49 protein-coding genes and 2 pseudogenes (2 of these 51 cut by a window edge) are annotated in these 57414 nt (G+C 64.3%); 25 read left to right on the forward strand and 26 right to left on the reverse strand.

Features of this window, described 5'->3' with window-relative positions:
- The 4 genes in view from pstA to cysZ are tightly spaced (at most 25 nt apart) and all read left to right on the forward strand, a layout consistent with a single transcriptional unit that may run on beyond the window.
- Positions 1–550, forward strand: partial view of a phosphate ABC transporter permease PstA gene (gene pstA / locus HOP59_RS08005; protein ID WP_234253433.1) — the 3' end only. The gene continues 995 nt to the left of window position 1, outside the view; the window shows 550 of its 1545 coding nt (coding positions 996–1545); its start codon lies off the left edge, out of view; the stop codon is at positions 548–550.
- Between the two features lie 17 nt (positions 551–567).
- Positions 568–1383, forward strand: a complete 816-nt coding sequence (gene pstB / locus HOP59_RS08010; RefSeq protein ID WP_234253434.1) for a phosphate ABC transporter ATP-binding protein PstB — start codon at positions 568–570, stop codon at positions 1381–1383.
- Positions 1384–1408: 25 nt separating this feature from the next.
- Positions 1409–2137, forward strand: coding sequence for a phosphate signaling complex protein PhoU (gene phoU, locus HOP59_RS08015; protein WP_010625927.1), 729 nt, complete (start codon positions 1409–1411; stop codon positions 2135–2137).
- A 5-nt stretch (positions 2138–2142) separates the two neighbouring features.
- Complete coding sequence (gene cysZ, locus HOP59_RS08020) at positions 2143–2874, forward strand: sulfate transporter CysZ (protein WP_234253435.1); 732 nt, start codon at positions 2143–2145, stop codon at positions 2872–2874.
- A 27-nt stretch (positions 2875–2901) separates the two neighbouring features.
- On the opposite strand, the gene phoR is transcribed toward cysZ, so the two are convergent.
- From phoR to HOP59_RS08040, 4 genes are all read right to left on the reverse strand, one after another.
- Positions 2902–4221, reverse strand: coding sequence for a phosphate regulon sensor histidine kinase PhoR (phoR, locus tag HOP59_RS08025; RefSeq protein WP_234253436.1), 1320 nt, complete (start codon positions 4219–4221; stop codon positions 2902–2904).
- 1 nt (position 4222) lies between these two features.
- A complete protein-coding gene (gene phoB, locus HOP59_RS08030; protein ID WP_010625924.1) occupies positions 4223–4912 on the reverse strand; it encodes a phosphate regulon transcriptional regulator PhoB in 690 nt (229 codons plus the stop codon).
- Between the two features lie 83 nt (positions 4913–4995).
- The gene (ubiA, locus tag HOP59_RS08035) at positions 4996–5889 is read right to left on the reverse strand and encodes a 4-hydroxybenzoate octaprenyltransferase (RefSeq protein WP_010625923.1); all 894 of its coding nucleotides are present in this window, start codon (positions 5887–5889) and stop codon (positions 4996–4998) included.
- A 29-nt stretch (positions 5890–5918) separates the two neighbouring features.
- Positions 5919–6395, reverse strand: coding sequence for a chorismate--pyruvate lyase family protein (locus tag HOP59_RS08040; protein ID WP_422676172.1), 477 nt, complete (start codon positions 6393–6395; stop codon positions 5919–5921).
- A 187-nt stretch (positions 6396–6582) separates the two neighbouring features.
- Here HOP59_RS08040 and HOP59_RS08045 point away from each other — a divergent pair, with 187 nt between their 5' ends.
- The 4 genes from HOP59_RS08045 (at position 6583) to HOP59_RS08060 (ending at position 9636) form a co-directional block, all read left to right on the forward strand.
- The gene (locus HOP59_RS08045) at positions 6583–7743 is read left to right on the forward strand and encodes an FAD-dependent oxidoreductase (RefSeq protein ID WP_234253438.1); all 1161 of its coding nucleotides are present in this window, start codon (positions 6583–6585) and stop codon (positions 7741–7743) included.
- Positions 7744–7943: 200 nt separating this feature from the next.
- On the forward strand, positions 7944–8222 hold the full coding sequence (locus tag HOP59_RS08050; protein WP_010625919.1) for an HU family DNA-binding protein: 279 nt from the start codon (positions 7944–7946) through the stop codon (positions 8220–8222).
- A gap of 78 nt (positions 8223–8300) precedes the next feature.
- Positions 8301–8657 (forward strand): hypothetical protein, encoded by a 357-nt coding sequence (locus HOP59_RS08055; RefSeq protein ID WP_086509053.1) that lies wholly within the window; start codon positions 8301–8303, stop codon positions 8655–8657.
- Positions 8658–8706: 49 nt separating this feature from the next.
- Positions 8707–9636 carry a LysR family transcriptional regulator gene (locus HOP59_RS08060; protein WP_234253439.1) on the forward strand — a complete coding sequence of 310 codons (930 nt, stop codon included), beginning with the start codon at positions 8707–8709 and terminating at the stop codon, positions 9634–9636.
- Here the strand turns inward: HOP59_RS08060 and HOP59_RS08065 are convergent.
- From HOP59_RS08065 to HOP59_RS08085, 5 genes are all read right to left on the reverse strand, one after another.
- Positions 9633–11183 (reverse strand): aldehyde dehydrogenase family protein, encoded by a 1551-nt coding sequence (locus HOP59_RS08065; protein ID WP_234253440.1) that lies wholly within the window; start codon positions 11181–11183, stop codon positions 9633–9635. The genes HOP59_RS08060 and HOP59_RS08065 overlap by 4 nt on opposite strands.
- Positions 11180–12061 (reverse strand): NAD(P)-dependent oxidoreductase, encoded by an 882-nt coding sequence (locus HOP59_RS08070; protein ID WP_234253441.1) that lies wholly within the window; start codon positions 12059–12061, stop codon positions 11180–11182. The genes HOP59_RS08065 and HOP59_RS08070 overlap by 4 nt, the downstream gene beginning before the upstream one ends.
- A 99-nt stretch (positions 12062–12160) precedes the next feature.
- A complete protein-coding gene (locus tag HOP59_RS08075) occupies positions 12161–13321 on the reverse strand; it encodes a M20 aminoacylase family protein (protein ID WP_234253442.1) in 1161 nt (386 codons plus the stop codon).
- Between the two features lie 10 nt (positions 13322–13331).
- Positions 13332–13832: a hypothetical protein gene (locus tag HOP59_RS08080; protein ID WP_234253443.1), complete on the reverse strand. Its 501-nt coding sequence runs from the start codon at positions 13830–13832 to the stop codon at positions 13332–13334.
- On the reverse strand, positions 13819–14640 hold the full coding sequence (locus HOP59_RS08085) for a DUF3100 domain-containing protein (protein ID WP_010625912.1): 822 nt from the start codon (positions 14638–14640) through the stop codon (positions 13819–13821). The genes HOP59_RS08080 and HOP59_RS08085 overlap by 14 nt, the downstream gene beginning before the upstream one ends.
- A gap of 204 nt (positions 14641–14844) precedes the next feature.
- Between HOP59_RS08085 and yccS the strand changes: the two genes are divergently transcribed.
- Entirely contained in the window at positions 14845–17064 is a 2220-nt protein-coding gene (yccS, locus tag HOP59_RS08090; RefSeq protein WP_234253444.1) for a YccS family putative transporter, read from the forward strand.
- 2 nt (positions 17065–17066) lie between these two features.
- Here yccS and recG read toward each other — a convergent pair whose 3' ends face one another.
- On the reverse strand, positions 17067–19268 hold the full coding sequence (gene recG, locus HOP59_RS08095) for an ATP-dependent DNA helicase RecG (protein ID WP_234251643.1): 2202 nt from the start codon (positions 19266–19268) through the stop codon (positions 17067–17069).
- A complete protein-coding gene (locus HOP59_RS08100) occupies positions 19157–20077 on the reverse strand; it encodes a hydrogen peroxide-inducible genes activator (RefSeq protein ID WP_086509061.1) in 921 nt (306 codons plus the stop codon). Before HOP59_RS08100 ends, recG begins: the two co-directional genes overlap by 112 nt.
- Positions 20078–20154: 77 nt before the next feature.
- On the opposite strand from HOP59_RS08100, the gene HOP59_RS08105 reads away from it, so the two are divergent.
- On the forward strand, positions 20155–21027 hold the full coding sequence (locus HOP59_RS08105) for an NAD(P)H-binding protein (protein ID WP_234253445.1): 873 nt from the start codon (positions 20155–20157) through the stop codon (positions 21025–21027).
- Positions 21028–21129: 102 nt separating this feature from the next.
- Here HOP59_RS08105 and HOP59_RS08110 read toward each other — a convergent pair whose 3' ends face one another.
- A complete protein-coding gene (locus HOP59_RS08110) occupies positions 21130–21813 on the reverse strand; it encodes a hypothetical protein (RefSeq protein WP_234253446.1) in 684 nt (227 codons plus the stop codon).
- A gap of 239 nt (positions 21814–22052) precedes the next feature.
- Here HOP59_RS08110 and HOP59_RS08115 point away from each other — a divergent pair, with 239 nt between their 5' ends.
- Both HOP59_RS08115 and HOP59_RS08120 read left to right on the forward strand, forming a co-directional pair.
- Entirely contained in the window at positions 22053–23339 is a 1287-nt protein-coding gene (locus tag HOP59_RS08115) for a sensor histidine kinase (RefSeq protein WP_234253447.1), read from the forward strand.
- Positions 23336–23977: a response regulator gene (locus HOP59_RS08120; RefSeq protein WP_234253448.1), complete on the forward strand. Its 642-nt coding sequence runs from the start codon at positions 23336–23338 to the stop codon at positions 23975–23977. Before HOP59_RS08115 ends, HOP59_RS08120 begins: the two co-directional genes overlap by 4 nt.
- 23 nt (positions 23978–24000) lie before the next feature.
- Here HOP59_RS08120 and HOP59_RS08125 read toward each other — a convergent pair whose 3' ends face one another.
- The 6 genes from HOP59_RS08125 to gmk form a co-directional block, all read right to left on the reverse strand.
- Positions 24001–24507, reverse strand: a complete 507-nt coding sequence (locus HOP59_RS08125; protein WP_086509063.1) for an acyloxyacyl hydrolase — start codon at positions 24505–24507, stop codon at positions 24001–24003.
- 68 nt (positions 24508–24575) lie between these two features.
- Entirely contained in the window at positions 24576–25088 is a 513-nt protein-coding gene (gene thpR / locus HOP59_RS08130) for an RNA 2',3'-cyclic phosphodiesterase (protein WP_234253449.1), read from the reverse strand.
- Positions 25089–25094: 6 nt separating this feature from the next.
- On the reverse strand, positions 25095–25484 hold the full coding sequence (locus HOP59_RS08135; RefSeq protein WP_086509065.1) for a RidA family protein: 390 nt from the start codon (positions 25482–25484) through the stop codon (positions 25095–25097).
- A 90-nt stretch (positions 25485–25574) separates the two neighbouring features.
- Positions 25575–27710, reverse strand: a complete 2136-nt coding sequence (locus HOP59_RS08140; protein WP_234239905.1) for a RelA/SpoT family protein — start codon at positions 27708–27710, stop codon at positions 25575–25577.
- A gap of 22 nt (positions 27711–27732) precedes the next feature.
- A complete protein-coding gene (rpoZ, locus tag HOP59_RS08145; RefSeq protein ID WP_010625900.1) occupies positions 27733–27993 on the reverse strand; it encodes a DNA-directed RNA polymerase subunit omega in 261 nt (86 codons plus the stop codon).
- 153 nt (positions 27994–28146) lie between these two features.
- Positions 28147–28761 (reverse strand): guanylate kinase, encoded by a 615-nt coding sequence (gene gmk, locus HOP59_RS08150; protein WP_234253450.1) that lies wholly within the window; start codon positions 28759–28761, stop codon positions 28147–28149.
- Between the two features lie 260 nt (positions 28762–29021).
- Here gmk and ppk1 point away from each other — a divergent pair, with 260 nt between their 5' ends.
- Positions 29022–31271, forward strand: coding sequence for a polyphosphate kinase 1 (ppk1, locus tag HOP59_RS08155; protein WP_103968758.1), 2250 nt, complete (start codon positions 29022–29024; stop codon positions 31269–31271).
- 88 nt (positions 31272–31359) lie between these two features.
- Positions 31360–32874, forward strand: coding sequence for a Ppx/GppA phosphatase family protein (locus HOP59_RS08160; protein WP_234253451.1), 1515 nt, complete (start codon positions 31360–31362; stop codon positions 32872–32874).
- Here the strand turns inward: HOP59_RS08160 and glsB are convergent.
- From glsB to HOP59_RS08185, 5 genes are all read right to left on the reverse strand, one after another.
- Complete coding sequence (gene glsB / locus HOP59_RS08165; protein ID WP_191224256.1) at positions 32855–33778, reverse strand: glutaminase B; 924 nt, start codon at positions 33776–33778, stop codon at positions 32855–32857. The genes HOP59_RS08160 and glsB overlap by 20 nt on opposite strands.
- 98 nt (positions 33779–33876) lie before the next feature.
- Positions 33877–35355: an alanine/glycine:cation symporter family protein gene (locus tag HOP59_RS08170; RefSeq protein ID WP_086509070.1), complete on the reverse strand. Its 1479-nt coding sequence runs from the start codon at positions 35353–35355 to the stop codon at positions 33877–33879.
- A 330-nt stretch (positions 35356–35685) separates the two neighbouring features.
- Positions 35686–37119: a sigma-54-dependent transcriptional regulator gene (locus HOP59_RS08175; RefSeq protein WP_234253452.1), complete on the reverse strand. Its 1434-nt coding sequence runs from the start codon at positions 37117–37119 to the stop codon at positions 35686–35688.
- Complete coding sequence (locus tag HOP59_RS08180; protein ID WP_234253453.1) at positions 37116–38846, reverse strand: transporter substrate-binding domain-containing protein; 1731 nt, start codon at positions 38844–38846, stop codon at positions 37116–37118. The genes HOP59_RS08175 and HOP59_RS08180 overlap by 4 nt, the downstream gene beginning before the upstream one ends.
- Positions 38847–39239: 393 nt before the next feature.
- Positions 39240–39938: a hypothetical protein gene (locus HOP59_RS08185; RefSeq protein ID WP_234253454.1), complete on the reverse strand. Its 699-nt coding sequence runs from the start codon at positions 39936–39938 to the stop codon at positions 39240–39242.
- Between the two features lie 93 nt (positions 39939–40031).
- Here HOP59_RS08185 and HOP59_RS08190 point away from each other — a divergent pair, with 93 nt between their 5' ends.
- The 10 genes and pseudogenes from HOP59_RS08190 (at position 40032) to HOP59_RS08235 (ending at position 55332) form a co-directional block, all read left to right on the forward strand.
- Complete coding sequence (locus HOP59_RS08190; protein ID WP_234253455.1) at positions 40032–41684, forward strand: hypothetical protein; 1653 nt, start codon at positions 40032–40034, stop codon at positions 41682–41684.
- A 234-nt stretch (positions 41685–41918) separates the two neighbouring features.
- Entirely contained in the window at positions 41919–42116 is a 198-nt protein-coding gene (locus tag HOP59_RS08195; RefSeq protein WP_338073324.1) for a helix-turn-helix transcriptional regulator, read from the forward strand.
- A gap of 278 nt (positions 42117–42394) precedes the next feature.
- Positions 42395–43102, forward strand: a complete 708-nt coding sequence (locus HOP59_RS08200) for an inovirus Gp2 family protein (RefSeq protein ID WP_234253456.1) — start codon at positions 42395–42397, stop codon at positions 43100–43102.
- Between the two features lie 626 nt (positions 43103–43728).
- The gene (locus HOP59_RS08205) at positions 43729–46491 is read left to right on the forward strand and encodes a type I restriction endonuclease subunit R (protein ID WP_234253457.1); all 2763 of its coding nucleotides are present in this window, start codon (positions 43729–43731) and stop codon (positions 46489–46491) included.
- A 14-nt stretch (positions 46492–46505) separates the two neighbouring features.
- Entirely contained in the window at positions 46506–47987 is a 1482-nt protein-coding gene (locus HOP59_RS08210; protein WP_234253458.1) for a restriction endonuclease subunit S, read from the forward strand.
- The gene (locus tag HOP59_RS08215) at positions 47984–49426 is read left to right on the forward strand and encodes a type I restriction-modification system subunit M (protein ID WP_234253459.1); all 1443 of its coding nucleotides are present in this window, start codon (positions 47984–47986) and stop codon (positions 49424–49426) included. The genes HOP59_RS08210 and HOP59_RS08215 overlap by 4 nt, the downstream gene beginning before the upstream one ends.
- Positions 49427–49677: 251 nt before the next feature.
- Positions 49678–52527: an SEC-C metal-binding domain-containing protein gene (locus HOP59_RS08220; protein WP_234253460.1), complete on the forward strand. Its 2850-nt coding sequence runs from the start codon at positions 49678–49680 to the stop codon at positions 52525–52527.
- Positions 52528–52954: 427 nt separating this feature from the next.
- Positions 52955–53359 (forward strand): annotated as a pseudogene (locus tag HOP59_RS08225) (ATP-binding protein).
- A gap of 111 nt (positions 53360–53470) precedes the next feature.
- Positions 53471–54118, forward strand: coding sequence for a hypothetical protein (locus tag HOP59_RS08230; RefSeq protein WP_234253461.1), 648 nt, complete (start codon positions 53471–53473; stop codon positions 54116–54118).
- Positions 54115–55332 carry an XRE family transcriptional regulator gene (locus HOP59_RS08235; protein ID WP_234253462.1) on the forward strand — a complete coding sequence of 406 codons (1218 nt, stop codon included), beginning with the start codon at positions 54115–54117 and terminating at the stop codon, positions 55330–55332. The genes HOP59_RS08230 and HOP59_RS08235 overlap by 4 nt, the downstream gene beginning before the upstream one ends.
- A 100-nt stretch (positions 55333–55432) precedes the next feature.
- Here HOP59_RS08235 and HOP59_RS08240 read toward each other — a convergent pair.
- Positions 55433–55866: pseudogene (locus tag HOP59_RS08240) on the reverse strand (JAB domain-containing protein).
- Between HOP59_RS08240 and HOP59_RS23720 the strand changes: the two are divergent.
- Entirely contained in the window at positions 55753–56034 is a 282-nt protein-coding gene (locus HOP59_RS23720; protein WP_479688659.1) for a hypothetical protein, read from the forward strand. The pseudogene HOP59_RS08240 and the gene HOP59_RS23720 overlap by 114 nt on opposite strands.
- On the opposite strand, the gene HOP59_RS08245 is transcribed toward HOP59_RS23720, so the two are convergent.
- Both HOP59_RS08245 and HOP59_RS08250 read right to left on the reverse strand, forming a co-directional pair.
- Positions 55989–56600 carry a lambda exonuclease family protein gene (locus tag HOP59_RS08245; RefSeq protein WP_234253463.1) on the reverse strand — a complete coding sequence of 204 codons (612 nt, stop codon included), beginning with the start codon at positions 56598–56600 and terminating at the stop codon, positions 55989–55991. The two genes, HOP59_RS23720 and HOP59_RS08245, sit on opposite strands and share 46 nt — an antisense overlap.
- 86 nt (positions 56601–56686) lie before the next feature.
- Positions 56687–57414: the 3' portion of an ERF family protein gene (locus HOP59_RS08250; RefSeq protein WP_234253464.1), read on the reverse strand. Its footprint extends 58 nt past the window's final position; the window shows 728 of its 786 coding nt (coding positions 59–786); its start codon lies beyond the right edge, outside the window; the stop codon is at positions 56687–56689.

The raw sequence follows: 57414 nt of genomic DNA on the forward strand, positions 1-57414 counted from the left end.
TACCCTGGACGACTGGTTCTTCAGCGATGCCCTGCCGTCGCCCACCTTCGGCACCGGCGGACTGCTGTGGGCCTCGCTGACCCTGGCGCTATTGACCCTGCCGGTGGTGATCGTGGCCACCGAGGAGGGCCTGGCGCGGATTCCGGTGCAGCAGCGTGAAGGCGCCCTGGCGCTGGGGGCCACACGGCTGGAGACCCTGATCCGGGTGGTGCTGCCCATGGCGGTGCCGGCCATGCTCACCGGGGTGATCCTGGCCGTGGCCCGCGCCGCCGGCGAAGTAGCACCGCTGATGCTGGTCGGGGTGGCCAAGCTGGCGCCGCAGATCCCGGTGGACGGCGAGTTTCCTTTCCTCCATCTTGATCGAAAGTTCATGCATCTCGGCTATCACATCTTCGATACGGCCTTTCACGGCAACGACGTCCAGGCGGCGCTGCCGCTGGTCTACGCCACGGCGCTGCTGCTGGTCATGGTGATCCTGGTGCTTAACCTGACTGCCATATTTCTGCGGCATTATTTTCGTTCGCGCCACGGCGTGCAGCCGCGCCCATGAGGAGAAAACGCCCACCGATGACCCTATTGTCACGCTTCCAGCCGTCCGCCCCGGGCTCGATCATCGACTTCGATCCCACCGCCAGCTGCTTCGAGATCGAAGGGGTGAGTCTGGCTTACGGCGGCAAACCGGCCCTGCGCGACATCACCCTGCGCGTGCCGCGGCATCGGGTCACGGCGTTCATCGGGCCTTCCGGCTGTGGGAAATCGACGCTGCTGCGGCTGCTGAACCGGCTGCATGACCTCAACGAAGAGGTCGGTCACAGCGGCCGGATCCTGCTCGAAGGCGAAGACATCCACGCCCCCGAGGTGGCCGTGGACGAGCTGCGGCGGCGAGTCGGCATGGTGTTTCAGGTGCCCAACCCGTTCCCCATGTCGATCTACGAAAACGTGGCCTTCGGCCTGCGTCTGCAGGGCGGGCTGACGCGTCGGCGTATGGACGACATCGTCGAATGGGCGCTGCAGTCGGCAGCGCTGTGGGATGAGGTGAAGGATCGGCTGCGAGCATCGGCCTGGTCGCTGTCCGGCGGCCAGCAGCAGAGGTTGGTGATCGCCCGCTCGCTGGCGGTACGCCCCGAGGTGCTGCTGCTCGACGAGCCGGCCTCGGCACTGGATCCGATCTCCACGCTGAAGATCGAGGAGCTGATCCGCAGTCTAAAGTCGCAGCTCACGCTGATCCTGGTCACCCACAACATGCAGCAGGCGGCGCGGGTCTCCGACTACACCGCCTTCCTGCAGGATGGCCAACTGGTGGAGTACGCCCCCACCGATACCCTGTTCACCAATCCCAGTCTGCGCAGTACAGAGAACTACATCACCGGCCGTATGGCCTGATCCAGGCCGCCCGAGGAGAAGCACCATGGACATCACCAGCGATACCCACAGTCAGCATATTTCCCGCCAGTTCAACCAGGAGCTGGAAGCCCTCAAGACCCAATTGATGACCATGGGCGGGCTGGTCGAGCAGCAGGTCCAGGAGGCGATCCAGGCGCTGCTCGAGGGCGACAGTCGTCTGGCCGAGAAGGTGCGCGACCGCGACCGCGACGTCAACGCCATGCAGCTCAAGATCGACGACGAGTGCACGCGGGTGCTGGCACGGCGTCAGCCGGCCGCCTCCGATCTGCGGCTGGTGCTGGCGGTGATCCGCGCCACGGCGGATCTCGAGCGCATCGGCGACGAGGCGAGCAAGATCGCGCGCAACGCCCTGACCCTGATCGACAACGGCAACAACGTGCGCGGCCTGGTAGAGGTGCGCCACATCAGCGAGCACGTGCGCGGTATGCTGCGCGACGCGCTGACCGCCTTCGCCCGCTTCGATACCGAGCTGGCACTGCGTGTGGTGCATGAAGACGAGTCGGTGGACGACGAGTACGGCAGCGCCATGCGCTCGCTGATGACCTTCATGATGGAGGACAGCCGCGCCATCGGCCCGGTGCTCAACGTGATGTGGATCCTGCGTGCCTTGGAGCGGGTCGGCGACCATGCCGACAATCTGGCCGAGTACGTCATTTATCTGGTCAAGGGGCTCGACATCCGCCACATGGACCCGGACAAGATCGACGAGGATGCGCTCAAGCGCAAGGGCTGAGGTTCATGCTGGACGCCTTCACGGCACTCAATCGCGGGACGCGACTGGTCTACGGTCGCGGCCTGCGCCGCTACGTCTATGCGCCGATCGCCGTCAACCTGACGGTGTATGCAGCCATGCTCTACTTCGTGGTGACCCGCTTCGGCGGTTGGTTGGAGGCGTGGATGGCCATGGTGCCGGCCTGGCTCGGCTGGCTGGAGTGGCTGCTGTGGCCGCTGTTCGTGCTGAGCCTGGTGTTGATCGTGTTCTTCACCTTCACCCTGGTGACCCATCTGATCGCCGCCCCTTTCTACGGCTTTCTGGCGGCCAAGGTGGAGGTTCGGGCCACCGGTCGACCGCCGCTGGACGACCGCGGCCTGGCGCGCACCGCAGTGGACGCCCTGGGCCGCGAGCTGGTCAAGCTGGGCTACATCCTGCCGCGGGCGCTGGCGCTGTTCGTGATCAGTTGGATACCCGCGCTGAACGTGTTCGCCCCCCTGCTCTGGGCCCTGTTCTCGGCCTGGATGATGGCGATCACCTACCTCGACTACCCCATGGACAACAACAAGGTGACCTTCGCCGACATGCGCCGCCGCCTCAGCGCGCACTCCTGGCAGACCCTAACCTTCGGCGGCTGGGTGACGCTGATCACCTGGATTCCGCTGGCCAACCTCTTCCTGCTGCCCGGTGCCGTGGCCGGCGCCGTGCTGATGTGGGACCGCCACTATCGCGGTGAGAGGGATGTCGCCGCCACCTGAGACGCATCCTGGGCGGTGCCGCGAGGATCAAGCACCTGTCATTCGATCCGCTGCTGCCTCAGCCGCCACCAGCCGCTCGGCGGGGAAGACGCAGCGGAACAGCGCGCCCTGGCCAGGGCGGGATTCGATTTCCAGGTAGGCGTCGTGGCGCAGCAGCACGTGCTTGACGATGGCCAGCCCCAGACCGGTGCCGCCGGTCTCGCTGCTGCGGCCCTTGTCGACCCGGTAGAAGCGTTCGGTCAGGCGCGGGATGTGCACGGAATCGATGCCTTCGCCGTTGTCTTGCACCTCGAGGCACGCGCCCTTGGGGTGTGCCTTCCAGCGCAGCACGACCTGACTGCCCTCCGGGGTATAGCGCACCGCGTTGAAGGCCAGGTTGGACAGGGCGCTGTGGATCTCGGTATCGCTGCCGACCAGGCGGCGAGCCTCCTCCAGCTCGACGCGCACCTGCTGGCGGCTCGCCGCCAGCGCCTGGGCGTCGCGGCGTACCTCCTCGAGCAGGGCGTCCATGGCCAGCGGCAGATGGTCCTCGCCGCCGCGGTCGATCTCCAGGCGTGACAGCAGCAACAGGTCGTTGACCAGGTTCTGCATGCGGCTGGTCTGTTCCTGCATGCGTGTCAGTCCCTGTGCCAGCCGCGGCGGCAGCTGCTCGGCGTAGGTGGCATAGGTCTCGAGATAGCCTGCCAGCACCGTCAGCGGGGTTCTCAGCTCATGGGAGACGTTGGCGACGAAGTCGCGGCGCATCTCCTCCAGGCGATGCAGGCGGGTGATGTCTCGCGCCATCACCAGGCGCTCGTCGTCGCCGTAGAGAGTGATCTGGAACTGCAGCACCATGCGTTCGTTCACCGGCGAGCTCAGCGTCAGCGGCTCGCGGTAGTCGCGGGCATTGAAATAGGTGACGAAGCGCGGGTCGCGGATCAGGTTGGTGATGTGCTGGCCGCGGTCGTGGGCGGCCTCGAGCCCCAGCATGCGCTCGGCGGCGCTGTTCCACCATTCGAGGTCGCCGTGCTGGTCGAGCATTACCACGCTGTCGCGCATCGCCTCCGAAGATTCCTGGATACGCTTTAGGGTCGTCTGCAGGCGCTGCTGGGTCTGGCGCTGACCTTTCTGGTAGCGGTACAGGCGGTCGAACAGTTCGCCCCACAGGCCGGTGGCTGCGGGGGGTTCGCTGTGCGGGTTGCGTGTGAGCCAGCGACGCAGGGCGTGCAGTTGTCGCAGGTGGTAGGCCAGACGCAGGGCGAGCCCGAGGGCCAGCCCGAGTCCTGGGGCGGAAAACAGCCAGCCGACGAGGGTGCCGGCGATAGCGAGCAGGCCTAGGCGCCAGAGTTCATGGCTCCAGAGGCGCACGTCAGCCCTTGCTGGAGAAGCGGTAGCCGGTACCGCGCACGGTCTGGACCAGATGCTGATGGGCATCGCCCAATGCCTTGCGCAGGCGGCGAATGTGCACGTCTACGGTGCGCTCCTCAACATAGACGTTGCCGCCCCATACCTGATCGAGCAGCTGGCTGCGGGTATAGGCGCGCTCCTGGTGGGTCATGAAGAACTGCAGCAGGCGGTACTCGGTCGGGCCCATCTCCAGTGGTTTGCCATCGGAGCTGACCCGGTGGCTGACGGGGTCGAGCACCAGGCCGTCCACTTCCACCGGCTCCTCGACGCCCTTGGGCGTGGTCCGGCGCAGTACCGCCTTGAGCCGAGCCACCAGCTCCCGCGGCGAGAAGGGCTTGGTGATGTAGTCGTCGGCACCGGCTTCGAGACCGAGGATCTTGTTGTCCTCTTCGCTCTTGGCGGTGAGCATGATGATGGGCAGCTCGCGGGTGGCTTCCTCGCGCTTGAGCCGGCGCGCCAGCTCGATGCCGCTGGTGCCGGGCATCATCCAGTCGAGCAGCAGCAGGTCGGGTTGGTTGTCGACGATCATGGTGTGGGCGCTCTGGGCATTGGCGGCTTCCAGCACGCGATAGTCGGCCATCTCCAGCGCCACCGCGATCATCTCGCGGATTGGCGCTTCGTCATCGACGATCAAAACGGTCTTGGCGGTCATCCCGAAGCCTCGCGGTCAGTGACGGGTCGGTGACGATCTCACCATGTGATCATGACATTTGCATGACACTGCCGCCAGTGGCTTTAGACGCCGGTGATGGGCCACAGGCTCAGTGCGATGCCGGCGAATACCAGCAGGCCTGACCAGTGGTTGTTGAGGAAGGCCTGAAAGCAGCGCTCACGCTCGCGGCCGCGAATCAGGAGCTGCTGGTGCAGGAAGGTGGCGGCCATGCCGGCCAGGCCCAGCCAGAAGAACACGCCGAGGCCCAGACGTAGCCCGGCCCAACCCAGCAGGCCCAGGGTGATCAGCTGCAGCAGGCCGATCATGACGCGGTCGGCGCGGCCGAACAGCACCGCGGTGGACTTGATGCCGATCCTCAGATCGTCGTCGCGGTCGACCATGGCGTATTCGGTGTCGTAGGCCACCGTCCAGGCCAGGTTGGCGGCGAACAGCAGCCAGGCTTCCAGGGGTACGTGGCCCAGCACCGCGCCGAAGGCCATGGGAATGGCCCAGGAGAACGCCGCACCGAGGAACAGCTGGGGCAGGTGGGTATAGCGCTTCATGAATGGATATATGAAGGCCAGCGCCACGCCCACCAGCGACAGCATCACGGTGAACAGGTTGGTGAAGAGCACCAGCACGAAGGCCGAGGCGACCAGGCCGGCGAACAGGCCCTTGGCCTCGCGCTCGCTGATGCGTCCGGTGGCCAGGGGGCGGTCCTTGGTGCGCTTGACGTGACCGTCGAAGTGGCGGTCGGCGTAGTCGTTGATCACGCAGCCTGCGGCGCGCATCAGGTAGACCCCGGCAACGAAGATCAGCAGTAGATGCCGCTCGGGCAGCCCTTGGGCGGCCACCCACAGCGCCCACAGCGTGGGCCACATCAGCAGCCAGGTGCCGATGGGGCGGTCCAGCCGCATCAGGTGCAGGAAATCGGGCAGGCGGGCCAGCCCCTTGGGGCGCATCAGGGAGCGATCCATCGGTATCTCCTCATTCGATGCCGATCATCCTAGCGTGTCGGCAGTTGCAGTTCATCCGCCATGGCGTCGAGAAAGAACTCTTGCACCAACACCGCGAAGCGGCGGTGACGAAACACCGAGCGACGCCCCCAGGGGCCGGGCAGCGGGTGAAAGGGGGCCGGCGCGGCAGTGACCTCGATGGGGCCGCGCTCGAGGTCGGGCTGACGGAACAGCCAGCTGCCCAGCGAGCGCTCGCCCAGTCGCTCGAGACGCTGACCGCGCAGCTGCGCCAGCGGGGCCACCGAACGGGCCACCACCCAGGGGCGCCCATCGAGACACAGGGCCACTTCCCGCAGCCAGGCCATGCGGTCGAGAGGCAGTCCCATGGCACGGGCCTCGTCGGGGCGAGGCCGCCCCAGACGCTGTTCGAGCAGGCGCACGCGGAAGGGTCGGCCGTTGCCGGCCTCAGTCAGGCGCGCAGTGAGAGAGTCGCGGGTCGCCACCCAGGCCCACCAGGCCGGGCTCATGGCCGGCCGGCCCGCGGCCAGAGGGCGCCAGGCCAAGGACAGGGGTGGCTTGCCGTGGTGCGCCGTGGGGTTGCGGGTCACCTGCTCTCTCCGGTTGAACTAGGGGCGCATAGTGTAACATGCGGCCTGAACGAATCTGACCGAGCCGTGGCGCGAGCCGGCGGCCCCCGTGCGATACAAGGACCCCATGACCGCTCCTCTGACCATCATCGGATCCGGCATGGCAGGCATTGGCCTGCTCAAGCAGCTGCGCACCCTGGATACCGAACGTCCCGTGACGCTGATCACCGCCGACAGCGGCGATGACTATTCCAAGCCGCTGCTCTCCACCGGCTTCGCCAAGCGCTTGCCGCCCGAGCGGCTGGCCACGCGCGCCGCGCTGGAGGTGGCCGATCAGTTGGGCGCGGTATTGCGCACGCACACCCGTGTCGATGCCATCGATCTCGACGCCCGTGCCCTGCACATAGGCGAGGAGCGACTGGCCTGGAGCGAGCTGGTGCTGGCCACCGGTGCGGCACCCGGTACGCCTTTCGCCATTCCCGAGGGAATCGCAGAGCGAGTGTTCAGCATCAACGACCTGGACGACTACCGGTGCTTTTATGCCGCCCTCGAGGCGCTGGGCCGGCCGGCCAGGGTGGCCATCGTCGGTGCCGGCCTGGTGGGCTGCGAGTTCGCTAACGACCTGGTGGCGGGAGGTCATGCGGTGAGCCTGGTCGCACGCGAGCGAGCGCCCCTGCCGCGCCTGCTGCCGGAGCCTCTGGGCAAGGCCCTTGGCGAGGCCTTCGTCGAAGCCGGTATGGGGCTCTATCTGGGACACGGCCTGCAGCGGCTGGCACAGCGCGGCAGCGACGTGGGGCTCGAGCTCGACGATGGCAGCATGCTCGAGGCCGATCTGGTGCTGCTGGCCACCGGCCTGCGACCGCGTATCGAACTGGCTCAGGCTGCCGGACTGCAGGCCGGGCCGGCAGGTATCCAGGTCGACCGCTACCTGCAGACCTCGGCTGCCGGTGTCTTCGCCCTCGGCGATGTGGCCTGCGTGGATGGGGTCAATGCCATGTACGTGCAGCCGCTGCAGGCCAGCGCCAAGGCGCTGGCGCGCACGCTTGTCGGATCGCCCACTCCGGTGAGCTATGGCGCCTGGCCGGTGCTGGTGAAGACCCCTCTGCTGCCGGTGGTGGCCCTGCCGCCGCTGCAGACGCCGGCGCGCTGGCGAGTGGAGGGCGAAGGACGCGATCTAGTCGCCCTTGCCGAAGATCAAGACGAACGTTTGATCGGCTTTGCGTTGACAGGAGGCTGCGTGAAGCGGAAAGTTGAGCTGGCGCGGGCAACGCCGCCGTTGCTAGGCTAGTGTCGTCATCGCACCGGCTGGCTTCGTTGCCCCGGTGCGTCGATGATCGCCGCGCTTGACGCTTCAGGAGCAGGGGAAGAACCCAAACAAAGGGGGACGGGCTCTCCCGGGTAAAGTGGCAGTTATCATCAACTTGACTCGATCGTGAATAACAACATACCGGCATGTTGCCGGGGTATAGCCAATATCAGGAGGGCTGTATGCGTAAACCAGAACTTGCCGCGGCAATCGCCGAGCGTGCGGAACTATCCAAGGACAAGGCCAGTCAGGTGCTCAACGTCATCCTCGACGAGATCACCGGCAGCGTGGCCCAGGGGCAGGACGTCTCCCTGATCGGTTTCGGTACCTTCACCGTGCGTGAGCGCGCCGCTCGCACCGGCAAGAACCCGCAGACCGGCCAGCCGTTGGCCATCCCGGCCAGCAAGACCGTTGCCTTCAAGCCGGGCAAGGGACTCAAGGACGCCGTCGGCAAGGGTTGATCCGAACTCGGATCACACCCGGCGCGGCCTGCCTCGTCAGGCCGCGGTACCCCACCACCTGTGCGAAATGGATTCGACATGAAGCTGCGTCTGATGCTTTGGCTGCTTGGGTGGATGCTGAAACGTGCGCTGCGTCGCAAGCCGCGCTTTCGCGAGCAGCTCGCAGAGATGCGCAGTCTCGACTGGGGCATCGCCACCGAAGACCTCTCCATTGCCCGTCATTACCGCATGACACCCCAGGGCATCCAGGTAGGCGCCGGGCTGCCGGTGGACCTCGACCTGGAGCTGCGCTTCGACGATGAAGCCACCGCCATTCGCGTGCTGCGCAAGCCGACCCAGCAGGCCTTTCTCGACGGCATGATGGCTGGCAAGGTGCGTCTGGTGGGCGATTCGGGCGACCTCAAGAAGCTGCAGAAGCTGCTCAAGCACCTCTGAATCCGCATCATTTCACGTATCATCGAGCCTTCAATCGGCGGAACATGACGTGGACATCCCCCACCAGCGTCTGGTCTATTTCAGAGTCACCCTCGAGTCGGGCTCGGTGCGCCAGGCCGCCGCTCGTCTGGATATCGCGCCGTCGGCGGTGAGCCGTCAGATCAGCCTGTTGGAAGAGGCGCTGGGCGCCACGCTGATCGAGCGCAAGCGCACGGGGATTCGGCCCACCCCGGTAGGCGAGATGCTGCTGGAGTACTGCGAGCGCCGCGGTGCCCTGGACGAGAGCTTCATCGCCTCGCTGGAAGCCTATCAGCGGCTGGAGACCGGTACCGTATCGCTGGTGGTGGGAGAAGGCTTCGTCGGCGACCTGGTGGCCAAGCCGCTGCGCGAATTCACCGAGCGTTATACCGGTATTCAGATCGACATCCACCTGGCCGGCACCTCCGGCATCATCGAGGCGGTGATCAACGAGCAGGCGCATATCGGCCTGATGTTCCATGAGCGCACCCATCACCAGCTGCGCTTCTGGGTGTCGAGCCCGCAGCCGTTGATGGCCATTCTGCCGCCCGAGCATCCGCTGGCCGAAGAGACGAAGCCCTTGACCCTGGCGCAGCTGAGCGAGGCGCCCATGGCGATGTGGGACCCCAGCCATCAGGTGCGCCATATGGTGGACGAGGCGTTCCATCAGGCGCGGCTGCGGCCGCGCATGGCCATGAACACCAACTCCATGGCCATTCTTGCCCAGTACGTGCGCAGCGGCATGGGCATCACCCTGCTGCCGGCCTTTGCCGTGGCGGATGACCTGGCAGAGGGACGTCTGGTGGCACGCTCCGTGGACGACCCGCTGTTCCAGCGCTCCCAGGCACACATGGTGACGCGCATCGGCCGTCAGCAGCCCAAGGCCAGCATCCTGCTGCTGCGTCACCTGCAGCGCTGGATGCAGGCCTTCCAGAACGTCGATTCGACTTCGAACCGCTAACCCACGCCGCTACCATAGCCCATGGCCACGCTGGCTTCGCTGGCGGTCTCCACCCATACGCTCTGCGGCAAGGTGTACTCGCGCAGGCCGTCGAGGCCGCTGGAACGGCCGAAGCCGCTGTCGCCGAAGCCGCCGAAGGGCGACATCACGCTGATTGCCTTGTAGCCGTTGATCCACACCGTGCCGGCACGCAGCTGGCCGGCTACCCGGTGCGCACGGGCCGGGTCCTGGGTCCACACTGCGCCGGCCAGGCCGAAGCGGGTGGCGTTGGCCAGGCGTACGGCGTCCGACTCGTCGTCGAAGGGCATTGCCACCAGCACCGGGCCGAACACCTCCTCTCGGGCGATCTCCATTTCCGGGGTAACGTCGACCAGCACGGTGGGCGTCAGGAAGTAGCCCTGTGCCTCCTCGGGCAAGTCGGCCGGGCGGCTGCCGCCGACGATCACCCGCGCGCCGGCGGCCACGGCGTCCTCGATCATGCGCGTCACGTGAGCATACTGGCGGGCGTTCTGCAGCGGCCCCATGCGGGTCGCCTCGTCGCCGGGCAGACCGACTTCGATCCCGGCCGCGGCACGCGCCAACCGCTCGGTCACCTCCGCGAAGGCCTCGCGCTGGACCAGCAGTCGCGAGCCGGCCACGCAGCTCTGTCCCGCCGCGGCGAAGATTGCCGCCTGGGCACCGGCCACGGCGGCATCGAGGCTGGCGTCGGCGAAGACGATGTTGGCCGACTTGCCGCCCAGTTCCAGCACGCTCGGCACCAGCCGCCGGCCAGCGGCCTCGGCGATCAGGCGACCGCTCTGGGGCGAGCCGACGAACACCAGCTTGCTGATGCCTTCGTTGCCGGTCAGCGCCGCGCCGGTGCTCGGGCCCAGGCCGTTGACGATGTTGACCAGCCCTTTGGGCAGGCCGCCCTGCTCCAGCAGCCGGGCAATCGTCACCGAGGTGAAGGGGGTGAGCTCCGAAGGCTTGAGCACCACGCCGTTGCCGGCGGCGATGGCCGGGGCGAGCTGCCAGGCGCAGGTGAACATTGGCGCGTTCCACGGCGTGATCTGGCCCACCACCCCATAGGGTACGTGGCGTACGTAGTTGAGGTGGCTGGTGGGTACCGGGATCACCTCACCGTGCTGCTTGTCGCACCAGCCGGCGTAGTACTCGAACATCTCGCGCACCTTGCCGACCTCGCCGCGACAGTCGCGGATCGGCTTGCCGGCCACCACGCTCTCGAGCTGGGCCAGCGCCTCCTCGTGGCCTTCGAGGCCGCGTACGGCGGCGTTCATGCGCCGGCCGCGCTCGCTGGCGGTGAGCGCCATCCAGGCCTGCTGTGCCCGTGTGGCGGCGGCAACGGCGCGCTCGACCAGGGCCGGGCCGGCGTCGCGATAGTCGAGCAGTGCCTCGCCGGTGGCGGGATCGATCAGCGTGATCGACTCGCCTTCGCCCGGGCAGGGCGCGCCGTCGATCCAATTGGAGAGCGGCGTTGCGCCCTGAAGGCCGAAGCCATCGAGCAGCTTCGAGATACGCTCCCGGGCCTGGCGATTGAGACGGTTCATGATGCGGTCTCCTCGCTGGCGGCAGCCAGCAGCGCGCCGGCGATACGGTTGAAGTCGTCGCTATCGGCGGGGTGCTCGGGATCGGCGTGCCACGCCTCGACCACGGCTTGGAGCAGGCCCGGCGGCATGTCGAGGCGTTCGGCGGCGTCGCGGGCCAGGCGCAGGTCCTTGCGCATCAGGCCGGTGATAAAACCGGAGTCGAAGCGCCCGGAGAGGATCCATTCGGGGAAGTTGACCTCACTGACCGCGCTGCGCCCCGAGCCGCTGTTGAGCCCGGCCAGGCAGGCGGCGGGGTCGACCCCGGCGCGGGCGGCCATGGCCACTGCCTCGGCGGTGGTCAGCAGGTGGGCGGCACACAGGTAGTTGTTGGCCAGCTTGACCACATGCCCGCTGCCCGGGCCGCCGACGTGGGTGTAGCGGGCCGACATCGCCTCGAGCATCGGCGCCAGGCGCTCGATGGTGGCCGTCTCGCCGCCGAGCAGCATGCCGAGCTTGCCCGTTGCCGCCCCCTTGGGACCGCCGCTGACCGGGGCGTCGAGCCACGCCAGCCCGGCGGCCTCGACCTTGGCGGCCAACTCCCGACTGACCACCGGATCCGAGGTCGAGGTATCGACGATGACGCTGCCCTTCGGCGCCAGGCCGAGCAGACCGGGCGAAGTTTCGATCACCTCCCGTACCTGGGCCGAGGTGGGCAGCGACAGCAGGTAGACGTCGCTCGGTGGCAGTTCGTCGGGGGCGACCACAGGCAGCCCCCGCTCGGCCAGGCGCTGGCGGGCGCTGTCGAACAGGTCGCTGCCGGTGACGTCGAAGCCGGCGGCTTGCAGGGTCAGGGCCATGTTGCCGCCCATCTGGCCGAGGCCGATAACGCAGATTCTCATGGTCGTTCCTCAAGAAGATGCAGAATGTCGTGTCTGGCAGGCGCGTCGATCCGGACCGCAGCGACGCTGCGGCCATGGAAGCAGTGGCGAAAAGCGCCGTCAGTCGTCGAGCAGGGTCGTGACCAGTGCCTGCCAGTACGCCACGCCGAGCGGGGCGATGGCGTCGTTGAAGTCGTAGTGCGGGTTGTGCAGGGCGGCGCTCTCGACACCGTTGCCGAGCCAGATGTAGGCGCCGGGGCAGGCCTCGAGCATGAAGGCAAAGTCTTCAGAGGCCATGCTCGGCGGCAGGTCGCGATGCACGCGGCTGACGCCCGGCAGCGTCTCGAGCACCCCGGCGCAGCGTGCCGCATGCTCGGGGGCGTTGATCGTAGCGGGGTAGCGCGATTGATAGTCGAGTTCGACCCTGAGGTCGTGGAACCCGGCCAGCGCCTCGACGGCCTGACGAAAGCGTCGCTCCAGATAGGCACGCAGCTCGCCGTCGAAGCAGCGCAGGGTGCCCCGCAGCTCCACCGTCTCCGGAATCACGTTGAAGGCGTCGCCGGCGTGGAACTGGGTGATGCTGAGCACCGCGCTCTGATGGGGCGGTGTCTCGCGGCTGACCAGCCCCTGCAGCTGGCTGACCAGCTGACAGGCGGCCAGGATGGTGTCGCTGCCCAGGTGGGGCATGGCGGCATGGCAGCCGTGCCCGCTGAGCCGCAGGGTGAAGACGTCGAAGGCGGCCATCACCGCGCCGTCGTGCACCGCCGCCTCGCCCACGGCGAGCCCGGGCCAGTTGTGCAGGCCGTAGACGGCCTCCATGGGAAAGCGCTCGAAGAGCCCCTCCTCGACCATCACGCGACCGCCGCCCTCGCTCTCCTCCGCCGGCTGGAAGATGAAGTACACCCGCCCGGCGAAGTCGGGGTCGGCGGCCAGCGCGTAGGCCGCCCCCAGCAGCATGGTGGTATGCCCGTCGTGGCCGCAGGCGTGCATCTTGCCCGGTATGGTGGAAGCGTGGGAAAAGTCGTTGGCCTCCTCGACGTCGAGCGCATCGATGTCGGCCCGCAGGCCGATGGCGCGCCCGGGGCCGCGCCTGCCGTCGAGAATCGCCACCACCCCGGTGCCGCCGCCCAGTCCGGTGACGACCTCGAGCCCGGCCTGGCGCAGCAGCTCGGCAATGCGGGCGCCGGTGCGATGCTCCTCGAAGGCGGTCTCCGGGTGGCGGTGGAAGTCGTGGCGCCAGGCCACGAGACGTTCCGGCGTCGGCAGCAGGCTGTCATCCATGAGCGGCTCCTCAGATAATCAGATGGGCAATGAACGCCGAAGCGACGAAGGTCCCGGTGAAGACCAGCAGCGAGACGATCACCAGTTTCCAGCCGGTCTGGCGGAACATGGTGAACTCGCGGCCGGTCAGCGCCAGGCCGGCATAGGCCAGCACCGGGGTCACCACGGCGAGAAAGTTCACGTGGGCGAGCTGACCGACGATCCAGCCGTTGCCGGGGAAGAAGGGCAGCGTCATGACGATGCTGATCAGCGAGACCCAGGCCACGCTTGGCAGGTAGAACGGCGCGAAGCGGCCGATGAGCAGGCCGATCATGACCATGACGTAGAGCAGCAGCATGCCGGGCAGCGCCTGGTGCAGCGGGGCGCCATGCACGATGTTGGCGATCCACGCGGCGACGCACACCACGGCCAGCAGCAGGGCGGTCTTGCCGAGCTGCTGCTCGGGGCGCAGCTCCTGAAGGGCGGACGCATCGAAACCGGTATTGGGTGCAGTGGTATCAGAGGGTTTCATTGCGAGCCTCCTTGAGCTTGGCGCCGCCGAGGCGCTTGTAGAGCCATTCGGCCGTGGGCAGGGCGATGAACAGGGAAACGTAGAGACCGGTGGCGTAGGTCAACAGGTTGCTGGCGCCGGAGAAGGCCAGCAGGTCGTCGCGCAGATGGGGAGCGGCTTCGGCCAGGGCACCCGAGCAGGCCGCCACCATGCTGCCGCTGCCCACGCCGCAGGCCATCGCCAGGGCACGGATGTCGAGGATGTCCAGCGAGGCGAGATAGCCGGCCATCAGCGCGAAATAGAGGGTACCGAACATGGTGCCCACCACATAGACGCCCATGATGCCGATGCCCTCGGGGCTTCTCAGGCCGTACTTGTCCGAGATGATGGCGATGTTGGGCTCGCGGGCGATGGAGTAGGTGGCGCCGATGGCCTCGCGTCCCATGCGCAGTACCAGCACGGCGAAGGGCAGCGCCAGCAGCATGGTGCCGAGATTGCCCAGCTCCTGCAGGATCAGTGCCGGCCCGGCGGCGATGATCTGTTCGATGGCCGGCCCGATGGTGGAACCGAACTTGGCGATGAAGGGCAGGATCGAGATCATGATCAGCGGCCCGGCGGCGTTGCTGACCGGTTTGGGAATGACCCGCTGCATGCCCGAGAACAGGTGCGGATTGAGCAGTACGCCAATGATGAAGGCGTAGAACAGCGGCAGCAGCAGCAGCGTGCCGGGGCCGAGGGGGATGCGCAATATGCCGATCCACTCGGCGAGGAGAGACGCCAGTATCACCGTCAGGTGCAGGCGCCAATTGAGCAACAGCTTCATGTCCATTGGGTTGTCCTTGTCGTGTTAGGGGACTCTTCGAGTATCGAAAGGTGGGTGTTCCAATGATAGGCGGCCGGTGTTCTGCTTTTTGTTACGCGCGTACCAAGTGCCGCTGGGGCGGGCTGCTGTGTGCCGAAGGAAGGTTGGGCTTTATACGAAAGTCTAGTGTCGAGTAACATGACGATGGCCATTTCCAAATAAGTCGAAAACATGCCGACCTCGCTCTCCCTGTCGCTGCGGCGTCTGTGGACGCTGGACAAGTTCGCCTACAGCCTGCGGGTCTTTCTCGCCTTCAGCGGGGCGCTGCTGCTCAGCTGGGCCTTGGCCGACATCGGGCTGGTGATCCCGCTGTTCCTCGGCATCATCGCCAGCGCCCTCTCCGAGACCGACGACAGCTGGCAGGGCCGTCTGCAGGCGCTGGTGGTCACGCTGATCTGCTTCGCTACCGCCTCGCTCATCGTGCGCTGGCTGTTTCCCTGGCCGTGGCTGTTCGCGCTGGGGCTGGGGCTCGCGACCTTCGTGCTGGTGATGCTGGGCGCCGTGGGGCAGCGTTACGCCACCATCGCCTCCGGCACGCTGATCCTGTCGATCTACACCATGATCAACATCGAGCACCACGGGGGCGTGCCTCAGGCGGGCGACTGGAGTCAGATGCTGCTGATTCTCTCCGGGGCGGCCTGGTACGGTGCGATCTCGGTGGTGTGGTGCGCGCTGTTCTCGCGTCAGCCGGTCAAGCAGAGCATGGCCCGGCTCTACCGTGAGCTGGCCCGTTACCTGATGCTCAAGGCTACCCTGTTCGAACCGCTGCGCGGTGTCGACGTCGAGGCGCGACGTCTGGCCCTGGCGCGACAGAACGGCCGGGTGGTGGAGGCGCTGAACCTGGCCAAGGAGACGATCTTCCGTCGCCTCGAGGGGCAGCGCGGCGAGGGCAAGCTCAACCGCTACCTGCGCATCTACTTCATCGCCCAGGACATCCACGAGCGGGCCAGCTCCTCGCACTACCCTTACGCGCGGCTGACCGAGGCCTTCTTCCATTACGACGTGCTGTTCCGCTGCCAGCGCCTGCTCGACCAGCAGGGCCAGGCGTGCCGGCGGCTGGCCAAGGCGCTGCTGCTCAATCAGCCCTTCGAGCACGATCAGAGCGAGCAGGCGCTGGCCGATCTGCGCGCCTCCATCGATCATCTCAAAGGCATGCGCAACCCCGCGTGGCGCGAGCTGATGCCGCCGCTCAATGCCCTGGCCGACAACCTGGCCAGTCTCGAGAGCCAACTGGTCCTGGCGCACAATCCCGACAGCGACGCGAGCCCCGGCGACACCAGCCTGTTCGACCGTTCGCCCGGCAGCGTGAAGGATGCCTGGGAGCGTATCCGCCTCAATCTGACGGTGGCCTCACCCACCTTCCGCCACGGGCTGCGGCTGGCCGTGGCGCTGCTGGCCGGCTACGGGGTACTGCACCTGATCCATCCGGCTCAGGGCTTCTGGATCCTGCTCACCACGCTGTTCGTGTGCCGCCCCAATTTTGCCGCCACCCGACGTTTCCTGTCCCAGCGTATCGTCGGCACCGTGCTGGGCCTGGTGGCGGGCTGGGTCTCGATCACGCTGTTGCCGAGCCCCCTGCTGCAGACCTTGATCGCGGTAGCCGCGGGGGTGACCTTCTTCGCCACGCGGGAGAGGCACTACGTGATCGCCACCGCGGCGATCACGCTGCTGGTGCTGTGCAGCTTCAATCAGGTGGGGGACGGCTTCGACCTGATCTGGCCGCGGCTGTTCGATACGCTGATCGGCGCCACGATCGCCGGGGCCGCGGTGTTCCTGATCCTGCCCGACTGGCAGGGCCGGCGCCTGCATCGCCAGGCCGCCGCGGCGCTGCAGGCGAGCCGGTGCTACCTGGAGGAGATCCTGCACCAGTACGCCAGCGGCAAGCAGGACGACCTGGCCTACCGCCTGGCGCGGCGCAACGCCCACAATGCCGATGCGGCCCTGTCGACGATGCTGGCCAACATGCTGCAGGAGCCGGAGCACTACCGGCGGCGCGACGCCGACGACGGCTTCCGCTTCCTGGTGCACTCGCATACGCTGCTGGGCTACCTCTCGGCGCTGGGCGCCCATCGCCATCGGCTCGATGCCGAAGAGGCCGACGCGCAGCTGCTGCCGAACGGCGAACGGATTGCCGGGTACCTCGCCGCGCTGGCCGAACGGCTCGAGCGGCGCCAGCCGGTGGCGGAGCTGGAGGCAGAGCGCGAAGCCCTGCTGACGAGCCTGGAGCAGGAGGTGCTGCCGTCGCCGGAAGAGGGGGAGCAGGAGTACCGGCCCATGCATGGCCAGCTGCTGCTGGTCGCACGTCAGCTGACGCCCCTGAGCGAGGCCGCCGAGCGGCTGGTGGCGATGCGCGAGCGCCCTGAGCGTGAGGCCCTGAACGCCGCCGGCTGAGCTCACACCTGGCCGTATCGTCCGGCCTCCTCGCCCAGCCAGCGCCGAATCAGCGGCCGGCTCGCCTCGGGATGGCGGGCCAGCAGGGCCTCGGCCAGCGGCGCGACCCGTTCGAGCAGGTCGGCGTCGCGCTCCAGGTCGGCGATCTTCATCTGGGCGAGGCCCGTTTGACGGGTGCCGAGCACCTCGCCGGGGCCGCGCAGCTCCAGGTCCTTCTCGGCGATGCGAAAGCCGTCGGTGGTCTCGCGCATCACCGCCAGGCGTTCCCGCGAGTGGGCCGAAAGTGGCCCATGGTAGAGCAGCACGCAGAAGCTCTCGCTGGAGCCGCGGCCGACCCGTCCGCGCAGCTGGTGCAGCTGCGACAGCCCCAGGCGCTCCGGGTTCTCGATGATCATCAGGCTGGCGTTGGGCACGTCGACGCCGACTTCGATCACCGTGGTGGCCACCAGCAGATCGAGCTCGCCGCTCTTGAAAGCATCCATCACCGCCGCCTTCTCGGTCGGCTTCATGCGCCCGTGGACCAGGCCGATGGCCAGCTCCGGCAGCGCCTCGGTGAGTTCGTCGCGGGTCGCCTCGGCGGCCTGACACTGCAGCGCGTCCGACTCCTCGATCAAGGTGCAGACCCAATAGGCCTGGCGCCCCTCGGCGCAGGCGTGACGAATACGCGCCACCACCTCGGGGCGGCGTTCGTCGGGCACCACCACCGTCTTTACCGGCGTGCGCCCGGGGGGCAGTTCGTCGATGATCGAGACGTCGAGGTCGGCGTAGGCGCTCATCGCCAGGGTGCGCGGAATCGGCGTGGCGGTCATCACCAGCTGATGCGGTGTCAGCCCGCCGGCCTCGCCCTTCTCGCGCAGCGCCAGGCGCTGGTGCACGCCGAAGCGGTGCTGCTCGTCGACGATGGCCAGGCCCAGGCGCTTGAAGTGCACGTCGCCCTGGAACAGCGCGTGAGTGCCCACCACCATCTGCGCGCGGCCGTCGAGGATGGCGGCCTTGGTGTCGAGCCGCGTCTTGCCCTTGAGCTTGCCGGCCAGCCATGCCACCTCGATGCCGAGCGGCGCGAACCATGCCTTGAGCGTGCGGTAGTGCTGCTCGGCCAGGATCTCGGTGGGCGCCATCATGGCCGCCTGGCAGTCGCCGGCAATCGCTGCCAGTGCCGCCATGGCGGCCACCACCGTCTTGCCCGAGCCGACGTCGCCCTGCACCAGCCGCAGCATGGGCACCTCGCGGGCCAGATCCGCCCCGATCTCGTCGAGCACACGGCGCTGGGCGCCGGTCAGCGAGAAGGGGAGATGAGTCAGAAAGCGCGCCTGCAGGCTGCGCCCGCTGGGCAGCGCCGGGGCACCGTCCTCCTGAATCTTCAGACGCACCTGCTGCAGGCTCAGGCGATGGGCCAGCAGCTCCTCCAGGGCCAGGCGCCGCGTGGCCGGGTGCTTGCCGCTGGAGAGGCGTTCCGGATCGGCGTCGGGGGGAGGCTGATGCAGCGTCTGCAGGCAGTGGTGCAGCTCGGGCAGGCCGAAGCGGGTGCGCAGCTCTTCGCCGATCCAGTCGGGCAGCGCCTCGGGGGCCTCGTCCAGCCGCGCCAGCGCCTGTTCGATCAGTGAGCGCAGGCGCGCCTGATTGAGGCCTTCGGTGGTGGGGTAGATCGGCGTCAGGTGGTCTTCCACCGGCGGCGCGTCGGCGCTGAGCAGGCGGTATTCGGGATGGTAGATCTCGAGCCCGGTGGCACCGGCACGCGCCTCGCCGAAGCAGCGTACTCGGGTGCCGGGGCGGAACTGCTGCTGCTGCGCCGGGGAGAAGTGGAAGAAGCGCAGGCTGATGATGCCGGAGCCGTCGCGCAGCCGTACCAGCAGGCTGCGGCGGCGGCCTTTCACCACATCGCTGGCCGACACCTCTCCCTCCACCACCGCTTCGTGCCCTGCTCTCAGCGTGCCGATCGGCGTGATGCGGGTACGGTCCTGATAGCGCAGCGGCAGATGAAACAGCAGGTCGGCCACGCTCTCGATGCGCAGGCGGGCCAGCTTGACCGCTACCGCTTCCCCGACGCCCTTCAGGGAGGTGACTGGCGCATCCAGCGCATTGACGTCGGCGCTCATGCGGGCTCGGGGAGCGCCTCGTGACACAGCTGGATGGCGTCGGTCACCGCGTCGATGGCCTTGGGACGCGGAAAGCTGGCGCGCCAGGCGATCGCCACGGTGCGCGATGGCGCCGGCGACTTGAACGGCCGGCTGGTGAGCAGCCCGCTTTCGTAGTGGCCGGTGCCGATGGCCGAGCGCGGCAGCACGGTGATGCCCAGCTTCGAGGCGACCATGTGACGGATCGTCTCCAGCGAGCCGCCTTCGGCGGTCAGGGTGTTGCTGGGGCTGTTGAGCTGCTGGCTGATGGCGGGGCAGGCCTCGAGAATCTGATCGCGGAAGCAGTGACCTTCGCCCAGCAGCAGCAGACGCTCCTTGAGCAGGTCCTCCTTCTCGATGAACTCGCGCTGGCTCCAGGGGTGATCGGCCGGAATCAGTACCTCGAACTCCTCTTCGTAGAGGGGCTTGGTCACCACGTCGGTTTCGGTGAACGGCAGCGCGATGATGATCGCATCGAGCTCACCGCTGCGCAGCTTGCGCCGCAGGCTGGCGGTGAAGCCCTCCTCGATGTAGAGCGGCATCTGCGGGGCGCTGCGGGTCAGGGCCGGTACCAGGTGCGGGAACAGGTAGGGGCCGATGGTGTAGATGGCACCGATGCGCAGCGGGCTCGCCAGCTGATCCTTGCCGGCATTGGCCAGCTCCTTGATCACGCTGCTCTGCTCCAGCACGCGCTGGGCCTGCTCGACGATCTTCTCGCCCAGCGGCGTGACCTGCACGGTGGACTTGGAGCGTTCGAACAGTGCCACGCCGAGCTCTTCCTCGAGCTTCTTCACCGCCACCGACAGGGTGGGCTGGGAAACGAAGCAGCGCTCGGCCGCTCTGCCGAAGTGGCGCTCCTGCGCCAAGGTTACGATGTAGCGAAGTTCTGTTAGAGTCATGTCTGGTGCCCTTTGGGCATCCTCTCGGACGATAGATGACTTTCAATAGGGACTTTTTATCAGGGGGCGAGAGAAAGGTGAAGAAAACCACACTGATTCTAGGCTGTGGCGACATCGGAATGGTGCTGGGCAGGGAACTGCTGGCGGCAGGGCATCGCGTGATCGGAGCCCGGCGCAGCGTCGCACCGCTGGAGGGTAGCGGTATCGAACCGCTACCGCTCGACCTGAACGACGAAGAGGCTCTGGCCGCGCTGCCCGACGCCGACTACGTGGTCTATATCCTCAGCGCCGATCGCTTCGACGAGGCTGCCTACCGGGCCGCCTATCTCGATGGTCTCAAGGCCGTGCTGCAGGTCTATGAAGGGCGTGACACGGCTCCCAAGCGCCTGCTCTTCGTTTCGTCCACCAGCGTCTACGGCCAGAAGGAGGGTGAGCTGGTCGACGAGGAAACCCAGGCCGAATCGGCGGGCTTTGCCGGTGCGCTGATGCGCGAGGCCGAGCAGGCCCTGCGGGCGAGCCCCTTGGCGGGTACCACGGTGCGCTTCTCGGGTATCTATGGGCCGGGCCGCGATCGCCTGATCCGGCAGGTGCTGGAGGGCCGCATTGCGCCGGCAACGCCGCCCATGTACTCCAACCGCATCCATCGCGACGACTGCGCAGGCGTACTGGCCCACCTGATCGGCCTGGACGCGCAAGGCGAGTCGCTGGAGGAACTCTATTTGGCCAGCGACTGTGCGCCGGAGCCGCTGCACGATGTCATGGCGTGGCTGGCCGGTCAGCTCAAGGTGGAGCCCACCGAGGTGATCCAGGCGCCGCTGCGCAAGCGCTCCAGCAAACGCTGCGACAACACCCGCCTGCGCGAGACCGGCTACGTGTTCCGCTATCCCAGCTATCGGGAAGGTTACGCTCAGGTCATGAAGGAGGGCGGCTTCCTGCCCGAGCCGGTCTGAGTCTGCCCGCCATCGCGGTACGCCAACGCGGGCTCCTTGCCCGCGTTGGTGTCAGACGAAGCGCCTGAATTTCAAAAGATGGGGGCCTCAAAAGGTGAGACGTCAAAAGGTGTAGGCGACACCGATCGACATGCCAAGACCGAACTCGTCCTGCCGTTTCAGCGAAAGGCGCTCACGTTCGGCGCGCAGGTCCGCTCGTAGGTCGCTGTTGCCGCTGCCTCGCGATGCTTCCAGAGAGGGGCTCCGGCTGCCGTAGTAGGCGACGCCCAGGTCGCTGATGAAGCGCCAGCCAGGCTGCCAGGCCGGCGACGACTCCCAGCCCAGGCCGAGGTAGGGCGCGACGCGGTTGTGCTCCACCTTGCCCGTCAGATCGCCGACTTCCGCTGCGCTGTAGCGCGTGCCATTGATGGTATAGCCGCCCCGGTTGTCGCGCTTGCCCTCCAGGCGGGTCTCGGGGTTGGCGAACAGCAATCCACCGCTCACCCGAAAGCCGCTGCCAGCCAGCGGATACCAGTCGACCAGCGCTTCGACGGCGTTGCGCTGCTTGCGCTTGAGCTCGTATTCGACCCCTTCCAAGGTGCGGTCGTCCTTGAACTCCGATTCGCCGTTGATGCCTAGACGCACTGCCAGCTGACGGTCGATGGCATAGCCGACGCCGGCTCCCAGGCCGAAGGTGCCGAGCTTGCTGTAGACGAAGGCGCCCGACCCGGCGGCATTGTCATCGGCGAAGGCCACGCTGGAGCAGAGAGCGGCCAGGCAGGTCGCGGCGATCACGCGTTTGTTCATGGGTGTCTCCTCGGTAGTGGGCCGGCCACCTGGCCGGCCCGACGAGCCGTCACGTTACGCCTGGCCCGGCCCACCGGCATGTCCCGCCCGTCGCTATCGCCCCATGTGACAAAGCGCATACGCCGTCGACCGAAACGCCTGATATGCTGCCGCGATATCGGGTCGCGCCGGGAGCGTGACCCTCTCCACAGGCATGGTTCGAGGGCGGGGAAATGGCGGCCGGATCATGGGTATCGGATATGGGAGACAGGGCGCGAGGCGGCTGGCATGCCCTGGCGGGATCGTTCGGCCCCACCACCCTGCTGTTTCGCGGCGTCGGGCTGATCGCCTGTGCGGTGATCTATGCCATGCACCGGGTCCACGAGGAGCTGGCTGCGGAAGACGAGCTGACCCTCGTGTTGAACGGCGAGACCCTGGTGCGGCAGTGGCTGGGCGATACCGTGGCGGGGCTGCTGTTCAGCGAGACGCTGGTGATGATCGGCTTCGTCGTCTTCGCCGTGGCGTTCTGCCTGGCGACGGCGCCGACTGCCTACCGCCAGCCCCGTACGCGCTGGCTGCTGGTGGTCCAGATAGCGATAGGTCTGGTGATCAACGAAGAGCTGCTGCTGATCGTGGCCGCCCAGCTTCCCTTTCTCTACCCCTTGCCCTTGGCGTTCGCCTGGCTGCTTACCCAGGCACTGCTCAAGGCGCTGCTGTGGGGCGCGATTCTGCTGGCGGCGGATCCGATGGAGGCGGCCACGGCGGCGGCCGAGGCCGCGGGTATCGAGCTGCCGGCCATCAGCCTGGCGAGCCTGCTGGGGCTGGCCATCCTGATGTTCTTCGTGTGGCAGCTGTTCGCCTTCTGTCTGGGTTGTATCGCCATGGCCGAGCGGCGCCAGCGCTACCGGCTGGCTAAGGCCCATGCCGAGCTCACGGCCACGCGCCAGCTGCTGGCGGACAGTGCACGCGCCAGCGAGCGGCTGCGCATCTCGCGCGACCTTCACGACGGCCTCGGCCACCATCTGGCGGCGCTGAATCTGCATCTGGACCTGGCCTCGCGGCAGCCGGAGGACAAGGCGGCATCGCTGCACACTGCGCGTGAGATCGCCAAGGCGCTCTACCAGGAGGTCAGGAGCACGGTCGAGCGCGAGCGCCTCGTCGTCCCGATCGATCTGTTCGGCAGCCTGAAGACGCTCTGCTCGGGCATACCCGAGCCCCACGTCGAGCTGCGCTACGACCCGCGCTGCCGGGTGTGCGACCCGGCCCTGGCCCATGTGATTTTCCGTACGGTGCAGGAGGCGCTCTCCAACGCCCTGCGCCATGCCGACGCGGGCAGGGTCGAGATCAGTGTGGCATGCAAGGCCGGCGGCATACATGTCGGCATCGTCGACGACGGCCGCGGTGCGGCCAGGATCGTGCCGGGCAACGGACTGACGGGAATGCGCGAAAGGGCCGCAGAGGTGGGTGGCAGTCTGGCGCTGGAATCGCGACCCGGCGCCGGCTGTCAGGTTGGGCTATGGCTGCCTATGGAAGGGGGGAGATCATGATTCGAGTGCTGCTGGTCGACGACCAGCATCTGGTGCGCAGCGGCATCGCCGGGCTGCTGGGGCTAACGCCCGACATCGAAATGGTCGGCGAGGCGGCGGGTGGCGAAGAGGCACTGGAGCTCGTCGCCGCCAAAACTCCCGACGTGATGCTGCTGGACGTGCGCATGCCCGGCATGAGCGGCATCGAGGTGCTGGCTCGTCTGAACGAGGCGGAGTACTTCCCGCCGACCATTCTGCTGACCACCTTCGACGATGACGAGGCGCTACTGGCCGGCATGCGCGCCGGTGCCCGCGGCTTTCTACTCAAGGACATTTCGCTGGAGCGTCTGGCCGAGGACATTCGCCATGTCGCCGCGGGTGGCTCGGCCATCCGGCCGTCGGTCACCGAGCGCGTCCTGCGCGGGTTGCGCAGTCTGAGCCCTGAATTCGAATGCCTCGATCCGCCGTGCCGGCTGACCTCGCGGGAAACGGAAATCCTGCGTCTGCTGGCCAGCGGTCTCAACAATCGCGAGGTGGCACTCGCCCTGGGCACGGCAGAGGGCACGGTGAAGAATCAGGTCTCCAGCATCCTCTCCAAGATGGGCGTGCGCGACCGGGTGCGGGCGGTGCTGCGCGGTATCGAGCTGGGCTGGATCTGAGCTCGACCTGGGCTGAATCTGAGCTAGAGCGGCAGGCGATAGCCCATGGCCAGCACCTCGAAGCCCTGATTGGGCGAGCGGATACCGCCGTTCGAGTAATGGGTCAGGCTCAGTGCGACCTCGCCGGGCCCCAGTGGTCCGCCCAGCGCCAGGCGATCCTGGAACTGGAAGGCGCTGCCGAGCTCGCGCGACTCGTGGCGCGATTCGAGGAACAGCGCCATGCCGATGCCGCCTTCGACGAACACACCGCGCTGCTCACCGAAGGTCCAGCGCAGCGCCGGGGTGGCCAGCCAGGCCGCGTTGTGATTGCCCTCGCGGCCCTGCAGCAGCAGCAGACCGGTGGCCAGACGCAGACTGAGCGCTGACGGCAGGAATTCGAGTTCGGGACGCGTATCGAGCTCGATACGGACGGCGGCGGCCGATTCGCTGGTCATGCCGGCGTCGAGGTAGAGGTCTGCCAGCCCGGCAGGGCTGCCGAGCAGTGCCAGGCCGGCCAGCAGCCCGGCGGCGAGGTTCTTCCTGCGCTTCACAGTGTTCCCCTTTTTCTTGTGTGCCAATCTGGTGTTGGCTTGTCCGGCGCCTCTTCATCCTTGCAGCATCAATGCTGAGTTGCGGCCAGAGAGCGATAGTGCGCGCCCCGCTGATCGACGACCGAGTGAAGCAGCGCCACCCGTTCATAAGACCATGTCAGATCGACGGCGGGAAGCCCGTTCAGATCGAGCGAGGCGGCGCGGCGCAGCAGGGTGACGTGAGGCGTGAAGCCGCCGGGGCGAATACCGAACCCGCGTGCTTCGAGCGTGTCCCACAGCCGGCCCTGCAGCCGTGCCAGGCCGTGGTCGGTTCGCCGGCCGCCTACCCAGACGATGCCGGGGCGCCGGAAGCAGCCCCAGCCGTCGAGGCGCCACTCGCCGGGTTCGATGGCCAGGCCCTGGACCCACTCGACGAGCTCGGCGGCCTTGGCCTCCTGCACCTCGCCGAGAAAGGCCAGCGTCAGGTGCAGGCTAGGGTCGGGCATGCGCCTTCCGCCGCAGCGGGCATGGGCGATATCCGCCAGCGCACCGAGCCGCTCGCACAGCTCGGGCGGCGGATTCAGTGCCAGGAAGAGCCGCACGGCTCTTTAATCACCAATCACCATCACGGCTTCCGCTTCGAACTGCGCCCCCTTGGGCAGTGCCTTGACGCCCACCGCGGCGCGGGCGGGGTAGGGCTTGTCGAAGAACTCCTCCATCACCTTGTTGACCACCGCGAAATTGCCCAGGTCGACCAGGTAGAGGTTGAGCTTGACGATCTCGCCCAGCGAGCCGGCGGCCTCTTCGCACACGGCCTTGAGGTTGATGAAGACCTGGCGGGCCTGGGCTTCGAAGTCGTCGGAGACGAGCTCCATGGTGGCGGGGTCGAGGGGAATCTGACCGGACAGATAGACGGTGTTGCCGGCCTTGATGGCCTGGGAGTAGGGGCCGATGGCGGCGGGGGCCTTATCGGTATTGATCACGGCCTTGTTGCTCATGATGCGCTCCTCTTGGTGTCCATGTACTGCATGGCAAGGGTCAATGAAAAGCCCGTTCGCCGCGCCGGCGGCGAACGGGCCGAAACGGGTTCAATTGCCGACGCGGGTGATCTTGCCGACGTGGGACAGGTTGCGAATGCGTTTGATGATGCGGGCCAGGTGCACGCGGTCGCGTACTGCCAGGGTCAGGTGCACGATGGAGAGCCGGGCGTCGCGCTCCTCGATGCCGATGCGCTCGATGTTGGCGTCGGCGTCGGTGACCAGGCTGGCGAGCTCGGCCACCAGCCCGCGGCGGCTCTCGATCTCGATGCGCAGGGCCACCGGGAAGTCCTCGCTGATCTCCTCGGACCACTCCAGGGCGAACAGCTTGTCCGGGTCGCTCTTCAATTCGTCGAGATTGCGGCACTCGGTGCGGTGCACCACGATGCCCTTGCCCACCGACAGATGGCCCACCACCGGGTCGCCGGGCAGCGGGTGGCAGCAGCGGGCGAACTTGATCACCATGCCCTCGCCGCCGCTGATGACGATGGGGCCCTGGGCGGCCAACCCGCGCTCGCCGGCCTCGGCCATGTCGCCGCGCAGCAGATCGACCAGGCGCCGGGCCACCACGTGGGCCACCCGCGTGCCGAGACCGATCGACTCCAGCAGGCTCTCCTCGTCCTTGAGCGACAGCTCCGTCAGCAGCTCCGGCAGTACGCTCTCCGGCAGCTCCTCCAGGCTGGTCTCGAAATCCGCCAGGGCCTTGTTGAGCAGCCGTCGGCCGAGCTGAACCGCCTCGGTCTGCTGCTGATGCTTGAGGGCGTGACGGATCGCCGAGCGCGCCTTGGCGGTGACCACGAAGTTGAGCCAGGCCAGGTTGGGACGCGCCCCCGGGGCGGTGATGATCTCCAGCGTCTGACCGCTCTCCAGGCGGGTCGAGAGCGGCGCCAGGTGGCGGTCGATACGGCAGGCGATGCAGCTGTTGCCGATATCGGTGTGCACGGCGTAGGCGAAGTCGATCACCGTGGCGCCCTGGGGCAGCTCCATGATGTCGCCGCGGGGCGTGAACACGTAGATATCGTCGGGGAACAGGTCGTTCTTGACGTGTTCGATGAATTCCAGCGAGTCGCCGGCGTGGCGCTGCATCTCGAGCAGCCCCTTGACCCACTCCCGGGCCCGGGCGTGGCTGCCCTCGGCGATGGGGTGGTCGGTCTGGCCGGCCTTGTAGAGCCAGTGGGCGGCAATGCCGTTGTTGGCCATGGCCTCCATCTCGCGGGTGCGGATCTGCACCTCGATGGGCATGCCGCCGCTGCCGAACAGGGTGGTGTGCAGGCTCTGGTAGCCATTGGCCTTGGGGATGGCGATGTAATCCTTGAAGCGCCCCGGCACCGGCTTGTAGAGGTTGTGCACCACGCCGAGGATCCGGTAGCAGCTGTCGACGTCCTCGGTGATGATGCGAAAGCCGAACACGTCCATGATCTCGGCGAACGGCTTGCGCTGGTCGCGCATCTTCTTGTAGATCGACAGCAGGTGCTTCTGGCGGCCCACCACGGTGCCGGCCAGCCCTTCGTCGTCGAGGCTCTTCTGCAGCGTGCTCTGGATCTGGCGGATCGCCGAACGGCGATGGCCGCGGGCGCTGGAGACGGCGCGCTTGATGCGCTCGGCGCGCATCGGGTGCAGCGCCTGGAACGAGAGGTCCTCGAGCTCCACGCGGATGGTGTTGATGCCCAGGCGGCTGGCGATGCGGGCGTAGATCTCCAGCGTCTCGCGGGCGATGCGGCGCTTCTTCTCCGGGCGCAGGGCACCCAGGGTGCGCATGTTGTGCAGGCGGTCGGCGAGCTTGACGATGATGACGCGGATGTCCTTGGACATCGCCAGCACCATCTTCTGGAAGTTCTCGGCCTGGGCGACGGCCTTGTCCTCGAAGGTGATCTGGGTCAGCTTCGAGACGCCGTCGACCAGCTCCGCCACCGGCTTGCCGAACTGCTCGGCGAGAGCCTCCTTGGAAACCCCGGTGTCCTCGATCACGTCGTGCAGCATGGCCGACATCAGGCTCTGATGGTCCATGTGCATGTTGGCGAGGATGTTGGCCACCGCCAGCGGATGAGTGACGTAGGGTTCGCCGGAGCGCCGACGCTGGCCGTCGTGGGCCTGCTCGGCATAGTAGAAGGCGCGCTTGACCTGCTGGATCTCGTCGGGAGGAAGATAGCCGCCGAGTCTGTCGGCCAGGTCGTCGATGGTGAACATTAGCGCGCCTTGAGTGACAGCCTTACTCCTCGAGAGCGATACCCGGCTCGCCCTCGCGGCGAATCCTCACCGGCGCCTCGATCGGCTCGTCCAGCACGGTATGGTCGACGAGCCCGGCGGCGATCTCGCGCAGCGCCATCACGGTGGGCTTGTCGTTCTCCCAGGGCAGCTGGGCATCGCGCGAGCCGCGCGACAGCTGGCGAGCGCGCTGGGTGGAGATCATCACCAGCTTGAAGCGGTTTTCGACGTTTTCCAGACAATCTTCGACGGTGACACGCGCCATATTAGGGTACTTCCCGGAAACTGTGGTGGGCCCACGGCAGCGGCCGAAGGACCGAAATGGAACAGGACAGACTAGATTACTCGACGTTCGGCTACCCTGACAAGCGTCTGCGGGCCAGGACAGACGCTCCGCGGATAGGACAGGCGGCTGTCGCTAGGACAACAGCGCATCCAGCAGCGGGCCGTGACTCTCCTTCACCCGTGCCAGGCTCAGGCGCCGGCTGATCACCAGCGACTGCAGCTCGCGCAGGGCGGTGGTGAAGTCGTCGTTGATCACCAGGTAGTCGTATTCGTCGTAGTGCGACATCTCGCTGACCGCATCGCGCATGCGGCGGGCGATGGTGGCGTGCTCGTCGGTGCCGCGGTTGGCCAGGCGCCGCTCCAGCTCGTCGCGGGAAGGCGGCAGGATGAAGACCGATACCGCATCGGGCATCTGTTCGCGGACCTGGCGGGCGCCCTGCCAGTCGATCTCGAGGATCACGTCCTGACCGGCCTCGAGCAGGGCTTCCACCGCCGGCCGCGAGGTGCCGTAGAAGTTGTCGAACACCTGGGCGTACTCGAAGAACTCGCCCCGCGCGATCATCGCCTCGAACTCGTCCACCGTCACGAAGTGGTAGTTGACGCCGTCAACCTCGCCACGGCGCTGGCCCCGGGTGGTATGCGACACCGAGACCTGGATGCCGTCGAGGCTCTCGATCAGCTCGCGTACCAGTGTGGTCTTGCCGGCCCCGGAGGGGGCGGAAACGATGAAAAGCGTACCTTGAGACATGAGCGTGCGTCCCTGATGTGGCGACGAGTGATGGAGCGACTGCAGGAAAAGGCGAAGTATCTCATGAATTCCAGGTGCGCTGCAGGGGCAGACCGTCTTCATCGGCGAGACTACGCCAAGATGCCTCTCGACACCGCTCTTCCGGCCCGGTGGACATCAGCTTGTCACAAAGGCTGCGTATGGTATGTCGCAACGTCACTTAGGCTCACGGCGCGTCATGTCGCCGAGAGGTGGGGTCATGCTGCAGCGGGGTAGAGGCCATGCCGGAAGAGCAGAGCACCATGGTGGAGATAGAGGCGCAGCGAAGTCAGGAGGTGATAGCGGCAGCGCTTCCCGAGCCTTTGGCGCCTGCCACCGAAACACCTGACGAAACGCCGCTGCGGATCAATCACACCCGTACCGGGGTGCGGGCCAAGCCGACCTCTGTCACATCCGAACTCGACCTGAAGTCTCCCAGCCTCTACTTCAATCGCGAGCTGTCGACCCTGCAGTTTCATATCCGCGTGCTCGAGCAGGCGCTGGACATGTCGCATCCGCTGGTCAATCGGTTGATGTTCCTGCTCATCTTCTCGTCCAATCTGGATGAGTTTTTCGAGATTCGCGTGGCGGGCATCAAGCGGCATATTGCCCTGCATCCCGACGAGGTGGGGAGCGACGGCATGCGACCCACGGAGCTGCTCGACGAGATTTCTCGCATAGTGCATGAGCAGGTGGAACGACAGTACCGCATTCTCAACGAGACGCTGATTCCCGAACTCGCCCGGCAGAACATCTTCTTCCTGCGCCGCGAGAGCTGGACTGCATCCCAGCGGGAGTGGGTCAGGGAATATTTCGACGAAGAGATCATGCCGGTGATCAGTCCGATCGGGCTCGACCCCTCCCACCCTTTTCCTCGCCTGGTCAACAAGAGCCTGAATTTCATCGTCGAGCTGGAGGGCCAGGATGCATTCGGTCGCGAGGGCGGGCTGGCGATCCTGCCCGCCCCGCGACCGTTGCCGCGCCTGATCCGCTTGCCCGCGCACCTGAGTCGTCCGGGCTGCGATGAGTTCGTCTTTCTTTCCTCCATGGTCCATGCCCATGCCGAGGAGCTGTTCCCCGGCATGAAGATCATCGGCTGCTATCAGTTCCGCCTGACCCGCAACGCCGACTTCTCGGTGGATACGGAGGAGATCTCCGATCTCGCCTCGGCCCTCAAGGGTGAACTGCTGGCGCGACGCTATGGCGACGGCGTGCGCCTGGAGGTGGTCAACGACTGCCCGGCCCATCTCACCGACTTTCTGCTCAACCAGTTCAACCTCGCGCCCCGCGACCTCTATCTGGTGGATGGCCCGGTCAACTTGAGTCGGTTGATGACTCTGCTGGGGGATTTCGAGCGTCACGATCTGCTCTACAAGCCCTTCATTCCCGGGCTGCCCAAGGTGCTCAACAATCGCAAGGAAAGCCTGTTCAGCCTGATCGCTCAGGGCGACATTCTGCTCCACCACCCGTTTCAATCGTTCACGCCCATCGAGAGCCTGCTGGCCGAGGCGGCCAACGATCCTGGCGTGCTGGCCATCAAGCAGACGCTGTATCGTACCGGTGCCGATTCGGCCATCGTCAGTGCGCTGGTCGAGGCCGCTCGCAACGGCAAGGAGGTCACGGTGGTGATCGAGCTGCGCGCGCGCTTCGACGAGGCGGACAATCTGCTTCTCGCGGCCCGCCTTCAGGAAGCGGGTGCCATCGTGATTTATGGCGTGATGGCCTACAAGACCCACGCCAAGATGCTGCATATCGTGCGCCGCGAGAAGGGTGGGCTGCGTTACTACGCCCACTTGGGCACCGGCAACTATCACTCGCGCACGGCCAAGCTCTACACCGATTACAGCCTGCTGACCGCCAATGAGCGGCTGTGCGAGGACGTGCATCTGGTCTTCCAGCAGCTGTCGGGAATGGGCAAGCCCAGGGTGATCGAAACCCTGCTGCATGCGCCATTCGTGCTTCATGACCGGCTGGTGAAGATGATCGAGCGCGAGGCCAGGCACGCCGAGAAAGGCAGGAAGGCGCACCTGATCATCAAGTGCAATTCGCTGACCGAGCCCCAGCTCATCCGGGCGCTCTACCGCGCCTCGCAGGCCGGGGTGCGCTGCGACTTGATCGTGCGTGGCATGTGCTGCCTGCGCCCCGGTGTGGCGGGGGTGTCAGAGAATATCCAGGTACGCTCGATCGTTGGGCGATTCCTCGAGCATACCCGTGTCTTCACCTTCCACAACGATGGCAAGCCGGAGGTGTGGGCTTCGAGTGCCGACTTCATGGAACGCAACATGTTCCAGCGCGTGGAAACCTGCTTCCCCATCCTCGACAAGAAGCTGGCACAGCAGGTACGCAAGGACCTGGAGACCTACCTGGTGGACAACTGCCAGGCCTGGGTACTGACCGCTGACGGTCGCTACGTGAAACAGGTGCCCGAAGAGGGCGTTCCGGCCATCAGCGCCCAGGAGACGCTGCTCTACGCTTATGCAGCGAAGGCCTGAGCGGCGTTGTCCGTTCCGGCTGAGGCCGTAGCCACCCCCTTTGCTCTTGTCTGCTTCGGCAGGCCTCTGAAGGAAGAACTCGCCACCGATGACCCCATCGACTCATGACGAGCCTCGCCGCCTGGCGGCGATAGATCTGGGCTCCAACAGCTTCCACTTGTTGGTCGCCAACTATCAGCACGAACGTTTCCAGGTGACCGCCAAGTACGGCGAGAAGGTGCAACTGGCTGCCGGGCTCGACGATGACCTCAGGCTGAGCGACGAGGCCATGCAGCGCGCCATGGAGTGCCTGGCCCGGTTTGCGCCGTTCGTCGCCGACATCGACCCCAGGCACCTGCGTATCGTCGGTACCCAAACGCTGCGCATGGCCAGCAACGGCCAGGAGCTGATTGCCCATGCCGAAGCCCTGCTTGGCCATGAGGTGGAGATCGTTTCCGGCCGCGAAGAGGCCCGCCTGATCTATCTGGGTGTGGCGCATTCGCTGGCCGACGTGCATGGCCGCCGCTTCATCCTCGACATCGGGGGCGGCTCGACAGAGTTCATCATCGGTGAGCGGTTCGAACCTCAGGCCCTGGAGAGCCTGGAGATGGGTTGTGTCTCTTACACCCGACGTTTCTTTGCCGAGGGCACAATCGACGAGAGTCGCTTCCGCCAGGCCGAAATCGCAGCGCTGTACGAAGTGGAGAGTATCCGCCAGCCATTCCTGCAGCTGGGCTGGTCGGATCCGGTGGGCACCAGCGGCACTATCCGCAACGTGGCGGCCATCGTCTCCGCCGAGGGGGCGAGCGTCGAGGGCATCATTCGTCGCGATGCGCTGTTTCGGTTGCGCCAGCAGTTGATCGATTGTGGCCATGTCGACCAGCTCGCCCTGGTTGGGCTCAAGCCCGATCGCGCCAGAGTGTTTCCGGCGGGCGTGGCGGTGCTGTGCGCGGTTTTCGAAGCCTTCGACCTGCCGTTTCTGCGCTATTCGGACGGCGCGTTGCGCGAGGGCATACTCTACGACCTGATCGGCCGTAACACCCCGGAGGATTCGCGACTAAAGACGCTCGATGGTCTCGATCTGCGTTATGCCACCGACAGGCGCCAGGCTGCCAACGTGGTCGCAAGTGCCATGGCAGCCTTCGACCAGGTGGCCGAGGCCTGGCAGCTCGGCGACGAACAGCGCCAATTGTTGGCTTGGGCAGCCAGGTTGCACGAGATAGGACTGGCCGTTTCGCATAGCCAGTTCCATCGGCATGGCGCCTACCTGCTCGAGCATTCCGACCTGCCGGGCTTCTCGCGCACGGATCAGCGCGGCCTTGCCTTCCTGGTGCGGGCTCACCGGCGCAAGTTCCCCATCAAGGAACTCAAGGAGTTTCCGGCAACGGTACGCCAGCGCTATGCGCGTCTGGCGCGACTGCTGCGTCTGGCGGCAATACTCAACCACTCCCGACCTGAAACGCCGCCCGATGACGTTACCCTGGGCGTCGAGGGCGATGTTCTCCTCGTGACATTGCCCGGCGGCTTGACCGGCAGCGCCCTGCTGTTGGGCGCCCTCGAGCAGGAGAAAAACTATCAGCTCGCCGCCGGCTATCAGCTCGAGATCATCCCCGGGGCACGCTGATCCCAGCCGGATCGAGCTCCTCGGCGAACAGTTCCAGGGCGTACTGGGCGGCCACGGAATTGCCGTTGTCGTCGAGGGCCGGCGACCAGGCGCAGACCGTCATCCGTCCCGGCACCACGGCGACGATGCCGCCGCCCACGCCGCTCTTCGCCGGCAGCCCGACGCGATAGGCGAAATCCCCCGCCGCGTCGTACATGCCGCAGGTCGCCATGATCGCATTGATGCGACGTGTCAGCCCCGGCGAGACGAAGCGCTCGCCCATGGCGCGGGCCTCGCCGTCGGCCGCCAGGAAGTTCATGGCCACGGCCAGGTCGGTGCAGCTCATGGCCAGCGCACAGCAGGAGAAGTAGGTGCGCAACACCTCGTCGACGTCGTTGTCCAGGTTGCCGAAGGCCTTCATCAGATAGGCCATGGCGGCGTTGCGCGAACGGTGCTGCCACTCGGAGTCCAGCACCTCGTCGTCGATCAGGATCCTGGCGTTGCCCGCCAGCCGCCGGGCCACGTCCTGCAGGTGCTTGTCCGGGGTGGCAAAGGCGCTGACCAGGCGATCCGTGACCACGATGGCGCCGGCATTGATGAAGGGGTTGCGCGGCTTGCCCCGTTCGGCCTCGAGCTGGGCCAGGGAGTTGAAGGGCATGCCCGACGGATTCAGGCCCACCCGCTGCCACAGCGCTTCGCCGTGGGTACGCAGGGCAAGGGTGAGCAGCAGCACCTTGGCGATGCTCTGGATCGAGAAGGGCGTCTCGGCGTCCCCGGCGGCATACAGCGTTCCGTCGTTGGTGCACACGGCGATGCCGAGCCGTTCCGGGTCCTGTTCGGCCAGCGCCGGGATGTAGCTGGCGACCCGGCCGCTGCCGAGCCGGGAGCGGGCCCGGGCATGGATGCTCTCCAGCCAGGCCTGCATGTCTTCCCTTTCCGGCAGGGTTCGCATGCTCTGGGCCCCAACGGCCGGCCCCGAAGCATCGGGGCCGGCCGCAGGCCGTGACAGAGGGTATCGCACCGCTACTTCGCCGGCTGGCCGGCGGTCGGTGCCGCTGCGCCGTAACGCTTGAGGCGCTCGATGTCCTCGGGCTCGATCTCCCAGGCGGCGGGATCGATGTCGAGGTCGGCGAACTTCTGGGCATCGAACACCGGGTGGCGGATGCCGGCGCGGATCTGCTCGTCGAAGTCGCGCATCAGGCGCAGCCCAGGCTTGAACAGCATGAGCAGGGCGATGAGGTTGGCCAGCGCCAGGAAGCCCATGGTCACGTCGGCGAAGGCGAACACCGTGCCCAGGTCGGTCAGCGCACCCCAGGCGCAAAGCGCGACGATCGCGATGCGGAACAGGTTGAACAGCGTGACGTTGCCATCGCTGAAGTAGTTGAGGCTGTTCTCGCCCAGGTAGTAGTTGTAGAGAATGGTGCTGAAGCCGAACAGCAGCAGCGCCACGCTGACGAAGCTGCGGCCCCATTCGCCCACGTGGTCGGCCAGCGAGACCTGGGTCAGCGCCACGCCGCCGATATCGGCACCGCTGGCCGGGTCGTAGGCGCCGCTGAGCAGGATGATGAAGGCGGTGGCCGAGCAGATGATCAGGGTGTCGATGAACACCGAGAAGGCCTGCACGACCCCCTGGTTGGCCGGGTGCGGCACATAGGCCACCGCGGCGACGTTGGGCGCGCTGCCCAGGCCCGCCTCGTTGGAGAACAGGCCGCGCTTGACCCCCATCATGATGGCGGCGCCGATACCGCCACCCACCGCCGGCTCCAGGCCGAAGGCGCTGTTGACGATCAGCAGGAAGACCTCGGGGATGCGCGGCAGGTTCATGCCCAGTACCACGAAGGCAATCAGCAGGTAGCCCACCGCCATGACCGGCACCAGCACCTCGGTCACCCGGGCGATGCGCTTGATGCCGCCGAAGATGATCAGGCCGACCACCGCGGCCATGCCGATCCCGGTATAGAGCACCGGAATGCCGAAGGCGTCGTCGAAGGAGGTGGCCACGGCATAGGACTGCAGCGCGGTGAAGCCGAAACCGAAGGTGACCAGCAGCAGCACCGAGTAGAGCGCGGCCAGCCACTTCCAGCGGCTACCGAGGCCGCGGGCAATGTAGTAGGCCGGTCCGCCGCGGTAGGTGCCGTCCGGCTGGGCCGTCTTGTAGGCCTGGGCCAGGGTGCACTCGAGGAAGCTGGTGGCCATGCCCATCAGGCCGACCAGCCACATCCAGAAGATCGCCCCGGGGCCGCCGAGGGTGATGGCCACTGCCACGCCGGCGATGTTGCCGCCGCCGACGCGACCGGCAATGGAGAGCAGCAGCGCCTGGAAGGAGCTCAGGTGGCCGTGCTTGTCACGCTTGAACGCCTGGCTGGCGCCGAGGATGCGGAACATGCGGGCGAAATAGCGAAACTGGACGAAGCGCGAGCTCAGGGTGAAGCCGACGCCGACGGCGATCAGCAGGGCGATGAGCACCTTGCCCCACAGCAGGTCGTTGATCAGATCGAGCATCAGGCGTTCCTCCGCTCGGGCGCGACGTGGGGCAGCACGGACCGGGGAGTGGCGGTGGGTATCGTTATTCTTGGCATGGAACTGGAACCTCTTGCTGATGTTTTTGCGACTGGGCCCACCGTAAGCGGGCCGGTTGTCATCGCAAGTTCCATGCCATTCCGCTGCTTTCCTGCAACCTATTGATTCAGAGAGAAAAAATTCAAGAGGGTGAGGCTTTGCGCCATCGTCAGCGCTATAACCCAGGTTCTAGAGGGGTTAAGAGATAAAGCTAACTGATTGAACTGGAAGGACAAAAAAGAGCTATAACTCAAGTTATCGTTATAACCCAGGTTATGACCCTTCCGTGCGGCGCTTCTTCAGCCGCTTGCTCAAGGCGGGCTGCGAGATGCCCAGCCAGCGCGAGGCGATCGACTGATTGCCTTCGGCGCGGCGCAGCGCCTCCTCCACCAGCGCCTCGGCGACCGCTTCCAGGGTGGGCAGCGGCTCGTCGGCAGCGAACACGGGCCCTGGGCTGGGCTGGTGTGTGGGAACCACCGCTCCCGGCTGGCCGATGGCACGCTTGAACGACTCCATGGAGAGCGTGTGGCTGCGGTGCAGGCTCATGGCGTCATAGACCATGGCGCGCAGCTCGCGCACGTTGCCGGGAAAGGCGTACTCGCCGAGCAGGATCTCCAGCTCGGGGGGATGGCTTGGCTTGCGCTTGCCGAGCTCCTCGGCCGCTTCGGTCAGGAAGTGGTCCAGCAGCAGAGGAATGTCCTGCTTGCGCTGGCGCAGCGGCGGAATGTGTATCTGATGCGTGCGCAGGCGATAGTAGAGGTCCTTGCGGAAGGCGCCCGTGCGCTGCTTCTCGGCCAGGTCGTGGTGGGTCGCCACCAGCACCCGGGCCTGCAGCCGCTTGGGCCGGTCGCTGCCCAGCGGGTAGTACTCGCCCTCCTGGAGCAGGCGCAGCAGCTTCACCTGGGAGGCCGGGCTGAGATCGCCGATCTCGTCGAGCAGCAGGGTGCCGCCCGCGGCCTGCTCGATCATGCCGGCCCGCGGCTGGTCGGCGCCGGTGAAGGCCCCACGCTGGTGACCGAACAGCGTGTCGGCGAAGACGTTGTCGTCGAGGCCGGCCACGTTGACGCACACCAGCGGCCCGCTGCAGCCGCTCAGGGCATGGGCGGCCCGGGCGATCAGCTCCTTGCCCACGCCGCTCTCGCCGGTGATCAGGATGGGCTGACGGGTCAGCGCCACCGATTCCAGATACTGGAAGACCGCGCGCATCGCCTTGTCGGCGGTGACGATATGGGCGAAGGCCTCGGGCCGCTCCAGGGTGTCGCAGAGCACGCGCCGACGCAGCGCCTGGTTCTCCTGGCTCAGCTCCTGCAGGCGAATGGCGCGGCGGATGCCTTCGATGAGCCGGCTCTCCTCGTCGGTCTTGACGAAGTAGTCGAAGGCCCCGAGCTTGATGCAGTTGACCGCGGTTTCCACCTGATTGAGGCCGCTGATGACGATCACGCCGATGTCGGGATACTCCTCGACGATGCGCGCCAGCAGCTCCTCGCCCGACAGGTGGGGCATGGTCAGGTCCAGGGTCACCAGGCCGATGTTCTCCCGCGCCAGGATGTCCATGACCTCGCGGCTGTCCTGGCAGCGGTGAATGTGGTTGATGCCGCCGCTGCGCTCCAGGGCGATGCTCAGGCTGCGCAGGAAGGAGGGTTCGTCGTCGACCAGCAGCACGCCGAATGCGGGGTAGAGGGGCGGTGTGGTCAGGGGCGTGCTCATGGTGCGTCTGTCTCCTGCTCACGGGTCTGGGGCGTGCTGGTCGACGTCGCATCGGCCGGCCTGGTTGGCAGCGACAGCACGGCCCGGGTACCGTGGCCGGGCCGGGAGTCGAAGGTCAGGCCGCCCTGGTGCTCGCTGACGATACTGGCGGAGACGGAGAGGCCCAGCCCGGTGCCGCCGCACTCGCGGCGGGTGGTGAAGAAGGGGTCCGTCAGCCGGTGCATGTCCTCGGGGGCGATGCCGCACCCCTCGTCGCACACCTCCACCAGCACCCGGCCCTCGCTGCGCTCGTGACGCGTCGTCAGGCGGATGCCCTGGGCAGGGTTCTCCAGCGCCTGACAGGCGTTCAGCACCAGGTTGATCACCACCTGCTCGATGCGCTGAGCGTTGCCGACCAGCGGCGGCAGGTCGTCGGCATAGTGGGCCTCGAAGCGGCCGGTCGCCTTGCGGATCGAATTGTCCACCAGGCGCACGGCGGTGGCCACCACCTCGTTGAGATCGAAGAGTTCGGCCTGAGCGCTGCCGCCCTGGCGGGCGAAATCCTTGAGGTCGCCGACGATGCGCTTGATGCGCCGGGTACCCTCCTGCATGTCATCGATCATGCCGGGGATCTCCTCGCGCATGCGCGAATAGGGCAGCCCGCCGAACGGGAAGTCGCCGTGGCGGCGGTAGTGCGCTTCGAGGATCGGCTCGGCGTCGGCCCAGGCGTCGCGCAGCACCGGCAGGTTCAGCAGCAGCAGGCTGCTGGGGTTGTTGATCTCGTGGGCCACCCCCGAGACCAGCACGCCGAGCGACGCCATCTTGTCGGCCTGGATCAGCTGCTGCTGGTGCAGCCGCAGCTCCTCGGTGCGCGCCGCCACCTCACGCTTGAGCAGGCGGTTCCAGATCACGATGACGCCCAGGATCAGCAGCAGCAGCGCCGAGAGCGCCGCGCCGACCTGGCCGACCCGGTGCCAGGGGAAGCCCTCGCCGCCCTCCAATGGCCCCAGCCAGCGGTCGTAGATAGCCTGGTGGCGGCCGGTGTTCTTGAGGATGGCCAGCCCCTCGCTGAACTTGGCCAGCAGGTTGGCGTCGCCCTGGCGCACCGCGTAGCCGTAGCGCAGCGAAAAGGGCCGCGCCACCGGCACCAGGTTGGTCAGGCCCAGCTCGCGGCTGAGGTAGAGCGCCGGCAGGTTGGCCACCAGGGCGTAGTCGTGCTGGCCGGCGGCCAGCGCCCGCAGCGCATCGGCGTGGGTATCCACGGGGATCACCACGGCGCCGATGTCATGTTCGATCAGGTAGTCGTGCATGATGTCGCCGCGCTGGACCAACACCTCCTTGCCGCGCAGCTCCTCGACCTCGACCACCGGGTCGCCGCGGCGGGCGAAGATCGACTGATGGACGATGGCGTGGGGCGGGGCGAAATCGAACTGTTCGGTGCGCGCCTCGGAGAACGACATGCCCTGGAGAATGTCGATCTCCCCCTGCTCCAGCCCCCGGCGCACCTCGCTCCATGGCTTGAGCTCGATGCGCACCTCGATGCCCATCACCTCGGCGATGGCCTGGGTCAGCTCCACGTTGTAGCCGGCCGGCTCGCCGTCATCGTCGAGAAACTCGTAGGGCGGGTGATAGTGATCGCCACCGACGACGATGATGTCTCTGGCCCCCTCGGGCCCCTCGACCTGCCCCCAGCCCGGCAGGGGCACCGCGAGGCAGACGGCCAGTGCCAGCCGTCGTAGCCACCCCATGATGCTGGATGGATGCCTTCGACAAGGCACTGCCCGGTTCGCCTTCATGGTCGTGTCACTCGATATTCTGGATCTGAAAATAGACCGTGATTAATTTTCATAATCCAATCAAGCGTTTGTGGGTAATTTGAACTGCCGAGCGTGACTTTACTCCCCAGAGTACTCCCCGTTTGGCTGAGGCTGCTCGACTGCTCGACTGCTCGACTGCTCGACTGCTCGACCTCGACTGCTCGACTGCTCGACCTCGACTGCTCGTTCAGCCGGTCTCGAGGCGGAATGGCCAGCGAGTATACAGCAGCCATCTAGCATATCTACCAAGCCCGTGCCTGAGCGATAGCCACGTGATGATACCTAGGATGTAGATTCAAGCGCATGAGACTGCAATGCACTCGTCTAGCCCTCAGGATGCAGTTTGTTGGCAAGGGTCTGCAAACGCTGCTCAAAGCGGGGGAGGCCAAGGCGCATGAGCTTCAGTTCAGGCAGTGCTGTCTTAACTTCTTTTTTTCGCATGTCGATTAGTGCGGTGTACTTGCCGATCATCTCGTCATCTAACGACTCGTCAGTCAAATCTCCCAGCAGCGCTTGAAGACGGTACCGCTCATGTAATTCTTCGGCCAGGGATTCCAAGAGGTCGTTAATGGTGCGGCGATATAACCCAGTCATTTCCTCGTGCTTGGCCTTCAGCTCCTGGCACTCCTTCCTGGTCTTCTTTGCCGCTTCCCTTTCTTGGTCGTGTTGTCCAGCTGCCTCACTGATCACCTGCCTAAGGGTCTCAACCCTCGACAACCCGCGCGCTTTGGCCAAGCGAGCCAGCTCCTTTCGGACTTGGCCGGGGAGTTGAAAGGCAACCTGCTGGCCGTTTCGGGTGCGGTACTGCTTCTGTCGCCAGGCAGCACGCATCTTGTCCACCCAGTAGCGAAAGGCCCGGTCTTGTTCATAACGCGCCATGGCCTCGATGAAGGCAACGCCATCGAGCGGATACCCATTGATGGGGAGGACGCCGGGATACCCCTTGCGAGCCAAATACTGTCCCGCCCAGGCGAGCTGTCCATGGTCGTCAGGGTTAAGCCAGGTCAACCAGGTGGGTCGCAATGCGGTGATCTCCAGGTGGTGAAGAAAGAATCATGGACCATTCACTGACCTCAGGATAACCACTGTCAGCAAGTATCACAATGTAGCATCACAATGACACGTCACATTGTGATCTATATCCACCTTGCCCTGTATGTTTTGCGGCGATTAAATCGCTTCATGATCTGCTATTCTGGCGGTATGACCATCTCCCTGCTGTACTACTCTTTTGAGGATTACTGGCTGCCTCCTGAACCACCTTCCGAGGCGGATGAGCGACGGCGCCCCAAGCCAAGCAGGCCGCTGCCCCCCGAGGCACGCTGGCTGCTTTGGCAGTGGTCGCGGGTTATCGGCCTGGACCAGCGCACCATTTGCCATGTGCAAACACTAAGCCAGCGTCTTGGCACAACGACGCAGCAGTGGGGCCGACTAATGCGCATGCTGAAAGCTAGTGGTGTGATGGTGCCCCGCCCGGTGCCTCAGAAGCGGGGAAGGCCCCTCACCGAGTACCGCATTGCCGCTGACGTGCGATACGACTTGGGGCGCCTGGCTGTGTTGGACACACCTCACCATCGCGAGATAGAGCACGTTCTGAGCGGATGCGCCTCTTATTCCTCTGCGTCAGTAGCGCAGCCGCCTTGCGATGCCAGTAACTCTAACCTTCTCTCGCCTGATGAGCGCCGGTGTCGTTTGACCGCGGCCAATCGCTGGCTCATAGCCGTTCTCTTGGCTCATGCCGATGGTTCTGGGCGAGTGACCGGCTTGAGCTATACCCGCCTGGGGCACTTCACCGGCATGAGTCGTATCCAGTTACAGAGCCAGATTTCTAAGCTTCGAGCTCAAAAGGTCCTGGCATACCACCAGCCGGGCCGGCTGGGGCGGCTGCTCGGCTGCCAGATGACCTCGATTTTCGTTCTCGATCTGGACCATCGCCTCATTAGGCCTGAAAGCCGTACTGAGATGGGCGTTATTTTGCTCTCTAGGCATGGAGGGAAGCAGGAAAAGCGCACTGTGATCAACGGCATGGTGGAAGCGTTGTTCGTGGTGGCTCACTATCGAGCGCAAGCCCCGGACAGGGATCGGAAGTTAGAAGTCAGGGGAACAGTGGAACAGCATGCACGTGCCTTGTTGTCGAAATACTGTGACCCTGGGCCACTCGCGAAAGAACTGGTCGAGGCTTACGACGCTAACGCTGCCAACTGGTTGCTGGCCCGCCTGCATGGCTACGCTGAGCAGCTCCTATCAACCGGCTGGGACACGCTGGGTTCGAGAAACCAGAGTTGGGATCATCCTGTCGCCAAGGTGATGGATGCAGTAGCCAAAGACTTCCCCGGAAGGCCTCGGGCCACCGACCAGCAAGAGAGTACAGAGCCTTCCTCTGATGGCGCAGTAAGCTCTGATGGTGACGCTGGCGCGGATTTTACCCAAGCTGATGGAGATGCGGAGGCAGCTGCTACTCATGCCCCCTATGTCAGCTTGCTTTACTCTCTGGCCCATCACCTTGCCGTCGAGATCAAGTATTATTTGGAAGGAGTGACGAATCACGGCGAGCGACTACGTGAGCTGACCTACAGCCTGACACCTGATCCGGTGTACGGCCTAACCCGTTTGAAGGTTCAAGGGTTTAGGCAGCGAGGAGCCGATCAGAAGCGCCCTGTCTATGCAATCGCCATATTGCACCCCGCCGTCAAGAGTGACATGACGACATGGCTAAACCAGCATCGTGATCTCGGGGACTCGCCCCCAATGGCTCCCGTACCTCGCTAGCGATTCGGGCGCCGGTTTCGTCCAGTCTCCAAAGAGCCCTTTCTGCAGCCACTTACGGAGAGGGATTCTTTTTAGACTGTCCGTAGCGTCGGATTTTGTCCCAGGTAATAGGAATAGCTCTGACGGCCCCACTACTGCAAGGCAGTAGTGGTATCAAGCGAGAATAGCTGTTCTGGTCTCCAATAAAATAATACTCGCTGCCCTCATCTCATGAACGAATAACAGGAGTTCGTCATGAGCATGAAACTGGTCCGCATCAAGGAAGTCATGGATCGCACCGGTCTCGGTAGGTCCACAGTCTACAAATACATGAACCTTGGTCTTTTCCCCAAGCCCATCAGGCTTGGTTCCCGGGCCGTGGCCTGGGTCGAGAGTGAGGTAGTGGCATGGATTCAACACGGCATCGAATGCCGGGATAGCGAGTCCATCTAGCACTCTTTGATTTAGAAATAAATGATGTAATGGAAGAGCGGAAAATCCGCCTACATCCCCGTTGGTCCATCAGAGCCCACCTGCATTTGCTGGTCCTCGCATCAGCATTTCCGGCCCTTGTTTAATTGTTATTACCCTAATCAAGAGAGCAGAGAGGGGCCTTCAGTCCCGAATCCAAGCGAGCAAGGGAAGAGTCACAGCAACAGCTACATCCACCCACCTACCAACCCTGAATCCAGCATCAGCTGGAGGATTAATCGTGCCTGATATCAGCGCCGATGACCGACAAGGCATCGGCGTTTACTCATGTCACTCGAGATTTGAAAATGACTACCAGACACCCCACCAATCCCAACCTTCACCTGACTCACTCCACCTCGTTCAACGGGATGGATGTCCAAGAGAGGGCCTTACCCATGGTGCGTGAATACTTACAGGCGCTCCAAGACACGCTAGAGCGAGCCATCAGCGATTACCCTCGAGTGCTGGCTTTCCGGGTCGACCCGGTCATACCTACCGCGATCAGCGACAGGATGACGCTGCAGGACCATCAGTTGCTGATCCGGAAATTCATCGCTTCCTTCAAAGCCATTATCAAGCACGAGCGTGAAATAAAGCGCCGGAGAGGATGGGCGCCAGATACCAAGGTGCGCTACGTCTGGTGCCGTGAGGTAGGAGAAAATGGCAAGCCGCACTATCACTTCTTCCTGATCCTTAACCGCGATGCCTATCACCTGCCCGGCAGGGTGGGCTCCCCCAACGAAAATCTCTTCAGCCGAGTCTCCCGGGCCTGGTACAGCGCGCTGGGGGTGGCGTGGAACCCCCAGGAACCCTGGATTCATGTCCCGCAGAACCCGGTGTACTGGATCGATCGAGGTGATGCCGAGAGCTTCCAGCAGGCCTTCTACCGGGCGTCGTACCTGTGCAAGGCCGACACGAAGCAGTACGGACTGGGGATGCGGGCTTTCGATACAAGCCGTCGTTGATGCGTGTGGGCTCACAACTGCCCGTCGGGGCTCTGGAGAAGTCAGGAAGCACAGCAGCGCTCCACGGCGCTGCTGGTAATCGACGAAGAGGACAATGATCATGCAATGCAAGTGCGGAAGTGAGACACAGCTGAACGAAGCGGTGAAGAGCAGGCTGAAGGCACGACTGGAGTTCAGATTTGCAAGGCCTGCAGCAGCGTGTCTAATAGCGAATTGATCGTTGTGGGGGTTAAGGTCACCATGGATGACAAGGCACGGGACAAGACTCGGCAGCTTATGCCCACCTGGATACAGACGCAGTGGAGACGTTCTCTGCCCGTGCGGGAGGGCTTGCAGAGGGTCTATAGCATCAGCGCTTTGCCAGCTGAGGGCTGAGGTGGCAACGCACGATCTCAACCGGCGCCGGTTCGCAGGCAATTGTGGCTATCATCAACCAGGGCTCAACGGCCTTAGCTCCAACAGGAAAACCTGCGCATTAGCCGGTACTCTTGGGGTAGCACCTTTTCGGCATGTGCGACCGCAAGGCACTGAGCAAGGGCTGCCGGCTGATCAGGGCTGCCAGGGAAGGGTTGCCAGAGCAGACGTGGGAGCACCCACGCGATGACCAGGGAATGAAGGGGAACGCTGTGCAACAACCGGAAGAGCAGGCCAGGACCAAGATCGACCAGCTGCTGCGCGATGCGGGCTGGGTGATTCAGGACAGAAGCGACTTCGACCGACAGGCGGCGCTGGGGGTGGCCGTGCGGGAGTTCCACCTGCCCGCTGGTTACTGCGACTACCTGCTGTTCATCGACGGCAAAGCGGCAGGCGTTATCGAGGCCAAGAAGGCCGGGGTGACGCTCAGCGGCGTGGCCGAGCAGTCGGCCAAGTACGTGGCCCAGTTGCCTGAGCACCTGGCACGCTGGGAGCAGCGGCTCGTCTACCACTACGAGAGCACCGGGGACGAGACCTTCTTCTGCAACCTGCGCGATCCCAAGCCGCGTTCCCGCCGCCTGTTCGCCTTCCACCGCCCGGAAACGCTGCGCGAGTGGCTACGCCAACCAGACACCCTGCGTGACCGGCTGCGCAATATGCCCCCGCTTGAGACTAAGGGGCTGCGTGATTGTCAGATCGAGGCCATCCAGGGCGTAGAGAGATCGCTGGCGGTGGACCGCCTGCGGGCGCTGATTCAGCTAGCCACCGGGGCGGGCAAAACCTTCACCGCCTGCAGCTTTTCCTACCGGCTGATTCGCCATGCCGGGGCCAAGCGGATCCTGTTTCTGGTGGACCGAAACAACCTCGGCGATCAGACCCTTAAGGAGTTTCAGAACTTCCAACCGGTGGGTGCGGCCAACCGCTTCACCCACACCTACATCGTTCAGCACCTGCACGGGCACCACATCGACCCTGATGCCAAGGTGGTGATCACCACCATCCAGCGCCTCTATGCCATGCTACGCGGCAAGCCGTTGGACGAGGCCGACGAGGAGGCCTCGGCCTTCGAACAGTGGGAGGGCGAGCAGGGGGAGCCGCTGCCCCTCGGCTACAACCCCGAGATCCCCATCGAGACCTTCGACTTCATCATCACCGACGAGTGTCACCGCTCTATATATGGCCTGTGGCGCCAGGTGCTGGAGTACTTCGACGCCTCGCTGATCGGCCTGACCGCGACCCCCTCCAAGCACACCCTGGGCTTCTTCAACCAGAACCTGGTGGCGGAGTACCCCTACGAACGCTCGGTGGCCGATGGCGTCAATGTCGGCTACGAGATCTACCGCATCCGCACCCGGGTCACCGAGGAGGGCGGCAAGGTGGAGCCCGGCGACGTGGGCTACCAGGTACCGGTGCGTGATCGGCGCACCCGGCGGCTGCGCTACGAGACCCTGGATGAGGAGTTCGAATACACCGGCAAGGAGCTCGACCGTTCGGTGGTGAACCCCAACCAGATCCGCACCGTGCTGCAGACCTACCGAGACCGGGTGTTCACCGAGCTCTTCCCGGAGCGCACGGGGGAGTGGCTGCCCAAGACGCTGATCTTCGCCAAGGATGACAACCACGCCGAAGAGATCGTCCTCGCCGTGCGCGAGGTGTTCGGCGAGGGCAACGACTTCGCCAAGAAGATCACCTACCGCAACAGCGGCGAAGACCCCAAGGCGCTGATCAAGGCGTTCCGGGTCGACCCCATGCCGCGGGTCGCCGTCACCGTGGACATGATCGCCACCGGCACCGACATCAAGCCGGTGGAGGTGCTGATCTTCATGCGCGACGTGAAGTCCGAGGGCTACTACGAGCAGATGAAGGGCCGCGGCGTGCGCACTATCCCCGATGCCGACCTCAAGGCGGTGACGCCGGACGCCGAATCCAAGACACGCTTCATCCTGATCGATGCCGTGGGGGTGACGGAATCGAAGAAGAACGCCAGCCAGCCCCTAGAGCGCAAGCCTACGCTCAGCTTCGATGCCCTGCTGGAACAGGTGGCCATGGGCCGACGCGACGAGGACGCTGTCTCTTCCCTGGCGGCTCGCCTGGCCGCCCTGGATCGCAAGCTGACCGATGAGGGCCGCACCCGCCTGGCCGAGGCCAGCGGTGGCCAGACGCCTCGCCAGCTGGCCAACCGGCTGCTCGATGCCATCGACCCGGACAGCCAACAGGCCGCCATCACCGAGCGGCATGGACCGGCTCCCACGCCGGAGCAGGAGCAGGCCGTGGTACAGGAGCGGCTGGACGAGGCCTGCCGGCCCTTCGACAAGCCGGCGCTGCGCACCCTGCTCAAGGAGATCAAGCAGAAGCGCGATATCGTCATCGACGAGGTGACCACCGATGCTCTGGTGCACGCCGACTTCGACCATCAGCGGGCCGAGCAGACCATCAGAAGCTTCAAGGCCTTCATCGAGGAGCACCGCGACGAGTTGACCGCCCTGCAGATCCTCTACAACCAGCCGCTGGGCCAGCAGCGGCTCACCTATGCCGCCATCCGCGAGCTGGTCAATGCGATGCTGGAGAAGCCTCCTCACCTGGCGGTGGCCAACGTCTGGCAGGCCTACAAGCGGCTGGAGGCCTCTCAGGTGCGAGGTGCTCCGGTAGATGAGCAGCTCACCGAGGTGGTCAGCCTGGTGCGCTATGCCCTGGGGCAGACCGACACCCTGGAGCCCATCGATGCCGTGGTGGAGCGCCGCTTCAACCTCTGGCTGGGCCGCGAGAAGAAGGCCGGGCGCGAGTACAACGCCGAGCAGGAGGCGTGGCTGCGGTCCATCGCCGCCTACCTTGCCGCCAATGCCGAGATCGCCCCGCGGGATTTCATGGAAGTGCCCAGCCTGGCCGACCAGGGTGGTATCCTCGGCGCCAGACAGGTGCTGGGTAACGGATTGAATGAGATGTTAAATGAGCTGCAAGAGGCGCTGGTGGCGTGATGGAAAGCTGTCAAATGCCGAAAAATTGGACTACATGTACTGTTGAAGACCTTGCCGATTTGGTGAGAGGTGTTACATACACCAAGGCAGATGCAGCCAAAAAGTTGCAGGATGGCCATGCTCCGCTTCTCCGCTCAAACAATATAAATATATCAATAAACCATGATGAATTGGTTTTTGTGAAGGAAGAGCGTATAGGAGAGGCTCAGTGGCTATGTGATGGAGATGTCCTCATCGCAATGTCTAGTGGAAGCTCCAGTCTCGTTGGAAAGGCCGCTCAAGCAAAAATTCCTCCTCGCGAGACTTTTGGTGCCTTTTGTAGCGTATTAAGGCCCTTTCCGTTGATTTGTAAGCGATATTTTGGGTGGTTTTTTCAAACTAGTATGTATCGCCAAAACGTATCCGCAGATGCCAAGGGTTCAAGCATCAACAACCTGAAGCGGAGTCATGTTTTAAGCATTGGTTTTCCTTTGGCTCCTGCCAATGAACAACTCCGTATCGTCGATAAAATCGAGTCTCTTTTCGCCCAGCTCGACCACGGCGAGGCCGGCCTGCGCGATGTGCAGAAGCTGCTGGCTCGCTATCGCCAGTCCGTCCTCAAGGCCGCCGTCACCGGCCAACTGACCGCCGACTGGCGGGCCGAGAACGCCGACCGTCTGGAGTCGGGGCATGACCTGCTGGAGCGTATTCTCCAGGCCCGCCGCGAGAACTGGCAAGGGCGAGGTAAGTACAAGGAGCCCGCGGCGCCAGATACCCGCGACCTGCCGGAGTTGCCCGAGGGATGGGTGTGGGCTTCGGTTGATCAAATGGTGCGGGTATTCAGAAACGGTCTTTCAAAAAAGCCTGTTGCTGAAAAAAACCAGTATCCAATCCTGAGGATATCAGCCGTCAGGCCAATGAGTGTGACCTTGAACGATCTTCGTTACTATTCTCCGGCTGATACGGAGGATGTGTCGTCATATTGGGTGGAGAAAGGTGACCTGCTTTTTACTCGCTACAGTGGCTCAGCACAATTCGTGGGTGTTTGTGGTCAGATGAGAGATTCAGTTAGTGTTCTCCACCCTGATAAGTTGATAAAACTAAGAGTGGTTGATACGCCTGAGCTATGCAGAGATTTTTTGGAGCTCGCATGGAACGCTGGGGTGACAAGGGCTCACATCGCTTCGAATATCAAGACCACCTCTGGTCAACAGGGCATCGCTGGGGGGGATATTAAATCTGCCCCTTTCCCTCTACCTCCCGCTGATGAGCAGGTCGTAATAGCGGAGCGAGTCTGGGATGTGTTCGAAAAGATGGAGCGTTTGCAGTCTCATTGCCAAGCTGAGCTCGCCCGTTCCGCCGCCCTGCGCCAGTCCGTCCTCAAGGATGCCTTTGCCGGCAAGCTGGTGCCCCAGAACCCCGACGATGAGCCCGCCAGCGAACTGCTGGCCCGCATCCGCGCCGAACGTGACGCCGCCGCCCCCAAGAAACGCACCCGCAAGAAGGCTACCGCATGAGCAACGAACAACTCGTCTCCAAGGTCTGGAACTACGCCCATGTGCTGCGCGACCAGGGGGTCTCCTACGGCGACTACATCGAGCAGATCACCTACCTGTTGTTCCTCAAGATGGATGCGGAGCGGGTAGAGCTGCTGGGTGAGGAGACCTGCATCCCCAGCCAGTGGCGCTGGGCCAAGCTGGTGGAGAAGGACGGCGATGATCTGGAGCTGCAGTACCGCCACACCCTGGAGGGCCTGGCCCGCGAGAGCGGCCTGATCGGCACCATCTTCCGCAAGTCCCAGAACAAGCTTTCCGACCCGGCCAAGCTCAAGCGCGTGGTCAGCCTGATCGACAGGGAGGGCCCCTGGATCGGCCTGAAGGTCGACGTGAAGGGCGAGATCTACGAGGGACTGCTGGAGCGTAACGCCTCCGAGGTGCGCTCCGGCGCTGGCCAGTACTTCACCCCGCGCCCGGTGATCGACGCCATCGTAAAGTGCGTGAACCCGCGGATCGACGAGACCGTTTGCGACCCCGCCTGCGGCACCGGGGGCTTCCTGCTCTCTGCCTTCGAGCATATGAAGATCCAGAGCCAGGACCGCGAGAAGCTGCGCCAGCTCAAGCACAGCGCCCTGCACGGCGTGGATATCGTCGATGAGGTGGTGCGGCTGTGTGCCATGAACCTCTACTTGCACGGCATCGGCAACGGCGGCAGCCCCGTGCAGCAGGGGGACGCCCTCTCCGGCGACGGTGGCAAACGCTTCGATGTGGTGCTGACCAACCCGCCCTTCGGCAAGAAGTCCAGCTACAAGGTGGTGGGGGAAGACGGCTCGGTGAGCACCGAGCGGGAGAGCTACGAGCGTGAGGACTTCAAGTTCTCCACCTCGAACAAGCAGTTCAATTTCCTCCAGCACATCATGACCGTGCTCGACACCCACGGCCGTGCCGGCGTGGTGCTGCCCGACAACGTGCTGTTCGAGGCTGGCCGGGCGGGCGAAGGCATCCGCAAGCGCCTTCTGGAGGGCTTCAACTTCCACACCCTGCTGCGCCTGCCTACCGGCATCTGGTACAGCCCCGGGGTGAAGGCCAACGTGTTATTTTTCGACAAGCGCCCCGCCGCCCGCGAGGCGCAGACCCAGGAGCTGTGGGTCTACGACTACCGCACCAACGTCCACAAGACCCTGAAGACCAAGCGCCTGACCCACGCCGACCTCGATGACTTCGTGCGCTGCTTCCACGAACGCCAGGAGACAGAACGCTTCCGCCGCTTCAGCTACGAGGAGCTGATCCAGCGCGACAAGCTCAACCTGGATATCTTCTGGCTTAAGGACGAGAGCCTGGCGGATATCGACAGCCTGCCGGAGCCGGACGTACTGGCCACCGAGATCGTTGAGAATCTGGAGGCCGCCCTGGAGCAGTTCCGCGGCGTCAGTGCGGAGCTGGCGGGGGAAGTGGAGTAGGACAGCGCTTAGGCGCCTGTTTGCCGCCACTTGGCAATACGGGCGCCTCAGCCGTTTGAAATATCCACAGGGAGTTGCTTGATAAAGAAGGTAAGGAAACCGCTCTTTCCTAGCTATGCGCAGGCAGCTGCGTTGATGAAAGCGTCCAAAGGCGCGCCGCCCAAGGCCGTTCGTGGCATGATCACGGCGATCCATGATTAGATTGGTACGCATCAGAATCCGGTAAATTAATCATGTAACGTGGGGGCAACATGGGGCAATGTGCGGACACTGTACGACCGTCGGTCATCGATCCTGCACAGCTCAGCCGGATTGAGGCGACTCATAGAGGCTTTCTTTATCAGCATCTCTATGTTGCCCGAACCCTTCTTCTGAGTGTTGGAACCGATATATCGGCGGTCGTGGTAGAAGGCGACGAGGATCTTGAAATACTCCGTCCTTCCAAACGCGTTTACATTCAGGTAAAGCATCGTGCCGGAGTATTGGCGTGGTCCGACATCAAGGGCGCAATCAGCCGCTTTGAAGATTATCGAGCTTCCCATGCTGCCGGTAAACGGAGTGGCGACGCGGAATTCGTGATCGCTAGCAGCGCACCGCCAAGTCCGTCTCTACTTGAGCGCATGCAAAGCAGGGGGTGGCCGAAGGACGTTCGCATCGAGTGGCCGGGACGAGCGGACATGCTTGACCCTGCCACACCCATGCCGAAAACCAGGGTGCAGGAGATGGCGGACACGTGCCGCGAGATCGCCGGCAGGCTCCCATTTGCGGTCTTGACACCCGATACACTAGTCTGGAAGCTCGCTGGTCAGGTGACCTTGGCCGCCGCGGGTCAGGAACCCCGCACGGACCACGCCTTCCGGGCCGGTGAACTGCCGGACTTGTTCGAGCAGCTCATGGTTCAGCTACAGGCTTTCCCCGCTCCCCTGCCAGATTATCGGGCGCAGGAGGACGAGCCCAATCTCCTAGATGATTCCCCGGTACGCCTAATCACAGGCTATTCCGGTGCCGGCAAAACATCTTGGGCGGCTCAGGCTGCGGTCCACGCTGTCGGGGAAGTTGCCTATTTCGATGTCCGAGATGTGCCTGGCGGCGGCCTCGCAGCCGGACTAGCCCGCGAACTGGCCGCTCGACGTCGAGAAGAAAGGGGCGGCCTGGGCCACGTATTGTTGCCTGGTGCCTCGGGGCTTGAAATCCTCCAATACCTGAGTCGGGACTCGATTGAGTCAAGCCAGCCTCTCACCGTGGTGCTCGATAACATACATGAGCCGCCGCCCGCTGACGTAGAGGCCCTTGTGCGGGCAGCGTCCGGATTTCGCTTCGTCATGCTGGGTCAGCCGGGACCGAACAGTCAGGAACTAATGGCTCGGCTCCGGATTAAGGGCGAAGCTCTAAACGGCTGGTCATCAGACTCTATTGCGGCCGAGGCCGTCACCCATGGTTGCCGAGCTGACGCGGCGACGTGTCAGTCGCTGCTGGAGCAGACTGGTGGCCTGCCGCTCTATGTTCAGAATGCCGTAACGATTGCAGTTTCCGAGCATGGCGGTGCGCTAGCTGACCTCTGCCGCGACCTCGCGGCTCAAACTCATTCTGTTGAAACCGCTCAGGAACTGATCCTTGCCCGTGTTATCGACGCGCTGCCCGTGACTACGGCCGAGGTTCTAGCCGTGCTCAGCCTCAGCGACATCCCCCTTGGCCGCAAAGAGGTGGCGGCGTTCATCAGGGAAGCTCTGAAGCTAGAGGAGTCTAAGCTCGCTGCGCACCTTAGACGCATGAGAACCACGGGCGTGATTGAGATATTCGGGGGCGACAAGACGAAGGTCCATGATGCGATTAGGTTGATCGGACGTGCTCGGCTGGTCGAGATGGGTGAGAAGGCCGCTAGTGCCGCGCGTCATGCTTTGGCAGAAATGCTCTCCCAGTCATTGAAGACAGACTGGGAATATAAAAAGCTCGTGCTGTACATCCGGATGTTAGCCGAGATCGGTGATACCAAGACCTTGGTTGAGCTTGGTAGGGATGAAGTGTTTCATGAGATGGGCATTTGGCCGGTCATCGAGCCTTACCTTTTCAGGGCGTCAGCCTCGAAAGAACTTAATCCGGATGAACGATTTTGGGCGCTCGATGGCATCGTTTTTAACAACATGCGAATAGGAAAAGAAGAGGGCACAGCGGGCCATATTGCCTTGATGAATCAGCTTGTGGAAGAGCATGGTCTCGGCGACGAAGCGCAGCTAGCCGTTGGTATGAAGGAAATGACTGTCCTGGCGCTCGCAGGAGAGGTTGCCGGCGCTAAGCGGTTAATGAAGACCGTTGCGGATAGACTGAAAAACACCCCGGCTCATAAGCGGATTTTCCGGTACAACGCGGCAGCCTCCATGTTCTTTTTGGGTGAATATAAATTCGTCGAGCGTGAAACCTACGCGCTAATTGAAGAATACTATGACTTGCTCGGCCTCACTCCGCAAATTGTGATGGGGCGTAACCCGCCTGAGCTGCGTCCGCTGCTTAAGAAGAGTCATGACCTCGACGACAACCTAAAGCACCTCGCCGATACACTGGAACTTTATGCCAAGGTAAGAGCTGCCCAAAAAAAAGTGTCTGGCCTCGCCCGCATTCATGCCATGAAGTTTTACAGCATGTCCAATTCGCTGGAATCAGTTTTCCGCGTTGGTCAAGATCTCGTCGACGATTTCGTAGCACATAATGATTACATCGGGGCACGGGAAATATTCGAGACCAACCTCTTACCTAATCTTCAGGTGCTCAAGCTTGCCAGCTACATTATACCCATCCGCTCCCAATATGCCGTCGTCCTTGCTTACTGTGGTGATATCCAAAGTGCTGAAGCTGAAATGACACGCCTCTCGCCCTACGAGGCAGGTCTTGATCCGGTTAACCAAGAGGAGCTTCGGCGGCAGCGACAGCTAATTGGCGAGATCAAGCGGTACGGACCCCCTCCCCAACGGCAATTGCCATCGAATCAGCCGAAGAATGTAGAAGAATTTCGTCAGAATATGACTGTTCAAAAAGTCGGACGAAACGAGCGGTGCCCATGTGGCTCAGGCGTGAAGTATAAAAAATGCCATGGTTCTAGATCCTAGGTGTAGGGTCCTGGATGATCGGTGAGCGGCTGAGCGTGCACCTCTACGACGACCGCCCGATCCTACACCATGCCCAGCAGCCCCTGCTTACGATGTCGCGTCTGTATGCCACGGCACAGAGCGGTCGGCTGCGGTTCATCGACCACCGCGACGTGTTCTGTTGTCTGGTTCGCTAACCCTGGACTCTGACGGGGTTGACGTTCCGCGAAGAGTTGCTGCTAAGCGCGACCTGTACGCCCGGCCGAGGCCATCGCCACCTACTGGCTGGGTGCGTTGCAGCAGAGGAAGAGCCCGACGCTGGCCGAGCTTTAGGCCCGCTTTGCGGCCTCGCAGAGGCACACGATCGCGTTCCCCCAAGTGACCCAGCATAAGATCGCAAGCTACGATCACCTGATCCCCACCGTGCCGGCCACGGGGGTGCGCTCCCATGTCTGATGCCAGACCCTGCCGCTACTGCTGCGACAACTCCGCCTGCTGGACCCAGTCGGAGACTCGCGTCCAGACTGAGGGCTGGAGCTTGCCACTGTCGCTGGCCGCCCTGTGCGAGCATGAGCTGGCCGAGCGTGAGCGGCGCCGCCTCGCCCGTCACCTCAAGGATGCTCGGCTGCCAGCGGGCAAGACATTGGAGACCTTCGAGTTCGAGGCGCTCGCCGCCTAGCAGCGTCGGCAAATGATCGCCCCGACAGGTGACACCCAGTGGGACTACCAGGCCCACAACCTGCTGCTGTTTGGACCCTCTGGCGTGGGCAAGGGCCACGTGGCGACCGGGCTCGGCCATGCGCCGGTCGACAAGGGCTACCGGGTGCGCTACGCCACGGCATCAAGTCTGTAGCCCAGCCGAAGAACCGCGAGGCATGAAACAAAAAATGGGAAACCTTTGACACACGAAACTTTTCGAGTGTATTATCCCTGTATGCGAAACTGATGCGAGGTTTAGCCGATCATGACTCTCCGACAGCATCCGATAGCCGAGCTTCTCACCCATCACCTACAGCGCGATCTCGTGATGGGTATCGAGGATGCCCTCATCATAGGGGCGCGGCGCGGATACCTGGCCGGGCACCCGATGCACTCGGGGCACCGGAAGACAGCGATCGGCTATAGCCGTCACCTTCACATGAATGAGGCGTTCAGTGAGGCACTGGAAGCCGCCGGCGCTGAGCCAAGCCCCCTTCGTGGAAATCACATCGTAGTGGGCCGCTCCGGGATGTTCTCCATTGGCCGGTTCCACAGCAATACCGGCTTGAAAGGCGGCAGCAGAAGCCAGTCAAGAAAGGATTTAGCTGAAGCGAATGGAGTGCTGGAAAGGGTCGTTAACCCTGACCTTTTTGAGATCAATAGAGCGCCGACCAGAGGTAGCGTTTTCTTTGTTTCGGTATCCAACCCCCACTATAATGGACATGAGGACGAGGACCCACTTTCCCGCATCGAGATCGGGGTTCCCGCCACTGACATGTCAAGGTGGGTCTTCCGTGAAACCACCAAGATATTTCTACAGCGTTACGAGCTGGCCACGCCTCAAGAGGACAACGCTCAGGTATACCTCAAGAAAGGTGTCGCCAAGCCTTCGGATCAGGGCCAGGAACAATGAGCCGTGGTATTTCTACCTTCGAGCCTGAAAGACTTAAGCAAGCGCTAGCCGCCAGAAGGCTCTCACAGGTTCAGCTGGCATCAATGGTCGGCGTCTCCCCATCAACAGTGAGCAAGTGGAGGGCCGGCCAGCAAACGCCGACGGCTGAAGTACTGGAGAGACTGGCTAACGTGATCAACGTTGGTGCCGAATGGTTTACTCGCCCCGCTTTTTCGAGGGGAAGCACTCCCCTTTTCCGGAGCAATGCCTCTGCGCACGTGGCTGCCAGGAGCATGCTGGAGGCTCGGCTGGACTGGGCGCGCGAGATGTCCGAGAAGCTGGAAGAGTTCGTGGACTACCCCCGATTGAACTTGCCAGAGCGAGACTTCAGGAACCCCGAGGAGATCACCGACCAGGATATCGAGGAAGCTGCCACCGAGTGCCGTGATCTATGGCGCTTGGGCCGGGCCCCTATCCCCGACCTGGCGCTCGCGGTCGAAGGCGCAGGCGTTATACTCGTTCGCGAGGAGACAGGTGTTCCCCAGATTGAAGGCCTTTCTGCCTGGAACGCTGTTGGCGATCGCCCTTTTATCCTGCTTTCCGCGGACAAGGATAACGGTTTCCGGAGTCGGTTCGATCTTGCACATGAGCTTGGTCACTTGATTCTCCACAAGCATATTCCAAAAGCGACTGAGCGAGAGCGTCATAAGCTCATGGAGAGTCAGGCTCACCGCTTCGCTGGAGCCTTTCTGTTGCCACAGGAAAGCTTCCTGGGTGAGATAAAGACGCCAGTAACGCTAGATAGCTTGCTCCTCTCTAAGCAGCGATGGGGAGTATCTGTCGCGGCTATCATCATGCGGCTAGTAGCACTCGATATCGTCAGCGACCAAGAGAAAATCTATCTCTTCAAGCGTCGCTCAGCACGCTGGGGAGCTAAGTCCGAACCGTATGACAATAGCCGTAAGCCTGAGCTGCCGAGGGTTCTCCGGCGGACGATTGAAATGCTGGTAAATGAGGGCATCATTACACTGGAATCTATACCAGGTCACATTGGTCTATCGAAGTCAGATATCGAAATGCTGGCAGGACTTCCGGTGGGCTACTTAGAAGGAGGAGCATCAGTATTCGAGTTGGCCACACTGAGACGCCCTGGAACAGAAAAAAAAATCACCGGCGGAAAAAGCCCAACCTCGCCCGCTAAGGTTTTAGAGTTTTCTAACCGATCAAAATGCTAAGTCAGGAAGGGGCTGGGAGCTACTCCAGCCCCTTCCCATACTACTTTGCGTAGATATTGCTCGTATCTGCTTCTAAAGCAATCTGCGGAACATTAGCCGCTTAGGGCGGCACAGGCTCAATGACGCTGTTTCTGGCTCTAACCAACTTTACAGATATGCTCGCTCTCCCAATGACACGCAACGGTCTCCACCGATCACGATATGGTTGATGCCTCGCACCTTGATTAACCCCAGCGCCTCCTTCAGACGCTGGATAATTGCGCCTATCGGCGTCGCTGGGCTCAGGATCACTGGAGGGGTGGTTGTGAACGAAGATCATCGCAGCGGCGTTGTGAGCCATTGCACGTTTCACCACTTCACGGGGTAGACGCTGGCTGAGTCGATGGTGCCGCGGAACAGCTCCTCGAAACGGATCACGCGATGCTGGCTGTCCAGGAACAGAGCGCTGAATACCTCGTGCTCGTAGCCCTGGAACAGTACCTGCAGATACTCGAAGACCAGCGCCGGCTGGGTGAGCTTGCGGCCTCTGGCCAGCCGCTGCTTGGCAAAGGCCTGGGCGATGGTCAGCAGCTACACTGCGGTGACGGAGTCGGTGATATGGTAGGTGCCGGCGATCTCGCCCGCCTTGAGCTTGCGGTGATTCATGGGCTCTCTCCTCAGGCCGCCATGACCATGGCCATGCGGCGCTCCAGTTCCTCGTAGAACGCCTCGACCCGCTCGGCGATGGTGCGGATCAGCACCTCGTCCCGGTAGGCGCGCTTCACGAACAGCGGCATCCCCGGCCAGTAGCTGACGAAGTCGATCCACTCCCGCTCGCTGACCCACAGGCCACCCTGGCACTGCGCCACGTGCTCCTGGGGCAGCTCGCCCTCGAGCAGCAGCTCGACCTGGTGCTTGGGCAACTTGGTCTTGATCTCCATCAGGCCGTTACCGTCCACCAGGCAGTCAGGCGAGTAGCCCACGCCGTGGTTGAGGATGATGCCGACCTGCTCCAGACGGGGCAGGCCGGTGGCCTCGTGATAGAGCTCCCGGGCCATGGGCTCGAGTTCATGGCCGCGCTGGGTGTGGCTGTTGCCTTGGAAGGCATCCGAAGGCTCGCCGGTGATGCGCTCGCCGATCAACTGATGCATGTAGCTCAGGGCCCCGGCGCCGAAGCCTCCCGGTCCCTTGCCCTTGACCAGCAGGGTCTTCAGCTCGGACATGGTGACGATGCCGAGACGGGCGGCATGCCACTCGGGCGTGCCCTGTTCCAGTGTCAGGATCTGCATGACGATCTCCTTGTGAATGGGTATTTCCCTACGTAGGGAAATCGGCATAGGCGGCGAGGGAAGCCCCTCGCCAGCCTGCCAGTCAGTCAGTGACGTTGATGGGTGGGCAGCGCCCGCTTGGTGAGAGAGGCACGCAGCTTGTCGAAGTCGCTGCGCGACACTTGCTCGGCCTCGCCGTATTTGCCGACGAACCATTCCTGGGTGGTGGTTGGACAGGCCGCGATCAGCTGCTTGAGCTGCCCCGCCTGGAAGGGCGTGACGCGCTTCACCGGGGCGGCAGCATGGCCGTCGTCGTCCTGACCGCGGGTGGTGATGTTGAGCAGCGCGCACAGCACGTAGCGCTTCCCGTAGCTGGTCGAGGAGCCGAAGGCCTGCACGGCGTTCTTGCTGCCGCTGGTGTCGGCCGGCAGCAGCATGCTGGTCTCTTCGCGGTGACCGTCCTTGTGCATCAGCACGCCGGTGACCTGGATGCCACGCTCTTGGGTCTGGATACGGAAGCTCACCGCGAAGCCGTGCCGCTTCATGATCGGCCGAACGGTGTCGACGATATCCTCCAGGGTGGCGTAGTGGCCGGTGTTGGTCTTGCCCCGCTCGGCGATGCTGGGCAGCTCCGTCTGCATGGCCGCCATGGCGGCGCTGTAGGCCATCAGCGCCTGACGGTCGAGGACGCGCTCCTGCATCTGCAGCAGGCGCTCCATCTTGTCGATATCGACCTGGGGATTGAGGGCCGCTCGCTCGATCACCTGGATGATCGCCGTGCTTTCCTGAAGCGGGGCCGAGGTAAACGGCTCCGGCTGGGGAGTTCCTGACGGGG

Origin of the sequence: Billgrantia aerodenitrificans, from assembly GCF_021404405.1 — a bacterium.
Classification (GTDB): Bacteria; Pseudomonadota; Gammaproteobacteria; order Pseudomonadales; family Halomonadaceae; genus Halomonas; species Halomonas aerodenitrificans.

What these genes read in the sequence shown, in the direction of transcription:
- rpoZ (WP_010625900.1), bottom strand. Translation starts at nt 27,993, where the DNA reads ATGGCGCGTGTCACCGTCGAAGATTGTCTGGAAAACGTCGAAAACCGC.
- HOP59_RS08160 (WP_234253451.1), top strand. Translation starts at nt 31,360, where the DNA reads ATGACCCCATCGACTCATGACGAGCCTCGCCGCCTGGCGGCGATAGAT.
- HOP59_RS08055 (WP_086509053.1), top strand. Translation starts at nt 8,301, where the DNA reads ATGAAGCTGCGTCTGATGCTTTGGCTGCTTGGGTGGATGCTGAAACGT.
- HOP59_RS08190 (WP_234253455.1), top strand. Translation starts at nt 40,032, where the DNA reads ATGACACGTCACATTGTGATCTATATCCACCTTGCCCTGTATGTTTTG.
- glsB (WP_191224256.1), bottom strand. Translation starts at nt 33,778, where the DNA reads ATGCAGGCCTGGCTGGAGAGCATCCATGCCCGGGCCCGCTCCCGGCTC.
- HOP59_RS08210 (WP_234253458.1), top strand. Translation starts at nt 46,506, where the DNA reads ATGCCGAAAAATTGGACTACATGTACTGTTGAAGACCTTGCCGATTTG.
- cysZ (WP_234253435.1), top strand. Translation starts at nt 2,143, where the DNA reads ATGCTGGACGCCTTCACGGCACTCAATCGCGGGACGCGACTGGTCTAC.
- HOP59_RS08065 (WP_234253440.1), bottom strand. Translation starts at nt 11,183, where the DNA reads ATGAACCGTCTCAATCGCCAGGCCCGGGAGCGTATCTCGAAGCTGCTC.
- pstB (WP_234253434.1), top strand. Translation starts at nt 568, where the DNA reads ATGACCCTATTGTCACGCTTCCAGCCGTCCGCCCCGGGCTCGATCATC.
- phoB (WP_010625924.1), bottom strand. Translation starts at nt 4,912, where the DNA reads ATGACCGCCAAGACCGTTTTGATCGTCGATGACGAAGCGCCAATCCGC.
- HOP59_RS08115 (WP_234253447.1), top strand. Translation starts at nt 22,053, where the DNA reads ATGGGAGACAGGGCGCGAGGCGGCTGGCATGCCCTGGCGGGATCGTTC.
- HOP59_RS08120 (WP_234253448.1), top strand. Translation starts at nt 23,336, where the DNA reads ATGATTCGAGTGCTGCTGGTCGACGACCAGCATCTGGTGCGCAGCGGC.
- yccS (WP_234253444.1), top strand. Translation starts at nt 14,845, where the DNA reads ATGCCGACCTCGCTCTCCCTGTCGCTGCGGCGTCTGTGGACGCTGGAC.
- HOP59_RS08135 (WP_086509065.1), bottom strand. Translation starts at nt 25,484, where the DNA reads ATGAGCAACAAGGCCGTGATCAATACCGATAAGGCCCCCGCCGCCATC.
- HOP59_RS08140 (WP_234239905.1), bottom strand. Translation starts at nt 27,710, where the DNA reads ATGTTCACCATCGACGACCTGGCCGACAGACTCGGCGGCTATCTTCCT.
- HOP59_RS08045 (WP_234253438.1), top strand. Translation starts at nt 6,583, where the DNA reads ATGACCGCTCCTCTGACCATCATCGGATCCGGCATGGCAGGCATTGGC.
- HOP59_RS08080 (WP_234253443.1), bottom strand. Translation starts at nt 13,832, where the DNA reads ATGAAACCCTCTGATACCACTGCACCCAATACCGGTTTCGATGCGTCC.
- HOP59_RS08170 (WP_086509070.1), bottom strand. Translation starts at nt 35,355, where the DNA reads ATGCTCGATCTGATCAACGACCTGCTGTGGGGCAAGGTGCTCATCGCC.
- HOP59_RS23720 (WP_479688659.1), top strand. Translation starts at nt 55,753, where the DNA reads ATGCTGGCTGTCCAGGAACAGAGCGCTGAATACCTCGTGCTCGTAGCC.
- HOP59_RS08100 (WP_086509061.1), bottom strand. Translation starts at nt 20,077, where the DNA reads ATGACTCTAACAGAACTTCGCTACATCGTAACCTTGGCGCAGGAGCGC.
- phoU (WP_010625927.1), top strand. Translation starts at nt 1,409, where the DNA reads ATGGACATCACCAGCGATACCCACAGTCAGCATATTTCCCGCCAGTTC.
- HOP59_RS08220 (WP_234253460.1), top strand. Translation starts at nt 49,678, where the DNA reads ATGGGGCAATGTGCGGACACTGTACGACCGTCGGTCATCGATCCTGCA.
- HOP59_RS08050 (WP_010625919.1), top strand. Translation starts at nt 7,944, where the DNA reads ATGCGTAAACCAGAACTTGCCGCGGCAATCGCCGAGCGTGCGGAACTA.
- HOP59_RS08085 (WP_010625912.1), bottom strand. Translation starts at nt 14,640, where the DNA reads ATGGACATGAAGCTGTTGCTCAATTGGCGCCTGCACCTGACGGTGATA.
- HOP59_RS08245 (WP_234253463.1), bottom strand. Translation starts at nt 56,600, where the DNA reads ATGCAGATCCTGACACTGGAACAGGGCACGCCCGAGTGGCATGCCGCC.
- HOP59_RS08235 (WP_234253462.1), top strand. Translation starts at nt 54,115, where the DNA reads ATGAGCCGTGGTATTTCTACCTTCGAGCCTGAAAGACTTAAGCAAGCG.
- HOP59_RS08200 (WP_234253456.1), top strand. Translation starts at nt 42,395, where the DNA reads ATGACCGACAAGGCATCGGCGTTTACTCATGTCACTCGAGATTTGAAA.
- gmk (WP_234253450.1), bottom strand. Translation starts at nt 28,761, where the DNA reads ATGTCTCAAGGTACGCTTTTCATCGTTTCCGCCCCCTCCGGGGCCGGC.
- HOP59_RS08075 (WP_234253442.1), bottom strand. Translation starts at nt 13,321, where the DNA reads ATGGATGACAGCCTGCTGCCGACGCCGGAACGTCTCGTGGCCTGGCGC.
- HOP59_RS08110 (WP_234253446.1), bottom strand. Translation starts at nt 21,813, where the DNA reads ATGAACAAACGCGTGATCGCCGCGACCTGCCTGGCCGCTCTCTGCTCC.
- HOP59_RS08195 (WP_338073324.1), top strand. Translation starts at nt 41,919, where the DNA reads ATGAGCATGAAACTGGTCCGCATCAAGGAAGTCATGGATCGCACCGGT.
- HOP59_RS08215 (WP_234253459.1), top strand. Translation starts at nt 47,984, where the DNA reads ATGAGCAACGAACAACTCGTCTCCAAGGTCTGGAACTACGCCCATGTG.
- HOP59_RS08070 (WP_234253441.1), bottom strand. Translation starts at nt 12,061, where the DNA reads ATGAGAATCTGCGTTATCGGCCTCGGCCAGATGGGCGGCAACATGGCC.
- HOP59_RS08175 (WP_234253452.1), bottom strand. Translation starts at nt 37,119, where the DNA reads ATGAGCACGCCCCTGACCACACCGCCCCTCTACCCCGCATTCGGCGTG.
- HOP59_RS08040 (WP_422676172.1), bottom strand. Translation starts at nt 6,395, where the DNA reads ATGAGCCCGGCCTGGTGGGCCTGGGTGGCGACCCGCGACTCTCTCACT.
- ppk1 (WP_103968758.1), top strand. Translation starts at nt 29,022, where the DNA reads ATGCCGGAAGAGCAGAGCACCATGGTGGAGATAGAGGCGCAGCGAAGT.
- ubiA (WP_010625923.1), bottom strand. Translation starts at nt 5,889, where the DNA reads ATGGATCGCTCCCTGATGCGCCCCAAGGGGCTGGCCCGCCTGCCCGAT.
- HOP59_RS08230 (WP_234253461.1), top strand. Translation starts at nt 53,471, where the DNA reads ATGACTCTCCGACAGCATCCGATAGCCGAGCTTCTCACCCATCACCTA.
- HOP59_RS08180 (WP_234253453.1), bottom strand. Translation starts at nt 38,846, where the DNA reads ATGGGGTGGCTACGACGGCTGGCACTGGCCGTCTGCCTCGCGGTGCCC.